The 57,671-nt window shown below is 58.1% G+C and carries 45 protein-coding genes and 6 pseudogenes (2 of these 51 only partly in view); 13 read left to right on the forward strand and 38 right to left on the reverse strand.

The genetic code is table 11. The features are described 5' to 3' along the window. The 3 genes from PCPL58_RS20375 to PCPL58_RS20385 all read right to left on the reverse strand — a co-directional run. Window positions 1-167, reverse strand: the 5' portion of a protein-coding gene (locus tag PCPL58_RS20375; RefSeq protein ID WP_003368505.1) for a DUF5629 family protein. The gene continues 118 nt to the left of window position 1, outside the view; only the first 167 of its 285 coding nucleotides appear in the window; the start codon lies at window positions 165-167; its stop codon lies beyond the left edge, outside the window. Between the two features lie 127 nt (window positions 168-294). Beyond that, complete coding sequence (gene araD1 / locus PCPL58_RS20380) at window positions 295-1,287, reverse strand: AraD1 family protein (protein ID WP_065350291.1); 993 nt, start codon at window positions 1,285-1,287, stop codon at window positions 295-297. 35 nt (window positions 1,288-1,322) lie between these two features. Then, the gene (locus PCPL58_RS20385) at window positions 1,323-2,636 is read right to left on the reverse strand and encodes an MFS transporter (RefSeq protein ID WP_003318619.1); all 1,314 of its coding nucleotides are present in this window, start codon (window positions 2,634-2,636) and stop codon (window positions 1,323-1,325) included. Window positions 2,637-2,850: 214 nt separating this feature from the next. Between PCPL58_RS20385 and PCPL58_RS20390 the strand changes: the two genes are divergently transcribed. After that, on the forward strand, window positions 2,851-4,593 hold the full coding sequence (locus PCPL58_RS20390; protein WP_004414119.1) for an IlvD/Edd family dehydratase: 1,743 nt from the start codon (window positions 2,851-2,853) through the stop codon (window positions 4,591-4,593). Window positions 4,594-4,687: 94 nt separating this feature from the next. Further along, window positions 4,688-5,401: a FadR/GntR family transcriptional regulator gene (locus PCPL58_RS20395; RefSeq protein WP_003368499.1), complete on the forward strand. Its 714-nt coding sequence runs from the start codon at window positions 4,688-4,690 to the stop codon at window positions 5,399-5,401. Between the two features lie 702 nt (window positions 5,402-6,103). Here PCPL58_RS20395 and PCPL58_RS20400 read toward each other — a convergent pair. The 17 genes and pseudogenes from PCPL58_RS20400 to PCPL58_RS20480 all read right to left on the reverse strand — a co-directional run bounded on the left by PCPL58_RS20400 (window position 6,104) and on the right by PCPL58_RS20480 (window position 24,929). Further along, window positions 6,104-8,495, reverse strand: a pseudogene (locus PCPL58_RS20400) (efflux RND transporter permease subunit). Between the two features lie 27 nt (window positions 8,496-8,522). Next, on the reverse strand, window positions 8,523-9,569 hold the full coding sequence (locus PCPL58_RS20405) for a YCF48-related protein (RefSeq protein WP_083188444.1): 1,047 nt from the start codon (window positions 9,567-9,569) through the stop codon (window positions 8,523-8,525). 233 nt (window positions 9,570-9,802) lie between these two features. Beyond that, window positions 9,803-11,158 (reverse strand): DUF1329 domain-containing protein, encoded by a 1,356-nt coding sequence (locus PCPL58_RS20410; RefSeq protein WP_004414139.1) that lies wholly within the window; start codon window positions 11,156-11,158, stop codon window positions 9,803-9,805. 519 nt (window positions 11,159-11,677) lie between these two features. Beyond that, complete coding sequence (locus PCPL58_RS20415) at window positions 11,678-12,835, reverse strand: glutathionylspermidine synthase family protein (RefSeq protein ID WP_065350293.1); 1,158 nt, start codon at window positions 12,833-12,835, stop codon at window positions 11,678-11,680. A gap of 11 nt (window positions 12,836-12,846) precedes the next feature. Then, a complete protein-coding gene (locus PCPL58_RS20420; RefSeq protein ID WP_065350294.1) occupies window positions 12,847-13,593 on the reverse strand; it encodes a DUF1190 domain-containing protein in 747 nt (248 codons plus the stop codon). Between the two features lie 27 nt (window positions 13,594-13,620). Continuing rightward, the gene (locus PCPL58_RS20425) at window positions 13,621-14,046 is read right to left on the reverse strand and encodes a DUF350 domain-containing protein (RefSeq protein WP_003368477.1); all 426 of its coding nucleotides are present in this window, start codon (window positions 14,044-14,046) and stop codon (window positions 13,621-13,623) included. A gap of 13 nt (window positions 14,047-14,059) precedes the next feature. Further along, a complete protein-coding gene (locus tag PCPL58_RS20430) occupies window positions 14,060-14,725 on the reverse strand; it encodes a DUF2491 family protein (protein WP_003368476.1) in 666 nt (221 codons plus the stop codon). An 84-nt stretch (window positions 14,726-14,809) separates the two neighbouring features. Beyond that, window positions 14,810-15,364 carry a rhomboid family intramembrane serine protease gene (locus tag PCPL58_RS20435; RefSeq protein WP_065350295.1) on the reverse strand — a complete coding sequence of 185 codons (555 nt, stop codon included), beginning with the start codon at window positions 15,362-15,364 and terminating at the stop codon, window positions 14,810-14,812. Between the two features lie 30 nt (window positions 15,365-15,394). After that, entirely contained in the window at window positions 15,395-16,102 is a 708-nt protein-coding gene (locus tag PCPL58_RS20440) for a PspA/IM30 family protein (RefSeq protein WP_065350296.1), read from the reverse strand. Between the two features lie 26 nt (window positions 16,103-16,128). Beyond that, window positions 16,129-16,782 (reverse strand): YjfI family protein, encoded by a 654-nt coding sequence (locus PCPL58_RS20445; RefSeq protein ID WP_065350297.1) that lies wholly within the window; start codon window positions 16,780-16,782, stop codon window positions 16,129-16,131. 394 nt (window positions 16,783-17,176) lie between these two features. Further along, on the reverse strand, window positions 17,177-19,858 hold the full coding sequence (gene pepN / locus PCPL58_RS20450; RefSeq protein ID WP_065350298.1) for an aminopeptidase N: 2,682 nt from the start codon (window positions 19,856-19,858) through the stop codon (window positions 17,177-17,179). Window positions 19,859-19,870: 12 nt separating this feature from the next. After that, on the reverse strand, window positions 19,871-20,704 hold the full coding sequence (locus tag PCPL58_RS20455; RefSeq protein ID WP_004414155.1) for a DUF2797 domain-containing protein: 834 nt from the start codon (window positions 20,702-20,704) through the stop codon (window positions 19,871-19,873). Next, window positions 20,701-20,961, reverse strand: a complete 261-nt coding sequence (locus tag PCPL58_RS20460) for a YeaC family protein (RefSeq protein WP_003368468.1) — start codon at window positions 20,959-20,961, stop codon at window positions 20,701-20,703. Before PCPL58_RS20460 ends, PCPL58_RS20455 begins: the two co-directional genes overlap by 4 nt. A gap of 28 nt (window positions 20,962-20,989) precedes the next feature. After that, window positions 20,990-21,862 carry a rhomboid family intramembrane serine protease gene (locus PCPL58_RS20465; protein WP_044308661.1) on the reverse strand — a complete coding sequence of 291 codons (873 nt, stop codon included), beginning with the start codon at window positions 21,860-21,862 and terminating at the stop codon, window positions 20,990-20,992. 2 nt (window positions 21,863-21,864) lie between these two features. After that, window positions 21,865-22,830 carry a metallophosphoesterase gene (locus PCPL58_RS20470; protein WP_065350299.1) on the reverse strand — a complete coding sequence of 322 codons (966 nt, stop codon included), beginning with the start codon at window positions 22,828-22,830 and terminating at the stop codon, window positions 21,865-21,867. Then, complete coding sequence (locus tag PCPL58_RS20475; RefSeq protein ID WP_003409651.1) at window positions 22,830-23,720, reverse strand: NAD(+) kinase; 891 nt, start codon at window positions 23,718-23,720, stop codon at window positions 22,830-22,832. The genes PCPL58_RS20470 and PCPL58_RS20475 overlap by 1 nt, the downstream gene beginning before the upstream one ends. A 141-nt stretch (window positions 23,721-23,861) precedes the next feature. Then, on the reverse strand, window positions 23,862-24,929 hold the full coding sequence (locus tag PCPL58_RS20480; protein WP_065350300.1) for a GGDEF domain-containing protein: 1,068 nt from the start codon (window positions 24,927-24,929) through the stop codon (window positions 23,862-23,864). A 371-nt stretch (window positions 24,930-25,300) separates the two neighbouring features. Between PCPL58_RS20480 and PCPL58_RS20485 the strand changes: the two genes are divergently transcribed. After that, window positions 25,301-26,245, forward strand: a complete 945-nt coding sequence (locus PCPL58_RS20485; RefSeq protein ID WP_058415958.1) for a DUF1853 family protein — start codon at window positions 25,301-25,303, stop codon at window positions 26,243-26,245. Window positions 26,246-26,406: 161 nt separating this feature from the next. On the opposite strand, the gene PCPL58_RS20490 is transcribed toward PCPL58_RS20485, so the two are convergent. The 5 genes from PCPL58_RS20490 to PCPL58_RS20510 all read right to left on the reverse strand — a co-directional run bounded on the left by PCPL58_RS20490 (window position 26,407) and on the right by PCPL58_RS20510 (window position 33,884). Continuing rightward, window positions 26,407-27,687: an arsenic transporter gene (locus tag PCPL58_RS20490; RefSeq protein WP_065350301.1), complete on the reverse strand. Its 1,281-nt coding sequence runs from the start codon at window positions 27,685-27,687 to the stop codon at window positions 26,407-26,409. Then, window positions 27,687-28,895: an MFS transporter gene (locus tag PCPL58_RS20495; RefSeq protein WP_065350302.1), complete on the reverse strand. Its 1,209-nt coding sequence runs from the start codon at window positions 28,893-28,895 to the stop codon at window positions 27,687-27,689. Before PCPL58_RS20495 ends, PCPL58_RS20490 begins: the two co-directional genes overlap by 1 nt. Window positions 28,896-29,329: 434 nt before the next feature. Next, a complete protein-coding gene (locus PCPL58_RS20500; RefSeq protein ID WP_003368450.1) occupies window positions 29,330-30,667 on the reverse strand; it encodes an MFS transporter in 1,338 nt (445 codons plus the stop codon). 148 nt (window positions 30,668-30,815) lie between these two features. Next, a complete protein-coding gene (locus PCPL58_RS20505) occupies window positions 30,816-31,760 on the reverse strand; it encodes a 1-aminocyclopropane-1-carboxylate deaminase/D-cysteine desulfhydrase (protein WP_065350303.1) in 945 nt (314 codons plus the stop codon). An 84-nt stretch (window positions 31,761-31,844) separates the two neighbouring features. Further along, window positions 31,845-33,884 carry an NADPH-dependent 2,4-dienoyl-CoA reductase gene (locus PCPL58_RS20510; RefSeq protein WP_065350304.1) on the reverse strand — a complete coding sequence of 680 codons (2,040 nt, stop codon included), beginning with the start codon at window positions 33,882-33,884 and terminating at the stop codon, window positions 31,845-31,847. A 207-nt stretch (window positions 33,885-34,091) separates the two neighbouring features. Here PCPL58_RS20510 and PCPL58_RS20515 point away from each other — a divergent pair, with 207 nt between their 5' ends. From PCPL58_RS20515 to ilvA, 3 genes are all read left to right on the forward strand, one after another. After that, the gene (locus PCPL58_RS20515; protein WP_065350305.1) at window positions 34,092-35,225 is read left to right on the forward strand and encodes a carbon-nitrogen hydrolase family protein; all 1,134 of its coding nucleotides are present in this window, start codon (window positions 34,092-34,094) and stop codon (window positions 35,223-35,225) included. 2 nt (window positions 35,226-35,227) lie between these two features. Next, window positions 35,228-36,268, forward strand: a complete 1,041-nt coding sequence (locus tag PCPL58_RS20520) for an AraC family transcriptional regulator (protein ID WP_065350306.1) — start codon at window positions 35,228-35,230, stop codon at window positions 36,266-36,268. A gap of 558 nt (window positions 36,269-36,826) precedes the next feature. After that, window positions 36,827-38,362 (forward strand): threonine ammonia-lyase, biosynthetic, encoded by a 1,536-nt coding sequence (gene ilvA, locus PCPL58_RS20525; protein ID WP_083188446.1) that lies wholly within the window; start codon window positions 36,827-36,829, stop codon window positions 38,360-38,362. A 127-nt stretch (window positions 38,363-38,489) separates the two neighbouring features. Here ilvA and PCPL58_RS20530 read toward each other — a convergent pair whose 3' ends face one another. From PCPL58_RS20530 to PCPL58_RS20540, 4 genes are all read right to left on the reverse strand, one after another. Then, a complete protein-coding gene (locus PCPL58_RS20530; protein WP_065350307.1) occupies window positions 38,490-39,314 on the reverse strand; it encodes a DUF2242 domain-containing protein in 825 nt (274 codons plus the stop codon). A gap of 509 nt (window positions 39,315-39,823) precedes the next feature. Next, window positions 39,824-40,108, reverse strand: coding sequence for an MFS transporter (locus tag PCPL58_RS29865; RefSeq protein WP_232002831.1), 285 nt, complete (start codon window positions 40,106-40,108; stop codon window positions 39,824-39,826). A 178-nt stretch (window positions 40,109-40,286) separates the two neighbouring features. Beyond that, window positions 40,287-41,225: a citrulline utilization hydrolase CtlX gene (gene ctlX / locus PCPL58_RS20535; protein ID WP_065350308.1), complete on the reverse strand. Its 939-nt coding sequence runs from the start codon at window positions 41,223-41,225 to the stop codon at window positions 40,287-40,289. A 34-nt stretch (window positions 41,226-41,259) separates the two neighbouring features. After that, window positions 41,260-42,312: an ornithine cyclodeaminase gene (locus tag PCPL58_RS20540; protein ID WP_065350309.1), complete on the reverse strand. Its 1,053-nt coding sequence runs from the start codon at window positions 42,310-42,312 to the stop codon at window positions 41,260-41,262. A 181-nt stretch (window positions 42,313-42,493) separates the two neighbouring features. On the opposite strand from PCPL58_RS20540, the gene PCPL58_RS20545 reads away from it, so the two are divergent. From PCPL58_RS20545 to PCPL58_RS20555, 3 genes are all read left to right on the forward strand, one after another. Then, window positions 42,494-42,916 carry an Lrp/AsnC family transcriptional regulator gene (locus PCPL58_RS20545; RefSeq protein WP_065350310.1) on the forward strand — a complete coding sequence of 141 codons (423 nt, stop codon included), beginning with the start codon at window positions 42,494-42,496 and terminating at the stop codon, window positions 42,914-42,916. Between the two features lie 366 nt (window positions 42,917-43,282). After that, a complete protein-coding gene (locus PCPL58_RS20550) occupies window positions 43,283-44,698 on the forward strand; it encodes an amino acid permease (RefSeq protein WP_065350311.1) in 1,416 nt (471 codons plus the stop codon). A gap of 10 nt (window positions 44,699-44,708) precedes the next feature. After that, entirely contained in the window at window positions 44,709-44,945 is a 237-nt protein-coding gene (locus tag PCPL58_RS20555) for a transcriptional regulator (protein WP_065351089.1), read from the forward strand. 239 nt (window positions 44,946-45,184) lie between these two features. Here the strand turns inward: PCPL58_RS20555 and istB are convergent, their stop codons facing one another. Together istB and istA are read right to left on the reverse strand one after the other, a co-directional pair. After that, complete coding sequence (gene istB, locus PCPL58_RS20560; protein WP_005741073.1) at window positions 45,185-45,994, reverse strand: IS21-like element ISPsy4 family helper ATPase IstB; 810 nt, start codon at window positions 45,992-45,994, stop codon at window positions 45,185-45,187. Then, the gene (gene istA, locus PCPL58_RS20565; protein ID WP_002551322.1) at window positions 45,991-47,013 is read right to left on the reverse strand and encodes an IS21-like element ISPsy4 family transposase; all 1,023 of its coding nucleotides are present in this window, start codon (window positions 47,011-47,013) and stop codon (window positions 45,991-45,993) included. Before istA ends, istB begins: the two co-directional genes overlap by 4 nt. A gap of 79 nt (window positions 47,014-47,092) precedes the next feature. Here istA and PCPL58_RS20575 point away from each other — a divergent pair. Continuing rightward, window positions 47,093-48,246 (forward strand): annotated as a pseudogene (locus PCPL58_RS20575) (IS3 family transposase). 161 nt (window positions 48,247-48,407) lie between these two features. Here the strand turns inward: PCPL58_RS20575 and PCPL58_RS29870 are convergent. From PCPL58_RS29870 to PCPL58_RS32150, 4 genes and pseudogenes are all read right to left on the reverse strand, one after another. Next, window positions 48,408-48,650 (reverse strand): annotated as a pseudogene (locus PCPL58_RS29870) (IS66 family transposase); the annotation flags it as partial. Between the two features lie 152 nt (window positions 48,651-48,802). Continuing rightward, the gene (gene tnpB / locus PCPL58_RS20585) at window positions 48,803-49,003 is read right to left on the reverse strand and encodes an IS66 family insertion sequence element accessory protein TnpB (protein ID WP_197676927.1); all 201 of its coding nucleotides are present in this window, start codon (window positions 49,001-49,003) and stop codon (window positions 48,803-48,805) included. A 1,601-nt stretch (window positions 49,004-50,604) separates the two neighbouring features. Beyond that, window positions 50,605-51,357 carry an outer membrane beta-barrel protein gene (locus tag PCPL58_RS20590; protein ID WP_065350313.1) on the reverse strand — a complete coding sequence of 251 codons (753 nt, stop codon included), beginning with the start codon at window positions 51,355-51,357 and terminating at the stop codon, window positions 50,605-50,607. Between the two features lie 438 nt (window positions 51,358-51,795). Further along, window positions 51,796-52,447, reverse strand: a pseudogene (locus PCPL58_RS32150) (IS5 family transposase); the annotation flags it as partial. Between the two features lie 565 nt (window positions 52,448-53,012). Between PCPL58_RS32150 and PCPL58_RS29875 the strand changes: the two are divergent. Beyond that, window positions 53,013-53,365 (forward strand): annotated as a pseudogene (locus PCPL58_RS29875) (SDR family oxidoreductase); the annotation flags it as partial. A gap of 129 nt (window positions 53,366-53,494) precedes the next feature. Here PCPL58_RS29875 and PCPL58_RS20595 read toward each other — a convergent pair. After that, entirely contained in the window at window positions 53,495-53,851 is a 357-nt protein-coding gene (locus tag PCPL58_RS20595; RefSeq protein ID WP_065350314.1) for a hypothetical protein, read from the reverse strand. 443 nt (window positions 53,852-54,294) lie between these two features. Between PCPL58_RS20595 and PCPL58_RS29880 the strand changes: the two are divergent. Beyond that, window positions 54,295-54,493, forward strand: a pseudogene (locus tag PCPL58_RS29880) (Y-family DNA polymerase); the annotation flags it as partial. Window positions 54,494-54,742: 249 nt separating this feature from the next. Here the strand turns inward: PCPL58_RS29880 and nac are convergent. Together nac and PCPL58_RS20610 are read right to left on the reverse strand one after the other, a co-directional pair. Beyond that, window positions 54,743-55,687 carry a nitrogen assimilation transcriptional regulator NAC gene (gene nac, locus PCPL58_RS20605; protein WP_065350316.1) on the reverse strand — a complete coding sequence of 315 codons (945 nt, stop codon included), beginning with the start codon at window positions 55,685-55,687 and terminating at the stop codon, window positions 54,743-54,745. A gap of 49 nt (window positions 55,688-55,736) precedes the next feature. Beyond that, a complete protein-coding gene (locus tag PCPL58_RS20610; RefSeq protein ID WP_065350317.1) occupies window positions 55,737-56,945 on the reverse strand; it encodes an aminotransferase class I/II-fold pyridoxal phosphate-dependent enzyme in 1,209 nt (402 codons plus the stop codon). A gap of 234 nt (window positions 56,946-57,179) precedes the next feature. On the opposite strand from PCPL58_RS20610, the gene PCPL58_RS20615 reads away from it, so the two are divergent. After that, window positions 57,180-57,671, forward strand: the 5' portion of a protein-coding gene (locus tag PCPL58_RS20615) for a LysR substrate-binding domain-containing protein (protein ID WP_065350318.1). It continues 558 nt past the right edge of the window; 492 of the gene's 1,050 nt are visible here — the first part of the coding sequence; its start codon is at window positions 57,180-57,182; its stop codon lies off the right edge, out of view.

Below are 57,671 nucleotides of genomic sequence, written 5' to 3' on the forward strand. Positions count from 1 at the left end.
GCATCGACTTGCGCCTTGGTGAAGCGCCATACCTTGCGCTCACGGCCGTCCATGCATTCGACGTTCAGTTCCTCGCCCAGAGAGAAGTCCCAGGCGTGCAGCCCGTCGATTTCCAGCATGGTGGTGGCTTCGAGTGCGGCGAGCAGTGTGGTGGGTGTGGTAGTCATGAAATTCATCCGGCCAGCAAAAGCGCGAATGATAGGGCAAAAGGCAGGCGTAGATACAGTCGGAGCGCAAGTAGAGCCGTACCAGCGCCGAGCGCTGGCACGGTGAGCAATCAAACAGGGACTGCGCTTACAGCTTGCCGATGCCGCCCGGCTGAAACACCGGCTCGCTCGGTGCCAAACCGTTGACCAGCGGCTTGCCGAACTCGGCCTGACTGATCTCGAAACGATCGCCCGGCTGGGTGCGCACGCCATCGGCAAACGACAGCGTCGCGGTGCCGAAGAAATGCACATGCACGTCACCGGGTCTGAGGAACTGTGCGTACTTGAAGTGATGGTATTCAAGGTTTTCCAGGCTGTGGCACATGTTCGCTTCGCCACTGAGGAACTCTTTTTCCCACAGCACCTTGCCGTCGCGCCAGACCCGGCTGGTGCCCGACAGGCTTTGCGGCAAGTCGCCCACGCGCAACTCCGGACCGAAAGAACAGGCGCGCAGTTTCGAATGCGCCAGATACAGGTAGTTGCGACGCTCCATGACGTGATCGGAGTATTCGTTACCGATGGCGAAGCCCAGGCGATAAGGCTTGCGGTCATGACCGATCACATACAGGCCGCTCAGCTCGGGCTCTTCCCCGCCATCTTCGGCAAAGGGCGGCAGCGAAAACGAATGTCCGGGGCGCACGACAATGCTGCCATCACCCTTGTAGAACCACTCTGGCTGAACACCGGCCTGCCCCGCTGCCGGCTTGCCGCCTTCGACGCCCCATTTAAAGATACGCATGGTGTCGGTCATCGAGGCTTCGTCGCCGGACTGCTGGTGCATCTTGTCGCGTGCCGACGCACTGCCCAGATGGGTCAGCCCGGTGCCGCTGACCAGCAGGTGCGCCGGATCAGGATGGTCGAGCGGCGGCAGGATCCGCAACTCCTCAAGCAACTGCGAATAGTCATGCGTCTCGCCAACGCCACGCTGCTCGACCTGATGCGCCAGAGCCGAACCCGCCTCGATTGCCGTCAGCGCCAGCTCGCGAACACTTTCGACACCTTGGACCTCACGCACCTGATCACCGTCGACCAGACCGACCCGGCGCTGACCGCCGCTCAATTCAAACTGTACTAACCGCATGAAATTCTCCTTCCAGATAATGGGCCGCTGAAAACCTATCTCGCCTTGGCACTCGCCGCGAAGTCGGACACTGGCAGCACATGCTTGCGCTCCAGCACGTGATAGACGATGCCGGTCAGCAGCAGCCCGAAGACCATGACACCCGACAGAAAATAGAGGCCCGATGCCAGGCTGCCGGTGATTTCCTTCAACGCACCGATCACGAACGGCCCGATGTAGCCGCCCAGGTTGCCGACCGAATTGATCAGCGCGATACCGGCTGCGGCACTGGCACCCGCGAAGAACCGCCCCGGCAAGGTCCAGAACACCGCCGTGCAGGAAAACAGCGCGAACGCCACGACGCACAATGCAGCCAGCTGCGCCACCGGCATGGTCAGCCAGGCGCTGCAGAACAGGCCGATGGCACCCAGCACATACAGCACGGCCAGATGCCCGTAACGGTCGTTGAGGCGGTCGGAACTGCGCGGCACGATCAGCAGGCCAATGATGCCGAAAATGTAAGGCACCGATGACACGAAGCCGGTGGTCAGGTCACTGCCACCGAACTGTTTGATCAGCGTCGGCAGCCACAGGCCCAGACCGTAGATGCTCAAGGTCACTGGCAGATAGAACAGCGCGAGAAGCAACACACGCTTGTCTTTCAAGGCGTGCAACGGATTGCCGTGGCGGGTCTGGCCGTATTCTTCCAAGTCCTTTTTCAGCTCACCGGTCAGCCAGTCCTTCTCGGCCTGGTCCATCCATTTGACCTGCTGCGGACCATCCGGCAACCAGCGCAGCACCGGCCAGGTCAGCAGAATCGCTGGCGTGCCGATGACGATGAACAGCCATTGCCAGCCATGCAGACCGAGTATGCCGTCCATGCCCAGCAAACCGCCGGAAACGGGCCCGGTGATCATCATGGCGATGGGTTGCGAGAGGATGAAAAGGCCAAGGATCTTGCCGCGATGGCGCACCGGAAACCACTGGGTGATGTAGTACAGCACACCGGGAAAGAAGCCCGCCTCGGCAGCGCCCAGCAGAAACCGCATGACGTAGAAGCTGTGCGGCCCCTGGACGAAGGCCATGCCGATGGTGATCGCGCCCCAGGTGATCATGATCCGCGCGAACCAGCGGCGTGCGCCGAAGCGCTCAAGCATCAGGTTGCTGGGGATCTCCAGCAGGAAGTAACCGATGAAGAACAGTCCGGCACCCAGCCCGTAGGCGGCGTCGCCGATACCGATGTCCGCGCCCATGTGCAGCTTGGCAAAGCCCACGGCAGAGCGGTCTACATAAGCGATCAGGTACAGCAGGATAAGGAAAGGAATCAGTTTGAACGTAATGCGGCGTATAAGCCGCAGTTCCTGGCTCATGTAGGCGGTCTCCCATTGTTTTTGTTATGGAACCTGCGGGGATCGCCTCTGTGCCTGGGGGCTGAATAACGCAGCACATGCGCCAGGATGATCCCTCGTCTACGACCGACTATATAGTAATACTATTTAAACTGACAACTCTTCCAATACGCGTTTTTTAGGCTTACCTTAGCCAGCAGTATCGCCATTAAGTCTTACAATAAGAGAGCCGATCATGTCTGACTCCGATAAAAAACCGACCCTCCGTTCTGCCCAGTGGTTTGGCACCGCCGACAAGAATGGCTTCATGTACCGCAGCTGGATGAAGAATCAGGGCATTGCCGACCACCAGTTCCAGGGCAAGCCGATCATCGGCATCTGCAATACCTGGTCGGAGTTGACCCCCTGCAACGCGCATTTCCGGCAGATCGCCGAGCATGTCAAACGTGGCGTGATCGAAGCAGGCGGCTGGCCGGTGGAGTTTCCGGTGTTTTCCAACGGCGAATCCAACCTGCGCCCTACCGCAATGTTCACCCGCAACCTGGCGAGCATGGACGTTGAGGAAGCGATTCGCGGCAACCCCATCGACGGGGTCGTGCTGTTGACCGGTTGTGACAAGACCACCCCTGCCCTGTTGATGGGTGCTGCCAGTTGTGACATCCCCGCCATCGTCGTGACCGGCGGACCGATGCTCAACGGCAAGCATGAAGGCAAGGACATCGGCGCCGGAACCATCGTCTGGCAGATGCACGAGTCCTACAAGGCCGGGACCATCAGCCTTGATGAATTCCTCTCCGCCGAAGCCGGCATGTCGCGCTCGGCCGGCACCTGCAACACGATGGGCACGGCGTCGACCATGGCCTGCATGGCCGAAGCGCTGGGCACTTCGCTGCCGCACAACGCGGCCATTCCGGCGGTGGATTCGCGGCGTTACGTGCTGGCGCACATGTCCGGCATGCGTGCCGTCGACATGGTCCGCGAAGACCTGCGCCTCTCGAAGATTCTCACCAAGGCTGCATTCGAAAACGCCATCCGGGTCAACGCGGCCATCGGTGGCTCGACCAACGCCGTCATCCACTTGAAAGCCATCGCCGGACGTATCGGCGTCGATCTGGACCTGGATGACTGGTCGCGCATGGGCCGTGGCATGCCGACGATTGTCGACCTGCAACCGTCGGGGCGCTTCCTGATGGAAGAGTTCTATTACGCTGGCGGCCTCCCCGCCGTATTGCGCCGCATGAACGAGGCCAAGCTGCTGCCCAACCCGGATGCCCTGACCGTCAATGGCAAGAGCATCGGCGAAAACACCTGCAACTCACCGATCTATGGTGAGGATCAGGTGATCCGCGCGCTGGATAACCCGATCCGCGCCGACGGCGGGATTTGCGTGCTGCGCGGTAACCTCGCACCACTGGGTGCCGTGCTCAAGCCCTCCGCCGCGACCCCGGCACTGATGCAGCACCGTGGCCGCGCAGTAGTGTTCGAGAATTTCGAGATGTACAAGTCACGGATCAACGACCCGGATCTGGACATTGATGCCAACTCGGTCATGGTGCTCAAGAACTGCGGCCCCAAAGGTTATCCGGGCATGGCCGAGGTCGGCAACATGGGCTTGCCAGCCAAGCTGCTGGCACAGGGCGTGACTGATATGGTGCGTATTTCCGATGCGCGCATGAGCGGCACGGCTTACGGCACAGTGGTTCTGCATGTGGCACCGGAAGCCGCAGCCGGCGGTCCGCTGGCGGTGGTCAAGGAAGGCGACTGGATCGAGCTGGACTGCGCTGGCGGACGTTTGCATCTGGACATCCCGGAAGCCGAACTGGCGGCGCGCCTCGCCGATTGGCAGGCACCGCAGCAGCTGTTGCTCGGTGGCTATCGTCAACTGTACGTAGACCGGGTGATGCAGGCAGACCAGGGCTGTGATTTCGACTTCCTGGTCGGTTGCAGGGGCGCCGAAGTCCCTCGTCACTCGCACTGAACGAAACGGCGGCCGCCTGACGCAGATGGCCGCCGTAATCGTTGCGCGATGGTATGATGCCCAGCAATCACCGCCAGGACCCCACTGCGTTCCCATGGATTATCGAAAGCCTTCCGACCGAAAAAGCATGCACGCGCGCATCGTCCAGGAACTGGGCATGCAAATAGTGTCCGGCCGTTTCAAGCCTGACGAAAAGCTGCCTGCCGAAGCGCTGCTCTGCGAAGAGTACGCCGTCAGCCGCCCGGTCCTGCGCGAAGCGACACGGGTTCTGGTGGCCAAGGGTCTGGTTTATTCGCGTCCGCGTGTCGGCACAGTGGTCAAGGCGCGCCGCGAATGGCATCTGCTGGACCCGGACGTGTTGCACTGGGTCATGCAAAGCTCGCCGCAGAATGATTTCTTCAACCTGCTGACCAGCGTACGCGCGGTCATCGAACCAGCGGTTGCCGCACTGGCCGCGCAGCATGCCACCGACGCAGAGATCGAGTCGATCCACGAAGCCTATCTGCGCATGGAAGCCGCACCGACGCCGGAAGACCTGCTGCAACCCGACCTCGACTTCCACAGCCGCATCGCCGACGCCACCCACAACGACCTGCTGGCACACCTGTGCAACATGCTGTCACTGGCGTTGCGCGAAGCACTCAAATACTCCAACAAACGCCCTAACCTGCACGAACTGGCCATGCCTCGTCACAAGGCAATCCTCACCGCCATCCAGAACCGCGACGCGCTGGGCGCACGCCACGCTTCGCTGGTGCAACTGGACGATGCGCGCAATGCGCTGAGTGTGGTACTCGGGGGCGGTTGATCGACAGGTTCGACTGAATCGATAACTTCCTGCGCCTGTATGTTCGCCGTGTTTATTAGAGACGCAAGTCATCTTGAGGCGTAACTCATCGTTCCAACGCTCCGCGTGGGAATGACGTTCTGGACGCTCTGCGTCCTGTCCCAAGTAAGCGGCGCGGCGCAAATTTGTGACGCAGAGCGTCACGAACTGCATACCAACGCGGAGCATTGGCACGATAGTCATCTTGAGGCGTAACTCATCGTTCCAACGCTCCGCGTGGGAATGCCGGTCTGGACGCTCTGCGTCCTGTCCCAAGTAAGCGGTGCGGCGCAAATTTGTGACGCGGAGCGTCACGAACTGCATGCCAACGCGGAGCATTGGCACGATAGTCATCTTGAGGCGTAACTCATCGTTCCAACGCTCCGCGTGGGAATACCGTTCTGGACGCTCTGCGTCCTGTCCCAAGTAAGCGGCGCGGCGCAAATTTGTGACGCGGAGCGTCACGAACTGCATGCCAACGCGGAGCATTGGCACGATAGTCATCTTGAGGCGTAACTCATCGTTCCAACGCTCCGCGTGGGAATGCCGGTCTGGACGCTCTGCGTCCTGTCCCAAGTAAGCGGCGCGGCGCAAATTTGTGACGCAGAGCGTCACGGACTATGTGCCAACGCTCCGCATTGGCACGAGGGTGAATAGGACATCGAGTTACAGGCCGCCACAGCCTCAATGCGAAAACAACGAATTCCCCACCTTCCCCGCCATCTTCTCCGGCTTGATTAGAAACCGTGCCAGCGCGGGCAGCAGCCACAGTGCGCCGAACATGTTCCACAGCAGCATGAAGGTCAGCATCAGGCCCATGTCGGCCTGAAACTTGATTGCCGAGAAGATCCAGGTGCACACGCCAATGGCCAGGCACAGACCAGTAAACAGCACGGCCTTGCCGGTGGACTTAAGGGTTTCGTAATAGGCTTGCTGCAGCGGCAGACCGGCGCGCAGGAAGCTTTCCAGACGGCTGTAGATGTAGATGCCGTAATCGACGCCGATGCCCACGCCCAGCGCCACCACCGGCAAGGTCGCGACCTTGACGCCGATACCCATGAAGGCCATCAGGGCGTTGCCCAGTACCGAGGTCAGCACCAGTGGCAGGACGATGCACAGCGTGGCGGCCCATGAGCGGAAGGTGATCATGCACATCGCTGCCACGCAGAGGTAGACCAGAATCAAAATGGTCAGCTCGGATTTTTTGATCACCTCGTTGGTCGCGGCCTCGATACCAGCGTTGCCGGCGGCCAGCAGGAACTGCAGGTCCGGCGTGTCGTTCTGCCTGGCGAAGTCCTGCACTGCATGCACCGCCCGGTCGAGGGTTTCGGCCTTATGGTCGTTGAGGAACACCAGCAGGGGCGCCAGCGAACAGGTGTTGTTGTACAGGCCGTCGGCGCGGGCAATGGAGTTGTTCAGCACATCCTTGTTACGCGACAGGCTCTCCCATTTCAGGTTGCCCTCGTTCATGCCCTTGATCATCTGTCTCGACACCGTCACCAGCGAAATGGCCGACTGCACGCCCTGGGTGTTTTCCATCCTTCCAGGCCAGTTCGTTGATCGCTGACATGGTTGGATAGGCCGAGCAACCTTCTGGTGGCGTCTTGACCATCACCACCAGCACGTCCGAACTGGTGGAGTAATGACTGATAATGAACGCGTTGTCCTTGTTGTAGCGTGAATCAGGACGCAGCTCCGGCGCGCCCTGGTCCAGGTCGCCGATCTTCAGGTTCTGGCTGTACCAGAGCCCGCCACCGAAGGCGAGCAGCGCCAGCACAATTGAGACCGGCGCAACCTTTGAGCTGGCAAAGTTGGACAGCAAGCGCCAGAACGGATGCTCGGACACCGCATCCTGCTTGCTGCGATTGATCGCCCGCTTGCTGATGCCCACGTAGGAAATCGCCACCGGCAGCAGGATCAGGTTGGTGAACACGATCACTGCCACACCAATGGAAGCGCCGATGGCCAGCTCGCGAATCACCCCGATGTCGATAATCAGCAGCGTGATAAAGCCGACCGCATCGGCCAGAATCGCGATCATGCCCGGCAGAAACAGCTGACGAAACGTCCGCCTTGCAGCGGTCAGGGCGTTGTCGGCCTCGCTGGATTGCAGGGCGATACCGTTGATTTTCTGCACGCCGTGAGAGATGCCGATAGCAAAAATCAGAAACGGCACCAGCATCGAGTACGGGTCAATACCGAACCCCACGACGTGCATCAGCCCAAGTTGCCAGATCACCGCAATCAAGGTGGTGATCAGCACGGCGATGGTGCTGCGAAGACAGCGGGTGAACCAGATCAACAGCACCAGCGTGATCAGAAAGGCGATGCCAAAGAACATTACCACCATGAACAGGCCGTCAATGAGGTCGCCGACTTTCTTGGCGAAGCCGACGATGTGAATCCTTATGTTCGGGTTTTGCGCCTGATACTTGTCGCGGATCTTCTCTTCAAGCTGGTGCGAGAACTGCTGATAGTCCAGCGCCAGCAACTTGCCCTGGTCTGCCGGATCCGGGTAGGACTCCTGCAACGGCACATCAATGATGCTGGATTTGAAATCGTTGGCCACCAACCGCCCGACCTGTCCGGACTTGAGTATGTTGTTGCGCAACAGATCCAGACTCTCATCCGAACCGTTGTAACTCTGCGGAATCACTTCGCCTCCGGCAAAGCCCTCCTCCGTCACTTCGGTCCAGCGTACGCTCGGGCTCCACAGCGATTTCAGGCCAGAACGGTCAACGCCAGGAATGTAGAACACCTCGTCGCTGATCTGACGCAGCGTCTCCATGTACGGTTTGGAAAAGATGTCACCCTCCTTGGCCTCTACCGAGATACGAACGGTGTTACCCAGATTCGCCAGATCGTTGCGGTGTTCCATCATGTTCTGGATGAACGGATGGGACAGCGGAATCATCTTCTCGAAACTGGTGGAAGGCCGCACCTGCGTGGCCTGCCAGAACAGAAAGAGGCCGGCCAGCAGGCAGAGGATGATGACTGCCGGGCGATGGTTGAAAATCAGGCGTTCGAGGAAGGTTGCCTTTTCATCCGGATCTTGCGCGTGCTGGTGCGTGTTCATGCCTGAATATCCCCGCCCTGAAAGGTCTTATTGTTGGGTGGTATCGGCGCCCGTCGGCGAGGTGAGGCGAACGCCGCCCTGCCCGACCAAAATCAGATTGCCTTGAGAATTGCCAGTGACCCCGGCCAGCGAGATGCGATCAGGTCGATTGAAGACCGCGAATGTTTCACCGTCGTCGGTGCTGCGCATGACACTGCCGCCATTGCCGACCAGCACCAGCGAGCCATCGGCCAGCAGCGTGGCACTTGCCAGCCCGAACTCGATCGGCCCGCGCGCACCCTTCAGTTCGACGGGCTGCCAGCTGTCACCAAAATCGCTGGAGCGAAACAGATTGCCGCGCAGACCATAGGCCAGCAGCGTGGACGGCTGAGCCGTGCCGATCACACCGAATAACGAGCCTTGATACGGGCCGTCGATTTTCTCCCAGGTCTGCCCCTCGTCGCGGGAGCGAAACATGCTGCCCGCTTCGCCGACGATGAACAGGCCGGCGTCCTTGACCTGAGTGATGCCGTTCAAGTGGTACTGGTCTTCGTTGTCCAGCCGGTCGCTGACATCTTCCCAGTGCTGCCCGCCATCGGCCGTGCTCAGCAGCAGGCCGTAGGCACCGATGGCCAAACCGTTGTCGAGATCCTTGAACCAGACATCCAGCAGCGGAGCCTCGCGCTTCAAGTCCTCGAACTGCTTGCTCCAGCTCTTGCCGCCATCGCTGCTGGCCAGTACCTGCGCGTCGTGACCGACCGCCCAACCGTGCTGTTCATCCACAAAAAACACGGCCGTCAACAACTGCCGGGTAGGCACGCGGGCCTGACTCCAGGTCTTGCCCTGATCATCGGAAAGCAGAATATGCCCATGGTCACCCACCACGACCAGCCGCGCACCCGCATGGGCAACGTCCAGCAACAACGTGCGAGAGGCTTTGGCCGACTCGATGGCATAAACAGGAGCGTCTGCAGCAACGGCAGTGGATACCGGCTCGGACCCGGCCGTGGCTGGCAGCGCAAACAGGGATGACGCAACGACAGCCAGGGACATGCCCGCGCATAACCGGGTGCGACGATGGAAAGACTCACGCATGGACTTTTCCGCTCTTATTATTATCAGGTGGCTGTTATCGGGTGCGGGTGCCGGACAACTCGTATCGATGTCGACGCCCGCAGCGCTATGGCGTTACCTGTCTGGAAGCTCAGCCATCCTAGGCAGCTTTGCAAATGCCTGACAATCGACATGTCGTTATCTTTTGTTAAGCGCGCTGAATGTGATTGATGGATCATCACGACGGTTGATCGCGCAGACTGCCCAGACGCAGGTCAGCGAATGCTCCTGCGCCGCAAGGCCGCTGGTTTGAAGGCGTTCACGCTGGGTACCGGCTGAGAGAAGTCACTGGTGCCAGGCTCTTGATTGTCGAGGTTCTGTACGTGATAACGCCGGGCCTGCAGGTCATGGAAGACGTCCAGAGCAGACCAGGTCGTCGGCAGTTCGTAATAGTTTTTCAGGTACGCCATGGAAACGCGCCACAACTGCCCCCGGGCATCGTACTGATCGACGACTGCGGCCTGCCAACTGTCCTCGTCCAGGTACAGCGTGCGTCTTGAATAGACATGCCGCGCGGTCGGTTTGAGCGTGCCCTCCACCACCCATACACGATGTAGTTCATGGCGCGTATAGGCGGGATTGAGATGCCCCACCTGCAGTAACTGTCGATAGGTAATATCAGGGCTGGAAATGCGGTAGTTGTTGTAGGGAATATAAATCTCGCGTTTGCCCAGTAACCTCCAGTCGTAACGATCCGGCGAGCCATTGAACATGTCCGTGTCGTCAGCCGTGCGCAAGCCTTCAGAGGCCGGGATCGGCATGTCGTAAGCCAGACTCGGCGCGCGGCGCACCCGACGTTGCCGCGCACTGTAGGTCCACGCCTGCCGCGGCTCCTGAATCTGGTCCAGTGTTTCATGGACCAGCACGGCAGAACCGGCCATGCGCGTCGGGCACTGGGTAAACGACAGGTAATAAAACAGCACGTTATCCAGACTGGCAAAGCTGCCCGCAGGATCATAGAAGCGAAACAGCACTTCCTGACGCGACGTGTTCAGCTTGAAACTGCCGTCGCGCTGTATCGCAACTTCCGAAGTACGTCGCACCGCATAGTGGCCGCGATACCGAGCAATGTGGTTCCACACGGCCTGAATGCCCTTTTCCGGAAGCGGAAATGGAATGCCGCCGTAGGCATCGACAAAACCATTGCCACCGCCGATCAATCGGGCTTTCTGCGCATTGCGGCGGGTGTTGTCGTACACCCATTGCGGCGCCGATCCGGAACGTCGCGTGGGGTATACCGGCATCCGGTAGCTGTCGGGGTAGGTTTCGAACATCGCCACCTGCCCAGGCGTCAGGCGCGTGCGATAGTGCTGCATATTGGCGTGAGTGATGGTGAACAGGGGCTTGTCAGCGGTATACGGGTCGACATGCCGAGTGCCCGAGCCCTTGTATCCGGGCGGGGGCCGGGTGATTCCGCCCGTCCAGGGCGGAATGGTCCCCGTGGCATTACCTGCCATCTCGCCTCCCAGCGGGGTCAAACGACTCCCGAGCAACGTGGTATCGACTGCCTGGCAGGTGTTGATCGCGAACAGCAGCGTCAGCGCGCCGCCCAGCAGTTGTTTCATGAGCATGTGGGCTCTCCTTGCATGGCCACATCGGGACGCATGTATGGCGTCCTGGCCTGTAATAGTTCTGCTATAAACAGCGTTTTGTCGGGGCGACACCGGTTATTGACGCGCGGCCAATAAACAGTTGTGTGACAGGCAGACCGAGTGACCCACGTATTCTTCCCGCGAACAGTTTGTCTATCGGGTATACGTCCGTAGGAAACTTCACAAAATAAAAAAGAATGAACAACACGCTGTTAAACATTCATGAAGCAGGCCCCCGGAATGGCCCACAGTAATGCAACGTGAATGCCAACAGGCAATAAAGAACAGATCACAACTTATATAAGGTACAGATCTGAAACGTCGTGCTCTCGCGTTATGAGCAGAATTAAAAACAACGACACCGCCTGTTTGATTGTCAGACAGCGCACTAACAAGGCCGCTCGTTATGGCGGCTTATTGGCAGGTATATGAACGTGTGGTAACAAAAAGAGTGTTACGTGCTTCAAGCCAGTAACACCGGGTGACGACAGGCAGCGCTCAGTCGATAACCACGTGTGGCAGGAAGCGGCTGGTGTCCTTGGTGATCAGGCTGTCGTCTTCACGAATACCGATCCCTGACGCAAGATCGCCGATGACCCAGGAGCCGATCAGCGTGTAGCTGTCGCCAAATCGCGGAAGCGGCGAGTACGCCTGCAGAATGTAGGGCGCATCGGTATAAGGCCCATCGACCGAGATGACCTGATCGCCGGGCGTACGCATTTCAATGTTGGCGCCCTCACGGGAAAAGTAGGGTTTGCGCACCCAGCCTTTGGGGACCGCTTTGCTCGGCTCGTGGTCGACATGCGCAGGCAGCAGGTTCGGATGACCTTCGTTGAACTGCCACAACAACGGCAAAATCCCCTTGTTGCTGAGAATCGCCTTCCACGCGGGTTCGACAAACTGAGTGCCGCTGGCTGACACGTGCTGGCCGAATTCCTCGTGAAAGATATGCTCCCACGCGTGCAGTTTGAACAAGCGCTCGATCCAGCGCCCGTCCAGGTCGACAAAACGCCCATCAGCGCCGAGCCCGATGTCTTCGATATCGATATGCCTCGCATCGATGCCGACGTGTGCTGCCATACGCCGCAGGAAATCGGTAGTGCCCCGGTCTTCGATGGAACCGGACATCGCCGAAAAGTAGAACGGACTCGTGCCGGAAAACTCGGCAAAGGCCCGAACCAGATCCTCAGCAATCGAGTTGAACTGGGTGGCATGCGCAGGCAACACGCCGCGCGCCATCTGCTCTTCCAGCCAGAGCAGTTGCACCGCCCCGGCTTCCATCAGACTGGTCGGCGTATCGGCATTGATTTCGTACATCTTTGCCGGGCCCGTACCGTCGTAGGCAAAATCGAAGCGCCCGTACAGATGCGGGTGTCCCTCCTTCCACGAGGTCTGGATCAGGTCGAAGAACGCTTCCGGAATCGCCAGTTGATGGAGCAGCGCTTCGCTGTCCACCACGCGCGCCACGGCGTCCATGCACAGCTGGTGAAGTTCCTGGGTGGGCGCTTCAAGATCGCGGGTAATCTGCTGTTCGCTGAACAGGTAATACCCGCGCTCGTCCCAGTAACGCTCGCCGTCGATAGTGTGAAAGTTGAAGCCTTCACGTTCGGCGGTCGTGCGCCAGTCCGGACGTTCCTCGATGCTGATCTTTTTCATGCCGCGAACCGTCAGCCTCCGAAACTGCTGCTGCCACTGCTGCTCTTGCCGCCCCAGCCACTGCGTGCCGAAGCCTGGCTGCCGAAGCCGCCGCGCGAGATGGTCGATGACACCGAAGACGAGCCGGACCCAGAGCTGCCCAGATTGCGCCCCAGGGTGCTCCTGCCGTAGCTGCGATCCGGGCTGGATTGCGCCTGGGTGGAACGGCCGAAGGTCTTGCCGCGATCGATCTGACTGGGCAGCGACGAGCTGTAATAACCGCCTCGATCATCGCGCGTCTGGTAGATGGGCTGCGAGTAATAGCGGTTATTGCCGAAGCCGTTGCTGAGCAGATTGCCGATCAGCAGCCCGGCCATCAGCCCGGTGGTGCCACTCATGCCTGCCGGAGCAGACTGGTTGACTTCCTGATTGGCACGGTCGAGTGCCTCTTTCGGCACTTGCCCGGAAAAGCCCAGTTCGAAGCCGCCGAGCTTGGGCATGTACTTGCCGTCAGAGGTGACCTGGCAATAATCCGGTACGAAGTCCGCGTCGCAGGACGCCTTGTCCTCATAGGTCGGCGCAATGCGGCGATGATCGGACAGCGCCTGCATGTAGGCATCCGAACAGATATTCACCGGCACCTTGGCATCGACGCATTCCTGCACCGAACTGAAGTTGGCCTTGGCGTTGACGGTGTCCTTTTTCTCGGACGGGCCACACCCGGCAAGGGCCAGGGGCAGTGCACCGGCGAGTACCAATTTTACTGAACTACGTCTCATCGTGAGTCTCCTTGTTCAAGGCTGCCGTCAGACCGACGGGGTCATGCAGGCGGCATTGAGAAGACCGACGCTGATCGCGACGCTGGCCGAATAGATGGCTGCTGCCATTTCGCCCTTGGCGATGCGTGTCGACAGGCCCTTGAGCACCAGACTGGTAACGCCGAACGCCAGCAACTGCACAATGGCGGCAATCACCACCCAGACGATCACGTCCAGAATGCTGATGCTGTAGCTGATGATGTTACTGGCCGGCAGCGCGAAACCGATCAGCGAACCACCCAACGCCAGCGCGGCGGCACTGTTGTTCTCGCGAATCAGCGCAAACTCCTTGTGTGGGGTGATCCGGCTGTAGATGAACTGGAACAGCGCGAACAGGATGACCGCCACCAGAATGTACAGGACGAAGCCAAACACGGCCGTGGCATTGAGCGACATACGCAGCGCGTCGATCATGAGGATTTCCTTGTCAAAGAACGTTGATATCAGTGGATTGCAGCGTTATGCCGACCGCCGTGGTGAGCGTGATGCTGCCCTCCTCGTCTTCCTCTACGGAAAACAGCAGAAATTCACGGCGGTTGATCAGTCCCGTTTCGCGGGCGTACAGCATGCTCAGGTGCTTGACACGATAAGTCGCGTCGGGACTGACAATGTCTTCATCGAGCGGCGTCAGCTCGGTCTGGCCAGGGGAAGTCCCCCATTGCCGCTCGAAGACCTCGCCATCGTGCTCGTAGGTCGGCAGGCCGATCTTCGATGATGGCCCGGTCAGGCGCAGCAATTCATCCTTGCTGGTGATCGGCTCGGCGCTGTAGTAGCCGAACAGGATGATGTCCTGCACGTCCTCCGGATTGGGGCCGTCGCTGACCACTTGCAGAAAATAGTCCTCGTTATCGAGGTAAAAACGATGCAGTGCCATGGACTGGCCGAGATCGATATGCCCTACGGACCAGACCTTTTCATCGCCCGGGACGACCACTTCCGAGTGACCGTCGAGCAACAGCTTCAGTGAACTGTCCAGGCACAGCATGCGTCCGGACGCCAGCCCCAGCGGACTGACCGTGCTGACCGGTTGTACGCCGTCCCGGCCTGATGCCTTGGGGGCTTCCAGGCCCATGGCCCGTTTGAACCAACTCATAATCCATTTCCTTGCAGTGACGGGTGACGATATATAACGCTCTTCAAGCGCAACAGGCGCACTGCCGCCGCGCATTAGACTGGCTCACTTCTGCGCCAGCAATGCCCTGGAATGCATCAGCCAGGCCACACAAACGCCCGCAACTGCACCGGCGATATGTGATTCGAACGACACGCCGGCCACCGGAACGAAGCCGAATACCAACCCGCTGTAAGCGGCCAGCACCAGCAGCGCGATCAGTACGCTGGCGATACTGCGCTGATACCACGCACGCGCCAGCAGATAAGCCCACAAACCAAAAATCAGACCGCTTGCGCCGACATGGATATTGCTGCGACCGAAGCTCCAGACCAGCAGCCCGCCCAGCAGGCAGATCAGCCCGGCGACCCATGCATAACGCCTGACACCCTCGGTCGCCACCAGCCAGCTCAGCACAATGAACGGCAACAGATTGCTGAGCAAGTGCTGAATCGACCCGTGCAGAAAGGGCGCAAACACAATGCCGCGCAACCCGATGAGGCTGCGCGGCATGATACCGAAATGGACCAGACTGTTGTCGGTGACCGAGCTGATTGCCTGTACCGCAATCAACACGGCCGAGAGGACGAGGATGACCTTGAGTCGTCGGGAAAACGCCATGCACTACCCTCGTCCACCTTGTTGCAGCGCTTACTGAGCCGGCGTGTGACTTTTGGCTTTCAGGCGCGCCAGTACATCCTGCGCACCGCCGCTTTTGGCGCCGATCCCGGCATCCTGCAGACGACGTTCCAGATCGCTGCCGCTGGACTGGCTGGCCAGTTCTTCAGCCGCTTCGAGCTTGGCATCCTGTTCGTCCTGACGCTGCTTGAGACGTGCCAGCGAACCCACTGCGGTTTCCACGGCGCCGCTGGCACCGCCGGTTGCGGTGGCCGTTGCAACGCGAGCCTTTTGCACGGTTTCACGGGCCTTGGCCATCTCGACCTGCTGCTTGAGGCTCTTGATTCGCGACTCGGCCTTGATCACCTGATCCTGCAGCAGGTTGACCTGCTTGCTGAACTGATCGGCCAGCGCCTGCTCCTGATCACGCAGGGCTTCGATTTCGGCAATCTTGTTTGCACATTCGACAGCCAGCGCTTCTTCACCCTTATCGAGGGCCTGCAGGGCGCGACCTTCCCAGTTGGCGATGCTGGTGGCGTGTTCTTCAAGACGCTGCGCCGAGAGTTTGTGCTTGGCCTTGATGGTGATCAGCCCGTCGCGGGCCTTGACCAGCGCGTTCTCGGCGTCACGGATTTCCTGGTCCAGAATGCGGATGGCATTGGCGTCGGCAATCGACTCGCCCACTTCGGAAGCGCCGCCACGGACAGCGGTCACCAGTTTTTTCCAGATACTTGTAGTCATGAATGTTCTCCGCCTGACAGCGCTGTTCAGTAGATGAAATGATCTTCAAAAGCATCGGCCGCACGGATCACGTTGTCCGCGAGTGTGAGGATTTCCTGCACGATTACAGTGAGCGAAGAGGCCGCGCTCAGTGCGCCGAACAGGCAGTAGACTTCCTGACCGCCGCCCAGCTTTTCGATGCCGACCGACGACAGCGGAAACAGGTCGCGGCTGCGCAGGACAACGTCGTTGAACGCTTGCACGTTCTTGATCTTGTTCACTTCGATCAAGGTCGCATCGGCGAGAATCTGCTCGCCTTCCACGGCGATGTAGATCGGCAGGTCGCCGTAGTCGGCCATGGTCAGCCTGATTCCCGAGGCATCGCCCTCGGTCACATCGAGCTCGATCTTGCCGTTCGTCACCAGTTCCAGTTCGCTGAGTGCCTTCTGCAGAGAGCTGATGGTCCAGTGGGTATTCTCGGTCATGAAGTCCTCCAGTTTTATTCTGTCGCCCAGAAAGGGCTGTCTTAAAGCTTTTTCGATCCCCCGCAAGGCATCGACATTTTCCGGCCGGATCCAGAATTCGCGCTTCACCAGCCCCGCCTCCTTGAGCCGCAGGCGCATTTCACGCATGTAATCGGTGGAGCTCTTGGACACCTTGGCCGGGACCGTTGCGTTATCGCCCTGGGATTTACGAGGCATTGGCGCTTCCCCTTGCTGCTGGCCGTGAATCAGGTAAGCAACGTATCAGATGTTTCTGAAGATAGATACGCATCACATGTGAGATTTTCAGGAGTCCATTCTTATCGTCGTTACACTACACGAGATGAATTCTGAAAACCGGATGGCTGAAACCCTGGTAACTGGATAAACGCCAGTCTCTGCAGGAGCGGGCTTGCTCGCGAAGGTGCCGGTACAATCCACGGAAAGAGACGTTGCAACCATCGCCTTCGCGAGCAAGCTCGCTCCCACGAGATGAGCGCATTGCGATGAGCGCTTTGAGCATTAGCATACAAATCAAAAAAGGCGCTGTCCGCATCAGCAGACAGCGCCTTTATCACCCACGCAGTTCAGGCAATAGGCACAGTACAAACCCTTATTCAGCCAGGCTTTTGCTCACCACTTCATACACGTCCGCCGACAGTTTGCCGGAGGCGAGGATGCGCTCCAGCTCGGCCTTCATCAGCGCCTGACGGGCGCTGTCGTATTTGCGCCAGCGGGTCAGTGGTGCCAATTGACGAGAAGCGATCTGCGGGTTCAGCGCGTTCAGTTCGATCACCAGGTCCGCCAGGAAGCGGTAGCCGGAGCCATCAGCCGCGTGGAAGTTGACCAGGTTCTGCCCGGCGAAGGCACCGATCAGGGCACGCACCTTGTTCGGGTTCTTGATGCTGAAGGCCGGGTGTTTCATCAATTCCTGCACACGCTGCAGGCCGCCTGGCAGCGTGCTCGCCGCCTGGACGCTGAACCACTGATCCATGACCAGAGCATTGCTCTTGAAGTTCTCGGCAAACACGGCGAGCGCCTTGTCGCGCTCGGCAGTGAACGGTGAATTGACCAGCACGGCCAGCGCAGTCAGGCGCTCGGTCATGTTGTCGCTGGTATCGAACTGATCAATGGTGGCTGCCAGCACCTCCGGCTTGCCGCTGAGCATCAGGTACGACAGCGCGATGTTCTGCAGGGCACGACGGGCGAAGTGAGCGGCTTCGGCCACATAAGGCGTGACCTTCGACACTTCACGGTTGGCCTGATAGCGCGCCAGCAGCCCATCGAACAGCCCCTCTGCCAGTTGCTGACGGGCAAACTCGCGAGCAGCGTGAATGGCATCAACGTCGGCCACTTCACTGATTTCGGTCAGATAAGCTTCGCCCGGCAACGAGAGCATTTCCGCGACCATCGCCTGATCCAGGTCATCATCCGCCAGCACGGTACCCAGTGCAGTGATCAGACGCTGATCCATGACCAGTTTTTGGCCTTGCTGATGCTGGCCGATCAGTTCCTGCAATACCTGAACCGACAACTGCTGACCGGCATCCCAGCGATTGAAACCATCGCTGTCGTGCTGCATCAGGAACATCAGTTGGTCGCGGTCATACGGGAAGCTCAGCTTGACCGGCGCTGAGAAGCCGCGCAGCAGCGAAGGCAGCGGCTTTTCCGCGACATCGACGAAGGTGAAGGTCTGCTCGGCTTCAGTAACCGACAACACTCGTGAGGTGCCGGTCGCCGCCGTTTCGTTCGCCAGACGCAGGGCAATATCGCCACCCTTGCTGTCCAGCAGCCCCAGTTCAACCGGGATCACGAAAGGTTGCTTCTGATCGCCAGGCTGGCCTGGTGTGGTCGGGCAACTCTGGCGGAAGGTCAGGCTGTAGGTTTTGGCCGCAGCATCGTACGACTCGCTGACCGCCAGACGCGGCGTGCCCGCCTGGCTGTACCAGCGCTTGAACTGGGTCAGGTCGACGCCATTGGCGTCTTCCATGGCCTTGATGAAGTCGTCGCAGGTCACGGCCTGGCCATCGTGGCGTTCGAAATACAGATCGCTGCCCTTGCGGAAGCCTTCAGCACCCAGCAGGGTGTGAAGCATGCCGACCACTTCCGAACCCTTCTCGTACACGGTCAGGGTGTAGAAGTTGGAGATTTCGATGAAGCTGTCCGGACGCACGGCGTGCGCCATCGGGCCTGCGTCCTCGGCGAACTGGTGGGTACGCAGGTAGGCAACGTCCTGGATACGCTTGACCGTGGCCGAGTTCATGTCGGCCGAGAAACCGGCGTCGCGGTACACCGTAAAGCCTTCCTTGAGCGACAGCTGGAACCAGTCACGGCAGGTCACGCGATTGCCCGACCAGTTGTGGAAGTATTCGTGGGCGACGATCGCTTCGACACGCTGGTGTGCGGCATCGGTCGCCGTCTCGGCACGCGCCAGCACGGCACTGGAGTTGAAGATGTTGAGGCCCTTGTTCTCCATCGCGCCCATGTTGAAGTCGTTGACCGCGACAATCATGAAGATGTCCAGATCGTACTCGCGACCGTAGGTCTCTTCGTCCCAACGCATGGACTTCTTCAGGCTAGTCATGGCGTGCTGGCACTTGTCGATATTTTCCGGCTCGACGTAGATACGCAGGGTCACATTCCGCTCATTCATGGTGGTGAACGTGTCTTCGATACACCACAGATCACCGGCCACCAGCGCGAACAGGTAGGCCGGTTTCATGAACGGGTCTTCCCAGGTCGCCCAGTGCCGACCACCCTCTTCTTCGCCGCTGGCCACCGGGTTGCCGTTGGACAGCAGGATCGGGAAGCCCTGCTTGTCGGCGCTGACGGTGGTGGTGAACTTGCTCATCACGTCAGGACGGTCGAGGTAATAGGTGATCTTGCGGAAGCCTTCGGCCTCGCACTGGGTGCAGAACATGCCGCTGGACTTGTACAGCCCTTCCAGCGCGGTGTTGGATTCCGGATGGATGCGCACGGTGCTGTCGACCGTAAAGCTTTCAGCCTGTGGGTGCAGGGTCAGGTGGTCGTCGGTCAGCTGATAATCCGCAGCGCTCAGCTCGACATCGCTCAGCTCGACATCGCTCAGTTTGACCGAGACCAGTTCCAGATGCTGACCATCCAGCACCAGCGGTGGCAGGCCTGCGCCACGCTCGGGGTTGCGGCGCATAACCAGTTGCGCGTGAACCAGCGAGTGGTCGTCGAACAGTTCGAAGGTCAGGTTCGTCTCATCGATGAGGTACTCGGGAGCCTGGTAATCCTTCAGGTAGATCATTTTCGGTTGTTCGGTGCGCATGCTGGAATCCTTCTACTGATGCACGGCCAGCTGATAGGCCGTGTACTTGCGAATATTGATCACGCCGGTGTCGAAAATCAGGTATTGGCCCTTGATCCCCAGCAGCGTGCCTTCGGCAATCGGGTTCTTGTCCAGATTGAAGCTGACAATCTTGGTCGGATACGCCTCGACCGGGTAACGAAACTCGACAGGCTCGGCGTCATGTAGCAATTGGATGGCCTGCAGCCCGAATCGTTCTTGCAATCCCAGCAGCCCTGCGCCGCAACTGTCGAACAGCTCCTGGCGAATGGCCTTGAGATCGACGGGTTGAGCGTCACCCTTGAGCAAGGCACGCCAGTTGGTACGATCGGCCACCTGGCTGCGCAGCAGGTCTTCGACGAAGCCGGACTGTTGGCGGGTTGCTACGCGCAGGATCGGCAGAGCCTGGCTTGCACCCTGGTCCAGCCAGCGGGTCGGCAACTGCGTTGAGCGGGTAATACCAACCTTCACGCCTGACGAATTGGCCAGGTAAACGATGTGATCGGTCATGCAGAACTGCTCGCCCCACGCCGGATCACGGCAGGTGCCCTGGTCGTGATGGCATTTTTCCGGGCTCATGATGCACAGGTCGCACTGCGCCAGCTTGAGCATGCACGGGTAGCAGTAACCCTGGCTGTAGCTGGACTTGGTCTTGCGCCCGCAATGACTGCAATGAATGGCGCCGAGAAACTCCAGACGCAGCGTCTTGCCGATCAGCGGGTTGACTGCTATCTCGGTGTCGCCCAGGCGAAAAGCGTATTGCACACACGACGTGTCATCCTGACGCGCCGACATTTTGTTGACTGCTCCGCGACCAATTTCGATCAATGAATAGCATCCGATTTGAACAGGATATTGGGCACCGGGGCCGATTTCGAGGCGCATTCCTGCGGCCCCATGTAGCCCGTGCGCTGGTCTTCCGGCAGGTTCTGCGCTTCCCAGGCGATCAGCGCCTGCAGGGACAGTTCACGCTGCTCTTGAGTGAGCTTGCGACCGTCGGACCATTTGCCGATTTCCACAGCCAGTTTCAGGCTCTCGTAGATATCCGGGGTGATGTTTTCGATCATTTCTATAAAAGACGACATGGCGCACTCCAGAAAATAGCGGGTAATTCTAGGCCTTGCGGCGTGCAATCGCACCACCCAGCAGCCCGGTGACACAACCGATGATCAGCCCGCCGACATGCGCACCGTTGGCGATCTCGCCGAAGCCGAGCATGCTCACCAGCCCAGACAGGCACAGCGCCAGCCAGACCAGCATCATGATCAACACCCCGCGCGGCAGGCGATAGACCGGGTTGGGCGCCAGCATCTGGAAAATCCAGCAATGCCCGAGCAGGCCATACAGCACGCCGGACAGTCCGCCAAACAGGCTTGGGCCGCTGAACAGGTACTGCACGTAATTTGAGACCGACGAGAACAGCAAGGTCAGCAACAGCAACGACAGGCTGCCCTGACGAATTTCAATCCGCCGCCCCAGCTCCCAGAACCACATGCCGTTCATGGCCAGGTGCAGGATGCCGAAGTGGATCAGCATGGGCGAAATGATGCGCCACCACTGCCCGGACGCGAGGCTTTCGGACAATGGCAGAAACGTTGCGTACTCGCCATTGATGCGGAAATCCTGAAAGGTCAGCCAGCGGACGGCCTCAAGGTTATCGCCTAGCAGCGTCAAGCCGGCCACCAGCAAGGTGACCAGCAACACCAGGGCCGTCACCGGACTGCTGCGTAACTGCTCGATCAGGCCGGGCGGCTTGTAGGTGGAGTTCACGGTGTCTTGCGCCAGTTGAACGTGCTCGTCGCCTTCGGGGAAGCGCGTGTACAACTCGCGCACTTCTTCGACCAGTCGCGGCGCGTCCGGCACCCACAGGACTTGCTCGCCAGCCTCTTCACTGACTCGGTGAGGAATCTGCAAGCGCAGCAACAACCTGATAAAACCGCTCAGGTCGGTGCTCAGCGGCAAGCGCAGGACAGCTACAGGACTCATTCTCAAACCTCGGGACGCTGCACATCTACCCAGACGAATTTGTCCGGATCGATTTGTGTTTCCTGGTCCAGCCGATAGGCGACCAGTTTGCCGTAGAGCACGGCGCTGTAATCCAGACAGGCCAGGTTAGGCCGGATGGGCGCAGGGATGCCGCTGCGCCAGTAATGACCGACAAACAGCAGCGGCTCATTGATGCCATACCGCAGCAACGCGTTTTTTTCCGATGTGGACAGCGGCGTCTTGGCAACCCCTTCGGGCAAGGCGTCCGGCTGAAAGACCACGTCGCCATAGGTTTGCGGATCATCCTCCCAGAATTTGGTGCGGAAGAATTCGCGGGTCAGTCCATCACCGCCAGTCAGGGTCAGGCCATGCGGCAGACGCATGTCGGTGCCACGCAGCAGACGGTTGAAGACATTACTGGCGAAGCTGCCGGGTATTGCCGATGCCTGGACGAAATGCTTGTCGATACACCCCGTACCATGCAGGCCACGCAGCGGATCGATCAGGGTCGCATCCCAGCAGGCATGCACGACCCTGAAGCGACCGGCATCGAGGTACAGCGGTAACTCGTAGAACCAATTGACGAACTCGCTCCACTCATCCGGATACTGCTCGAACTGCGCCAGGGTCTCGCCGATCAGCCGCGCATGACGCGGGGTGTGCTCGCGCACGAACTGGTGACCGCTTTCGGACAGGGCCGGCGTCACCCAGCCCAGCGCGTTGAACTCGTGGTTGCCCATGATGCACAACGCCTGACCGGCCTGAACCATGTCGCGAACAATGTGCAGCGATTCGCGAATGCGCGGGCCGCGGTCGATGATGTCGCCGAGGAAGATGACGATGCGCTCGGGATGGCGCCAAACGCCAGCCTGCAGACGGTAACCGAGAAGCTCTAGCAAGTGCTCAAGGGTATTGGCACACCCGTGCACGTCACCGATCAGATCATAGCCACGCGCCGGATCGAGCATTAATCGCCCCCGCCGCCGAGCTTGCTGCCCCAGCCGAGCTTGGTGCGGCAGACCTCGTAATAATTGTGATCCAACGGATGGATCAGACGCAGTTTCTGCGGTTTCTTGCTGACCGTAATGGTGTCACCCGGTGCACAGGTGAAGTGATTCTGACCGTCGCACGACACTTGCGGGTAAATGGTCATGTCCTTGGACACCACGATTTTCAGCTCGCTGTTGCCGTCGACCACGATGGGCCGCCCGGACAGGGTATGCGGGTACATCGGCACGATGACGATGGCGTCGAGCTTGGGGTGCATGATCGGCCCGCCCGCAGACAGCGCGTAGGCCGTCGATCCGGTCGGCGTGGCGACGATCAGGCCGTCGGCCTTCTGACTGCACACGAACTGACCGTCGATGTAGATCTCGAATTCGATCATGCGCGTGGACTTGCCAGGGTGCAGCACCACGTCGTTGAGCGCATCGCCCTGACCGATGGCCTCGCCGTGGCGACGCACTTCGGCCTGGAGCAGAAAGCGGTTTTCAACCAGGTAATGCCCGTCGAGCACTTCGGCACATTTGACCTCCAGCTCGTCGGGACGGATGTCGGTCAGAAAGCCCAGGCTGCCACGGTTGATGCCCAGCACCGGAACGTTATGCCGAGCCAGCGCCCGCGCTGCGCCCAGCAGGCTGCCGTCGCCGCCGACCACAATGACCATGTCGCAGACCTCGCCGAGCATCTTGCGCGATGAGGTCTGCAGGCCATGACCGGGCAGGACCTCGGCGATTGTCTCTTCGAGAATGACGTGCAGGTGGCGGTCCAGCAGGAATCTCTTGAGTCGGCGAACGGTCTCGAGCACCTGAACACTGCCCAGGCGACCGATGATGCCGATATTGCGAAATTGCTCCATGAGGCTCCTGCTGCGGGTTCGATACGACTTTAAAAACGTGATTATGGGCGAAAGGGCCTGACAGCAGCAAACCGGGGTTTAAAAAGGGTTTCGCGGACCTTGCAACAGGGTATGGGCAGCACGCTAAAATCCGATGCCTGCCTACCGTGTCAGAGCGCGGGTTTTATCGCATTCCACACTGACGCCGCCCGCTCGATGGCCGCCTATCTGCGCACCTCGCCAGAATGCCCGGTCCTTGCCGCCCCGCTTGGCCTGATACAAATTGATGTCGGCAGTCTTGAGCACTTCCGAGCTGTCCACTGCCGCTGGGATGTCGGCCAGCCCGGCACTGCAGGTCAGCGGGCTGACAGCGAGTGATTTTCTGATGCAGTCCAGCAGGTTCAGCACATATTCCCGAGCTTCATCTTCACTGCACATTGGCAGGATCACGCCGAACTCCTCTCCGCCCATGCGTCCGAAGGCGAGACTGCCCACAGTCTTTTGCAGGCAGCCAGCCATCACGCGAAGTGCCTGATCACCGGCGTCGTGGCCAAATTGATCATTGATGGTTTTGAAGTCATCAATATCGAGCATCAGAAAATAACCCGCGGAGTTATTCAGCACATGTTTATCCAGTGCCTGCATCAGTGCCCGGCGATTCAATATGGCGGTCAGGTCATCGGTCAGCGACAGTTCGCGAAACTGATGTTCCAGACTCAATACCGTACGAAGTGTGCGCGTGTAAGTGTGATTCATCACACTGCCCAGACTGACCGACGTGATAAAGAACAGTGTCATGAACAGAGTCGCGACACTGTCCGTGTCCAATCCTTGAGCGGGAGAGAGAATACACCAGGCGAGTACCGCGACCAGAAGATAATCCCGTGTATACACCACTAACAATGTCGAACACAGGATAATCATCACGGCGACCGAGAGTGACCAGTTGATGTCCATCCCGGTGCGCAAATGGCCCGCCCTTGAAAAGCACAGTGCCACAATGATCACGAATGTCATGCTCATACATCGCCAGACTCTGAAGTCGACCGCGCGGTATTGCAAGGCGCACGCCCCCAGCAGGCCAAGGGTCAGCAGCATTTCCGGCAGACCGAATTGCAGATACGGCGTGACCGACAGAACAACCAGCCAACAAACGATGGCAATACATTGCACACGGGCAATGGCGGGTGAGAGCAGTTGTTTTATCCGGGCCTGCATATCACCGTTCATAGAAAACTCCAGGCATCCGATTTGCCGAGTCGAATATCCGCCGCATGAAGACTGCCTATATTAGGCAGCCCACGAGTCGACCGACTGATTGAATGACGTTCACCACCAGGTGACCACAATTGAGACAGACCGGCCAATGAACATCATTGAGCAGTGCCTGAATTGTTTGACGCAAACAATATACTGGATATGAATGACAGTTTGCACAAAGAGAAGGCCACTGATAGTTTTCGATAACCTTTCTTTATTCGATGATCATCCTGTCGCACGTCGTACGTCATGTGTTGTCTGCGAAGCAAAAAATACCCGTGCGCACCGGCCGCTTGCCGAACACGCTGTCTGTCGGCGGCGACTCACGCTATTCTCGGCGCATGACTCTATTCCCCGGCCTGATCGATCTCCCCCGCCGATTGCGGCATTCCGAAGTGCGCGACCTTGCCTGGGTGATCCTCGCCCCGCCCATGCTTGAAACCGCACCCTGGCCGCAACGCCATCCACTGGCGGGCAGCGACTGGGTGAAAGCCCCACAGCAGCTGGCGGATTTTCTCTGGCAACTGGACCACGACAGCCGTCCGCTGGAAGACTGGCTGGCGCAAGCCAGCACACGAAGACTGGGCCGCTATTACGAACGGCTCTGGCAATTCGCCGTGCAGCATGCACCGGGGGTGGAAATAATCGCCGCCAACCTGCCCATCAGGCTTGGCAATCAGACGCTGGGCGAGTTAGACATGCTGTTGCGGGATGGTGAAGGCGTGCACCACGTCGAACTGGCGATCAAGCTCTACCTCGGGCCGCAGGACGGCGATGGCCGCGATCCGGCGCACTGGCTGGGGCCTGGCTGTCAGGACCGGCTGGACCGCAAGCTGACCCATCTGAGCCAGCATCAGTTGCCAATGTCCGCACGTCCGGAAAGCCGGGCGACGCTGGCAGCGCTGGGGGTCGAAGCGTTCAATGCACGGTTGTGGCTGGGCGGCTACCTATTGTACCCGTGGCCAGGCTCATGCCAATCCCCTGCCGGCATTCACCCGCAGCACCTCAAGGGTCGCTGGCTGCACCAGCGTGACTGGCAGTCGTTCCTGGCGCAAAGCCAGCCGGGGCGCTGGCAGCCCTTGCCGCGCCATGCCTGGCTGGCGCCGGCACTCTACAACCAGGCGTGGAGCGATCAGCAGTTGCACGACTGGCTGAGTGAGCTCGACCCGCTGGCCCCGGCGCAGCTATTGGTGCGCCTCAGGGAGAATGCCGAGGGCAATTGGGAGGAAGCCGAGCGGCTGTTTCTGGTGTCGGACCTGTGGCCGAATCTGGCCCAGGTTGTGTAAAAACGTCACGAGCGAAGGCAAGACAAGGCAAAAACAGGCGAAAACGGCCGGGGTCGCGACCGACTCTAGGTGTTCTAAATGAGCATTTTTCGCCTTTTTTTAACGCAGTAGTGCCAAGCGCAGTAGTTTTTACACAGCCTGGGCCGACACCCGTCATCCGCTCAACCCAACCGCAATGCCAGCGCAGCCAGTGTGACCAGCAGCACAGGCACGGTCAGCACGATGCCGACCTTGAAGTAATAGCCCCAGCTGATAGTGATGCCCTTGCGCTCCAGGACATGTAGCCAGAGCAGCGTGGCCAGGCTGCCGATAGGAGTGATTTTCGGGCCGAGGTCGCTGCCGATCACGTTGGCGTAGATCATCGCTTCCTGGATGGCGCCGCTGGCATGACTTGCGTCGATGGACAACAGCCCGATGAGTACCGTGGGCATGTTGTTCATGATCGAAGACAGGAACGCGGTCATCACACCGGTGCCCATCGCCGCGCCCCAGATGCCATAGCCCGCTAACCAGTCCAGCAGATTGGCCAGGTAATCGGTCAGCCCGGCGTTACGCAGGCCATAGACCACCAGGTACATACCCAGCGAAAAGACCACGATGTGCCACGGTGCTTCTTTCATCACCTTGCGCGTCTTGATCGTATGCCCTTTGGCGGCGATGCCCAGCAGCAAAACTGCGCACACTGACGAGATCGCACTGATCGGGATGCCCAGCGGCTCAAGGGCGAAACAGCCCACCAGCAGAATCAGCAACACCGCCCAACCGGCCAGAAACGTAGCGCGGTCGTGGATAGCCGTTTCCGGCTTGTCCAGATGCTCGGGCTCGAACTCGGCGGGAATGTCCCGACGGAAGTACCACATCAGCACGGCCAGGGTGGCGGCGACACTGGCCAGATTCACCGGCACCATGACGGCTGCGTAACGGTTGAAACCGATCTTGAAGTAATCCGCCGACACAATGTTCACCAGGTTCGAGACCACCAGCGGCAGGCTGGCCGTATCGGCGATGAAACCGGCCGCCATGACGAACGCCAGCGTCGAGGCAGGCGAAAAGCGCAACGCCAGCATCATGGCAATGACGATCGGGGTGAGGATCAGCACGGCACCATCGTTGGCGAACAAAGCCGACACCAGCGCGCCGAACAGCACGAACAAGGCAAACAGACGGCGTCCGTTGCCCTTGCCCCAGCGCGCCACATGCAGCGCTGCCCAGGCAAAGAAACCAGCTTCATCGAGCAGCAGCGTGATGATGATCAGCGAAATGAACGTCGCCGTGGCATTCCAGATGATGCCCCACACCACAGCGATGTCACTGAAATGCACGACGCCTGTCAGCAACGCCAGGATTGCCCCCAGTACGGCACTCCAGCCTACGCCCAGGCCCTTGGGTTGCCAGATGACCAGCGTGATGGTGAACAGGAAAATCAGCGTTGCTATCAGCATTATTTGGTCCGAGGCAGAAGAATCGCGAGGATGCCGAGCAGCGGCAGGTAGGAGCACAGCGTGTAGACGAAAAGGATGCCGTGGCTGTCGGCCAGATAGCCAAGCAAGGCAGCGCCGATGCCGCCGAAGCCGAACATCAGGCCGAAGAACAGCCCGGCAATCATGCCCACGTTGCCAGGCACCAGCTCCTGGGCGTAGACCACGATGGCGGAAAACGCCGAGGCCAGTACAAAGCCAATGATCACACTGAGTACGCTGGTCCAGAACAGATCGGCGTAGGGCAGCGCCAGGGTGAACGGCGCAGCGCCAAGAATCGAGAACCAGATCACCGCCTTGCGGCCAATGCGGTCACCGATCGGCCCACCGAAAAAGGTCCCTGCCGCCACGGCGCCCAGAAACAGGAACAGGTGCAACTGCGAGCTGGCGACCGACAGGTCAAATTTCTCGATCAGGTAGAAGGTGAAATAGCTGGTCAGGCTGGTCATGTAGAAGAACTTGGAAAACACCAGAAACGCCAGCACTGCCAAGGAGGCAATCACACGCTTTCTGGACAGACCATGAGTCGCGGCCTGACCGGCCTTGAGCTTGAACAGATTGAGGTGCGCGCGATACCAGCGGCTGATTGCGTACAGCAGCCCCAGCGAGAACAACTCAAACAGCCCGATCCAGGCGACATTGCCCTGGCCGAACGGGATGATGATCGCCGCGGCCAACAATGGTCCGAACGCCGTGCCCGTGTTGCCACCGACCTGAAAGGTCGATTGCGCGAGCCCGTAGCGACCACCGGAGGCCAGTCGCGCGATACGCGAGGCTTCCGGGTGGAACGTCGAAGAGCCGATGCCGATCAATGCAGCGGCCAGCAGGATCAAGGGGAAGCTGCCGACCACCGACATCATCACGATGCCGATCAGCGTGCAGATCGATCCGACGGGCAGTACCAGCGGGTTGGGATGGCGGTCAGTGTAATAACCGACCCAGGGCTGCAGCAGCGAGGCGGTGATCTGAAAGGTCAGGGTAATCAGGCCGATCTGGGTGAAGCTCAGGTCGTAGCTGGCCTTGAGCATGGGGTAGATCGACGGAAGGATGGCTTGAATCAGGTCATTGACCAGGTGCGCGAGGGCGACGGCACCGATGATGCGCATCACCAGCGGGCTGGCTTGGGAGGTGGTCGAGGCCTTCGCCGTCGCGGGCGGAGCACTGGTCGCCATGGTATTTATCCGTAAAAGGGTTCGCGGGTCGCCCGGTACGGATGATTACAAGATGTGTCACGCGTATCGGGGCGCGCCAATGTGCCATTTTTCGGGGCGACTGTGCCACGTTTTGTTGCGTTTTCGCTGACGGAAATACCTTTCGTGACGCTCCGCGTCACACAGCGGCTCTGTGACATCAGGCGGATTGAAGTTCGACTCGGATTCTCGTTCCCACGCTCCGCGTGGTAATGCAGTTCGTGACGCTCTGCGTCACACGGCGGTTCTGTGATATCAGGAGGATTGGTGCTTGGCTCAGGTCACCTTTGCGCCCTTACGGCGCCTTACTTTGAGGGACCAAAGCAAGCAAAGTCCCAGCTCCGTTTCCGGCCCGACTTCGCTGTTGAAAAGCGCTTGCGGCAGAGGCTGCGGGTTTTAACGCACCACTCCCGCACTCAGGCAATTGACCCCACCACCGGCTCCTCACCTGCAACAGGTACATCATGCAGCGAGATTTTCGAGGTTTCCGGCAGGGCCATGCCGCCGGCCATTGCCAGCGCTGCAACTACGATGAGGTAGAACGCGGGCGACAGGTTGCTGCCGGTCATGCTGATCAGCCAGGTGGCCATCAGCGGCGCGGTGCCGCCGAACAGGGTGTAGGCCATGTTGTAGGTGATCGCCGAGGCGGTGTAGCGGGTACGGGTGGGAAAGGTTTCCGACAGCAGTGCGGCCGTTACCACGCCGCACAGCACTGCGCCCACGGCGAGCAGCATGACGCCGATGATCGAGGCGATGAACGAGCCGGAGCTGGCCATCAGGAATGATGGAAACACCACGATCATCAACAGAATGCAGGCCGTTGCCATCGTGACCCGGCGCCCTACCCGATCCGAATAGGCACCGGCCAGTGGGCAAAGGGCGGCGGCAAAGGCCAGAGCGATCAACGAGACCAGCAGCGCCGTTGCCCTGCTCAACCCACCGGCCACTTGCAGGTAGGTCGCGAAATAGGTGGTAAACATGTAGAACGACAACGCCGTCAACGACACGAATGCGCCCAGACAGCACATCGCCGCCGCGTGATGGCGCAAGGTGTCCTTGAGTGGCGAATGGGCAACGGCGTGTTCTTGAGCGACCGCCTGAAACGCCGGGGTTTCATCGAGCTTCCAGCGCAGGTACAGCCCGACCAGCCCCAGCGGTGCAGCAATCAGAAACGGCAGACGCCAGCCCCAGTTCCCCATCGTCTCGGTCGACAAAAATGACTCCAGCGCGTAGGCCACCACTGCCGCAGCAGCGAATGCGGAGAACGTCGAGACCGGAACGAAACTGCCGTACCAGGCACGTTGCGTGCGGGGGGCGTGCTCCATGAGGTAAGCACAGGCGCCGGCATACTCCCCGCCGGCCGAAAAACCCTGCGCGCAGCGAATGATGGTCAGCAGCACCGGCGCCATCACACCGATCGCAGCATAGGTCGGTAACAGGCCGATCAGTGTGGTAGCACCGGCCATCAGCAGGATGGTCATCGCCAGGGTTTTCTTGCGCCCGATCCGGTCACCCAGCATGCCGAAGAAAATCCCGCCCAGCGGTCGGAAGGCGAAGGCCACGGCGAACACGGCAAAGGTTTTCAGCAACGCCGCACTGCTGTCGCCGCTGGGGAAGAACTGCAGCGCGATCGTCGTTGCCAGAAAGCCATACACAGCAAAATCGAACCACTCGACAAAGTTGCCGATGGCCGCAGCGACGATGACTTTTTTTAGCGTGGCAGGATCGACTTGCTCTACGGTAGGAGTTGTCATGACTGGCCTCGACGTCTTGATCTGGAATGGATCGATTATCGAGACAGCGACCCGGATGCCCCTCTCCAGAAGTGTCATCCACGTAGTCAGGGCCGACGTCTCGCCATCGAACTGCGCAGAATTCGTGCCAAAGGCTCTGCCACGTGGTTTACAGGCCCATCGCGCGCCGCCCCTGAAGGCCACCGGTGTGGACGAAGACCAAGCGGGTGCCGGACGCGAAACGACCGGCCAGCACCTCATCATGCAGGGCCAGCAATGCCTTGCCGGTGTACAGTGGTTCCAGGAGTATGCCGCTCTGAGCCTCGCTGGCGGCAATGAAATCGAGCAGCGCCGCGTCGGTTCTGGCAAAACCGCCGCGGCTGGCATCAAGCAGAACACAGTTGGGAGGCAGGCACGTACTGGCGTCGGCCTGCGCACCAGCCGCCTCACTCAGCATCGCGATAATGTTTTGCGCGACCCCGTGATCCTCGGGCACAGCCATCGCCCCATACACCGGACGAACGCCCGCCTCTGCCAACAGCAAGCCGGCCAGCGTGGTACCGGTGCCTGCCGCCAGCCACCATCCGTGGTAATCGCCCCAACCCAGATGCCCGAGTTGCTCTTCGACCATTGCCCGCAATCGACCGCAACCCAGAGCACCAGCAAGCCCGCCACCGCCTTCGGCAATCGGATAAAGACCGGGATAGCGGGACTGCCAGGTCGACCAGAAGCCAGCAGCATGCCGCTCACGATAGCCGGCGTAACCCAGCCAGTGCAGTTGCATACCGAAAGCCTGCAGATCGAGCACCGTCGGCGTCTGCTGGGCATGACCACGTAGCAGGCCGACCGTCGGGAAACCGAAGCGCTTGCCTGCAGCGGCCAGGGCATGCAGATGATTGGAGTGCGCTCCGCCGAGGCTGATCAGTCCCTCGGCACCCGAGTCCACAGCCAGGCTCAGGTGCTCGCTGAGCTTGAACCACTTGTTGCCGCTGATCAGCGCATCGATAAGGTCCAGGCGCAGAATCGCAACCTCGACCCCGGCGTCTTGCAGCCAGGGCAGGTTCAAGCGTTCCAAGGGGGCAGTGGGTTGCCAGCCGAGGGCGTCAAGCATCATGCGCCGCAGTCTACAGACAAGCCGTTTCAGGGTCTTCGTCGATCAGCAGGCTGCGGCGCGAAGCCCTGAATCAGGCATTGTCTGTCACAGGGTGGCGGCCAGACGTGAGCCCTGGTCGATGGCCCGTTTGGCGTCCAGCTCTGCGGCAACGTCCGCGCCGCCAATCAGGTGCACGCTTTGCCCGCCGTCGAGCAGTTCGTCATACAGTTCACGCAACGGGTCCTGCCCGGCACAGATCACCACGTTATCCACCGCCAGCAGCTTTTCCTCGCCGTCTTCGCCAATGCGAATATGCAGCCCTGCATCGTCGATTTTCAGGTACTGCACGGCATTGAGCATCTGCACCTGTTTGTTCTTGAGCCCCGTGCGGTGAATCCAGCCGGTGGTCTTGCCCAGGCCGTCGCCGACCTTGGAACTCTTGCGCTGCAAGAGAAACACCTGACGTGCCGGCGCGTGGACTTCGGGCTTGACTCCGGCGACACCGCCGCGGGCCTGCAAGGTCGTGTCGATGCCCCACTCTTTCCAGAAAGCCTCGCGATCCAGACTGGTGGCCACGCCCTGATGCACGAGAAATTCCGACACATCGAAACCGATGCCACCCGCACCTATCACTGCCACGCGGCGCCCGACCGGCTTGCGCTGCAATATGACGTCCAGATAGCTCAACACCATGGGGTTATCGATACCGGGGATGGCCGGTGTGCGCGGCGCGATGCCGGTCGCCAGAATCACCTCGTCAAAACCTGCGCCCAGCAAGTCTGCGGCCTTTACCCGATTGCCGAGGCGCAACTGAACACCCGTCTCCTGCACTTTGTTGCGGAAGTAACGCAGGGTTTCGGCGAATTCCTCCTTGCCCGGCACGCGCTTGGCGATATTGAACTGGCCGCCGATTTCGCTGGCCGAATCGAACAGCGTCACCTCATGCCCGCGCTGTGCGGCAACCGTTGCGGCGGCCAGACCGGCAGGCCCGGCGCCCACTACGGCAATTTTCCTGACCTGCAGGGTGGGCAGGTAATTGAGCTCGGTCTCGTGGCAGGCACGCGGATTGACCAGACAGCTGGTCAGCTTGCCGCCGAAGGTGTGGTCGAGGCACGCCTGATTGCAGCCGATGCAGGTGTTGATGCGTTCGGCATGGCCCGCAGCGGCCTTGTTGACGAACTCGGGATCGGCCAGAAACGGACGAGCCATCGAGACCATGTCCGCATCACCTTCGCTGAGAATGCGCTCGGCAACTTCCGGGGTATTGATCCGGTTGGTGGTAATCAGCGGGATGTTCACCGAGCCTCGCAGCTTGGCAGTGACCTTGCTGAACGCGGCGCGCGGCACCTTGGTGGCGATGGTCGGAATGCGCGCTTCATGCCAGCCGATACCGGTGTTGATCAGGGTCGCTCCGGCCTGCTCGACCGCTTTGGCCAGCTCGACGATTTCTTCCCAGCTGCTGCCGCCTTCCACAAGATCGAGCATCGACAGGCGAAAGATGATGATGAAGTGTGCCCCGACCGCCTCACGTACGCGCCTGACAATCTCGACCGCCAGACGCATACGGTTTTCATAACTACCGCCCCAACGGTCGGTGCGGTGATTGGTATGCGCGGCCAGGAACTGATTGATGAAGTAGCCTTCCGAACCCATGATTTCGACACCGTCATAACCGGCACTGCGCGCCAGCGTCGAACAGGTCACGAAATCGTCGATCTGCTTTTCGATGCCCTCTTCGTCCAGCTCTCGCGGCGTGAACGGGTTGATCGGCGCCTGAATGGCGCTCGGCGCGACCTGCTTGCGGCTGTAGGCGTAACGACCGGCATGGAGAATCTGCAGGCAGATCTTGCCGCCAGCCTCGTGCACCGCACGCGTCACGATGCGATGGTGCTCCGCTTCTTCAGCGTTGGTTAGCTTCGCCGCGCCGTCATAGACACCACCCTCTTCATTGGGCGCAATGCCACCGGTGACCATCAGCCCGACCCCGCCGCGGGCACGCTCGGCAAAGTAGGTCGCCATGCGCTCGAAGCCGCCCGGCCGCTCTTCAAGACCGGTGTGCATCGAGCCCATCAGGGTGCGGTTGCGCAAGGTCGTGAAGCCCAGATCCAGGGGGGCCAGCAGGTGCGGATAATGAGCAGCAGTCATGGCGAAGCTCCATCGAGTCAATCACGGAATAGCAAGGACCTCTGCGGGTCCTCTGGTTCATGGGCAACAGTAAAGACGCATCCCGCCACACACTCAATGACCGAAAGTGACAAGTTATTGATCCAAACGCGCAGTGGCACTTGGCAAGCGCCCGACGCCGCCCTACCCTAGTCGACAATTTCCCGATGGCCGTCATTCGATCTTTTTATGCGCAAATTCTTCGCCATCTGCCTGGTTCTGCTGAGTATTGCCAGCCTTGTCAGCTACGCAATCTGGACCGGACAACGCCCGGCGGGTCACTACCTGTCCGATCTGCGCATTCGTCTGGCCATCAATGAAGGCCAGCCCGGAGAACGCGGCAATCTGCTGGGGATCGAGCCCGAGCTGTTTCCGACTGATTACCAGAACATTGAGCGACTGCACCGCAAGCTCGCCGCTTATCTGCAACAGGCCCGTGAAAATGGCCTGATCAACCCACGAACGGTGGTGGTACTGCCGGAACATATCGGCACCTGGCTGTTCGCCAGTGGCGAGAAGGATCAGCTCTATCAAGCTGCCACGCTGGATGAAGCCATGGACTGGCTGTCGTGGAGCAATCCGCTGCAATTCATCAAAGCGATGCTGGGGGCCGAAGGCCGGGACCGTCTGGATGACGCCCACCTGCGGATCAAGGCCCGATCGATGGCGCGGGACTATCAGACACTGTTTGGCGGGCTGGCCAGAGAGTTCGGCGTCACACTGGTGGCCGGTTCAATTGTGCTGCCCGATCCCAGTGTTGAAGGTGGTCAGCTGAAAGTCGGCAGCGGCGCCCTGTATAACAGCAGCCTGACATTTGGCAGCGATGGCCTGCCGCTCGGTCAGCCGCAGCGTCAGTTGTACGCCGAGCGCTATCAGAGGCGTTATGTGCACACGGCAAGCGACGCACCGTTGTATGTGGTCGACACCCCGGCCGGGCGTCTGGGGGTGCTGATCGGTAGCGACAGCTGGTACCCGGAGAATTACGCGCGCCTGAACCAGAGCGGTGCACAACTGATTGCGGTGCCGGCCTTTGTGATCGGCAAGGCCGCCTGGTCCCAACCGTGGCGCAAGCCTCGGCACTCAGACATCGACGTGCCGAACGAAACGCCTAGTGAGGGCGACGCCTGGCATCACCTGACATTGACCGGCCGTGCTCCGCAAAGCACTTCGCAGGCCGGGATCAGTGTATTCATGCGCGGACAGTTCTGGAATCAGGGCGTGGCCGGGCAAAGTTTTGCCAGCCACGCAGGGCAAACGATCGCCGAGCCGCAGCAGGAAAATGCTGCCACTGGCGGCGCGCGCCTGATCAACCTCTGGCTTTGACGATGCCGACCCTGACGCTGCGCCTCGGTGATCTGTCGGTGGGTTTCATCCAGAGCCTGACTGATGCGGTCAACAGTTTCGACAGGAACCCTGACGCGCTGCTGGAGCAGTACGGTCTTGACCCGATTCGCCTGAGCCAGGCGCGAGCGCGGCTATCGATCCCGCGCTACATGCGCCTGGGGCATGCCGCCATCCAACTGACCGGCCAGCCCGGGCTGGGGTTGCGCATGGGCCAGCTCAGTCGTTTTGCGCAGGCAGGTCTGGCCGGTATCACTGCGGCCCAGGCACCCAACGTGCGCGAGGCGGCGCGCACACTGATTCGCTTTGAGCCCTTGTACGGTTCCAATTATCGCGGCCAGTCGAGTTTCCACGAGGATGCCGGCGGCGCCTGGATGCGCTTCTATTCGATCAGCCCCTATAACGCTTACAACAGGTTTGTGGTGGACTCGATTCTAGGTGGCTGGCTGGCTCAGCTTTCGACGCTGGCAGGTACAGAACTGCGCGCACAACGCATCGAGATCGAATTCGAAGCGCCTGACTATGCCGCGCAGTACGCCGCTTTGAGTGATAACCCGATGGTGTTTGGCGCGGCGACCAATCAACTGCGCCTGGATCAGACCAGCCTGGCATTACGCAACCCGGACCATTGCCCAAGTACCTGGCGGCACCTGTTGCAGCTGTGCGAAAGCGAACTGGAACAACTGACCCGCACCCGCAGCCTGCGTGAACGCATCATTCAATTGCTGGGGCCGCTATTGAACGGCGGAAGTGAACCGGATCTGGAGGAAGTGGCGGCAAGGCTCAAACTGCCCACCTGGACGCTGCGCCGCAAGCTGACCGAGGAAGGTACATGCTTTCGCGCAGTGCTCAATGACACGCGGCGCGATCTGGCGATGACTTATATTCGCGACACTGAACTGGCGTTCGGGGAGATCGCCTACCTGCTGGGATTCGCTTCTGCCGAAGCCTTTCAACGCGCCTTCAAACGCTGGAACGGGCAGACTCCGGGAGAGTTCCGCCGCAGCCAGCGTCAAAGCGCATGAAGCCGTTCACAGTTCGGTAGCGTCGTCGGCAGGCTCTACCGGGTCCAGTTCCGATGCACGGTGTTCAAGTAGTTCTTCCTGGTATTCGTCCATTTCTTCGCCCTCTTGGCTGAGTGAGTGGGGGTGATAATCAAAGCTGAAATAACTGACCGCAAGATCAACATTAAAGTGCCAATGTGAAATAAAAATGTTGATTCCTGTCAAACAGACGAAAAAGACCGCGGCCGATTCAGCACTCCCCTCAACTCTCTAGCGGACGGGCGCTATTGACTTGCATGCCAGTGTCGACCTAACCTCCTGCTCATGAACCTCATCAAGCACAACCTCGGCCAGATTATTATTACCGTCATTCCAGTCATGGCGGGTTAGCCGACGTTTGCAAAAAACCCGCCCTGGAGGCGGGTTTCTTCTGTCTCCCGGGCAACAATTGCCGAATCAGGAGTCAGACATGATCGCCATCCCTCGCTCTATTGCCATTCTCGCCACTCTGGACCTGATTATCGATCTGCCGCGCGCGTTCGCCGAGTATCCAGGCACCACGTATGAAGAGGCGATGCGATGAGCCAGGGCCCGCACGATCTGCTCAACTATTACGCGCGCAAAATCCTCACCTCCCGCGTCTACGACGTTGCCATCGAAACGCCGCTGCAAGGCGCTCGCCAGCTGTCCGAACGGCTGGGCAATCAGGTGCTGCTCAAGCGCGAAGACCTGCAGCCGGTGTTCTCGTTCAAGATTCGCGGCGCGTACAACAAGCTCGCGCAATTGCCCGCAGAGCAGACTGCACGGGGCGTGGTGACGGCATCGGCGGGCAATCATGCCCAGGGCCTGGCGCTGGCGGCACGCGAGTTGGGGATCAAGGCGACCATCGTCATGCCGCGCACCACGCCGGAGATCAAGGTCGAAGGTGTGCGCTCGCGGGGTGCCACCGTGGTGCTGCACGGCGATTCCTTCCCGGAAGCGCTGGCCTACTCGCTGAAGCTGGTCGACGAGCAGGGCTTCGTCTACATCCATCCGTATGACGACCCCGACACCATCGCCGGGCAAGGCACTGTAGCGATGGAGATTCTTCGTCAGCAACCGGGCCAGCTGGATGCGATCTTTGTTCCGGTCGGGGGCGGCGGTCTGATTGCCGGTATCGCGGCGTATGTGAAATACCTGCGCCCGGAGATCAGGGTGATCGGCGTCGAGCCGGACGACTCCAACTGCCTGCAAGCGGCGATGGCCGCCGGGGAGCGCGTGGTGCTGAGCCAGGTCGGGCTGTTTGCCGATGGCGTGGCGGTCGCGCAGATCGGCCACCACACCTTCGAAGTGTGCCGCCATTATGTCGATGAAGTGATCACCGTCAGCACCGACGAGATCTGCGCGGCGATCAAGGACATCTACGACGACACCCGTTCGATCACCGAGCCCTCCGGCGCGCTGGGCGTGGCCGGGATCAAGAAATATGTCGAGCAGCGCGGCGTCAGCGGGCAGACGCTGGTGGCGATTGATTCAGGGGCCAACGTCAACTTCGACCGCTTGCGTCACGTGGCCGAGCGCGCCGAACTGGGCGAAGGCCGCGAGGCGATCATTGCGGTGACCATCCCCGAACAACCGGGCAGCTTCAAGGCGTTCTGCGAGGCCATCGGCAAACGGCAGATCACCGAATTCAACTACCGCTATCACACCGATCGCGAGGCGCACATCTTCGTCGGCGTGCAGACCCATCCCGAGAACGACCCACGCAGCGCCCTGATCGTCAGCCTGACCGGCCAGGGCTTCCCGGTGCTGGACCTGACCGACAACGAACTGGCCAAACTGCATATTCGCCACATGGTTGGCGGGCATGCCGAGCGGGTCAATGATGAAGTGGTGCTGCGCTTCGAGTTCCCGGAGCGACCGGGCGCGCTGTTCAACTTCCTCAACCGTCTGGGCGGCCGCTGGACCATCTCCATGTTCCACTACCGCAACCACGGCGCTGCTGACGGCCGGGTGGTTGCCGGGCTGGTGGTGCCGGAGGAAGAGCGGCATCTGGTGGGTGCTGCGCTGGATGAGATTGGTTACCCGTATTGGGACGAGAGCGAGAACCCGGCGTACAGGCTGTTTCTGGGCTAAGGCCGGGATATCTCGCGTTCCTAACGCTCCGCGTCACAAGAGGACGCAGAGCGTCCAGACCGGCATACCCACGCGGAGCATGGGCACGATGGGGGTCTGACTGACGACAATCGTTCCGCACAACACCTTACTGCGCCGGGGCGGGCTCGACTGGCGTGGGGGCGGTGCTTTCTGCAGATTCTGCGGCCGGTGTTTCGACCGTTTCAGCCTTGAATGAAGCAGGTTCGGACGGCGCAGGCACTGGTTCGCTTGCAGCAGGCGTAACCGGTTCGGCAGCAGGCTCGGCCTTCGGCGCGTTTTCTGACGACGCAGGCGCCAGCTTCGCAGGCTCGGCAGCCTTGGCGGGAGCCGCCGGGGCTGCGGGAGCCGTGTCAGGCACACCGAGGTCGGCCTTGGGCTTCTCGACAATATGCGCAGCCTTTTTCACTTCAGGCGGCAGGAAGTTTTCCACCAGACCGAAAAAGCGCTCGTAGAACTTTGCCGACGAGACGGTCTCACTGGCGACCTTGACCATCGAGTCGTCAGTCGAGCCTATCGGCATCGACACAGAACCCAGCACGCCGACACCGAGGCTGGCCGAGTTGTTGGTCTTCTTCAACGCGTAGCGGTCTTGCAGGGCGTTGGCGAACATGGTGGAACTGCCATCCTTCGCATCGGCGGCGCACACCAGATTGAAGCTGATTTCGATATGCGTATCGCCGGTCTGCTGGAAGCTCTTGCGGCCGGCAATCATCTTCGGGTCGCTGCTGGTGATGATATAGCCCTGACTCAGCAAGGCACGCCGCCCCGCCTCGCAGTAAGCCATGTCGGTCGCAGGGTAGCTTCGGGAGAAGGTCCCGGCGTCGTCGAAGTGTTCATGGTCATACACCGCCTGCTTGGGCGATGAACAGCCGGCTGCAATCAACACGGCAGAAATCCAGAGGGCGGTACGAACGTTCAGTAGCTTAAACATCGAAAATCCTGAGGAAGGAAAAGACTGCCAGCAAGACTGCGAACTGGGAAATGGCGGTAAGTCTGCAACAAGGCCGACGCTGGATCAACGTACAGTTCAAAAGGATTTGGATACAAACCGCTCAGGCGCACGAAGCCAGGCCCTCAGACACACAAAATGCAGACAACAAAAAAGCGACCCTAGGGCCGCTTTCTTGTTTGCTTCAAGGAGTTCAAGGGCCTTGAAGCGGTGTATGGCGCAGCGGACGGGACCATAACTCATCCTCTAACAGTTTGAAAAATCGGTGATTTAAAAAATAAACCTATCGCTGGTGGACTGAATTATGTACTCATCACTCAGCGCTGTAAATGACGCCATCTGAACACATTTTGAACAAGCCCTTCTAGCCAGGTGACGCATGTGAAGGAGCACTGGTCTAAAGGGAAAGGGAAAGGGAATGGGGATGGTCTGAACAGTCCCGCGGCATTGGGAAAGCCTTAAACCATTCTCCCTTCGCCGTCCGGATTGGCTTATTCAATAAATCGATTACGACCGGCCAATACCGCAAAGACAATCTGCAGGCACGCCGCAGATAACAGCAACCACAGCGATACCTGCCACGAGCCGAAAACACCATGCATCCAACCGGCCAGATACGGCCCCGCCGATCCTAAGCCATAGCCTACACATTGGGCCATGACCGACACCGAGCTCGCCTGGTGGTGATCACGAACCCGTAGACCCAATAATGTCAGGCACGTGACCATCGACATCCCTGCCCCCATCCCGGCGAACAATAACCAGATCAAAGCCAAGGCAGGGGCCACTTCGGCATCTGCCGCAGTATTACTCCAACGTCGCTAGCTCATGTCCGTTGGCTCACTTCCTTACCGGTGATGAGATCGGCATCAACGCGGTCAACACGCTTCAGGGCTTCGAGTTCTAACGCGGTGACGAAAAAAGCCCCCACCTCAAAGAGGGATTTTCACTGGACTACTTGCGAGGAGAGAGGTGAATCCCAGCGATCATGCATCGCACCGAGCCACCAGCCATCTCGATAGTCGGCACATCCAAAGGCACCAACCTGGCCGAGCGTTCAATCCGCTGTTTCTGCTCATGCGTCAGGCTGTTGAACGCCCGGTGAGAGAGGGCCAAGATCCGCCCATCACGCCCCGACAATTCAATGGCATTGCCGGCAAACTCGCCGATCTGCTGGTTGGTTAGATCGATGACATATCGGCCCGACTCCATCAGTCGCATACGCACTTCCTCTGCACGGGCCTTGTTCGTGAAGGTGCCAAAACCAACAAGTGCGAACTCGGTGGCCACGCACATCAGGACGTTGGTGTGATAGATCGGTGTGCCCTTCTCGTCCGCCGTATCGAACACCATCGGCTCGAAATTAAAGTGCGTGCTAAATCGCTCTAAAGCAATTGGATCTGCTCGGTTAGAACGGGCGGTGTAGGCCACGCGAGACATGTGGTCGAACACCATTGCGCCTGTGCCTTCCAGGAAGAGCTCGTCTTGCTCTAGGCCAGAGTAGTCAATTACGTCTTGAACTCGGTATTCTTGCTTGAGCATTTCAATCACGTCGCCACGGCGCTCACGCCGACGGTTGGGCGAGTACATCGAATAGATCGCGACATGGCCGCCCGGATGTGTCGAGAACCAGTTGTTCGGGAAGACCGAATCAGGAGTGTCGTTCTCGCCGAAGTCGTCGAAAAGATGAACACGAACGCCTTCAGCCTCCAAACGCCCTGCCGCCTCGGTAACCTCATATCGAGCAACTACTGAGATGGTATGCGCTGCAATGTCAGGGCTTGAGATTTGGAACGAGTTATCCGCAGCAGTTTCTGGATTTGGTGTGAAGGCGTGAGGCCTGACCATAACCACTGCTGCTGGAGCTTGAATCGAACGCGTAGGAAATGCCATTCAGAAATACCGATATTGGAGGCTGATCTTAGAGTCATGCAACGCGTCGAATGCGTTTTTTGGCAGAGCGGCCACGCGTGTGGCTGAACAGATCTTTCGGGTCAGCCTCTACCCAAGGAACCAGCTCGATCTTGGTACCAGCACCACGTTTCTGTGCCTGCTCGAGGACGTAACGAAGTACCGAGTAATCCTCCAAGGCGAAACCGACCGAGTCGAAGACGGTTACTTGGTCATTGCTCTGACGGCCTTCCTGCTCGCCGGTCAGGACACGCCACAGATCCACAACAGGAGAGTCGGCTTCAAGCTGCTGGATGTCACCTTCGATGCGGGTTTGCGGCTCGTACTCCACGAACACCCGAGACATACGCAGCACATCAGCATGCAGTTCAGTCTTCCCAGGGCAATCGCCGCCAACGGCGTTCAGGTGCATACCTGGCTCCAGCATTTCCGGAGTGATGATGGTGGCGTAAGCCTTATCTGCAGTAACGGTGGTCACGACATCGGCACCACGAACTGCCTCTGCGATGCCATGCGCGCGGGTGATCTTCAGGTCGGTGTATTCCTGCAAGTTTCTGATGAGCTTGGCAGTAGCCAGTGGGTCGACGTCATAGGCCAAGATCTCCTGAATGCCTAGGTGCTTGTGGAATGCGAGAGCCTGGAATTCACTTTGCGCACCATTGCCGATGAGAGCCATCTTCCGCGAGTTCGGACGGGCCAAGGCCTTGGCAGCCATCAGCGAGGTGGCGGCAGTTCGAAGTGCAGTTGCGATAGTCAGCTCGGACAGCAGCACCGGGTAACCTGTCTGGACATCGGCCAGTACCCCAAAAGCCATGACTGTGTGGAGATCTTTGAATGTATTCGAGGGGTGGCCATTCACATACTTGAATGCATACTGGTTGGTATCAGCGACTGGCATCAACTCGATAACCCCGACCTCAGAGTGGTTAGCTACCCGGGCTGACTTGTCAAACTCTGGCCAGCGCTTGAAGTCATCACGAATGACTTCAGAGAGTTCGCCTAAGAAATCAACTACTCCGATATCGTTAACCAGATCGGACATGGTGGGAACATCGATGAAATGCGTCATTAATCTGCACCTTATATGTGCGCTCGCCACGAAACCATGCATGGCGAATGCTAATTATGGATTTTTCTGACTCAGGAATTCTGATGAAATAATGGTGCAAATTGAAGCGTACAGGTTGCCAGATTTCTCAGGTTTCTAGACAATCTGCCCAACCTAGCTAGCAATATGGATGGTTTAGAATATGGACGACACTGATCGGGAGCTGATCGCGCTCCTAAGGCATAACTCTCGTACCCCTGTGATGACGTTAGCCAAAAAGTTGAAGGTGGCTCGCGCTACTGTTCAGAACCGGCTCGCAAAGCTCGAAGAGCAAGGCATCATCATGGGTTATACGATTCGGCTTCAGTCAGATGCAGTGGAGCGGGGAGTGAGAGCAATCACGAGCATCAGCATCAGCGGGCACCATGCTGCCGAGGTAAAGCACTCGCTGCGTGGGCATCCAAACGTGGTCGCCATCCATACCACGAACGGTCGGTGGGATCTTATGGCGGAGCTTCGGGCAGATACTCTCGAAGCGTTCGATAAGGCGCTGAACACGATTCGCTCCATTCAACATATCGAAAACAATGAAACCAGCATCCTGCTGTCGACCTTCAAGATGTGAGTGGGCCGTGCCCATTTGCACCAAGCTTGTGCGGATGAGCATATTGCTCCAGTTTTTAGACAATTTGCTCATTTCATCACAACTGGCTAGCAGTTTGTAGCGTTCCGATTGGCAACTATGACTGGCAGAATGGCCACTCAACCTTGTTTAGGGAAGGCTTGGAGGGAGCAAGCAAGAAGCTTGCGGTACTTTTTATGAACTAAAAACACTTGGTGAGTAAGCTTCACTAGAGCTCGCCTTTATTACCTTGAGGTTGCTATTACCGCGCTTTGGTGAGTGAACTATTAGTCAAGCGCCGCACTAAATCTCACCTTCAATTTGAAAGCGATTGGCGGTTTTTAGCAAAAAAATAATAAGAGGTCACATATGCATCAAACGTGCAATTCGCAAGAAGCGGACACAGGTGACGGTCGAGAGCTGAAGCGACGTCTTCAGAATAGACATATCCAACTAATCGCTATTAGCGGCGCAATCGGTACAGGCCTATTCATGGGCTCAGGAAAGATGATTGCCCTTTCCGGTTCTTCAATCCTTCTTGTCTACGCCATTATAGGTTTTTTCGTTTTTTGTATTATGCGAGCAATGGGCGAAATGCTCCTTGCCAACCTCGAGATGGGCTCATTTGCAGAGCTCGTCCACCATCATTTAGGCCCGCGAGCAGGATTTATCCTAGCCTGGTCGTACTGGCTGAGCTGGGTGGTTGTAGCAGTGGGCGATGTCGTGGTGGTCGCAGGTTTCCTGCAATACTGGTTCCCCAACCTTCCCACGTGGATACCGGCCTTCGGAACGATGTTCCTTCTCGTAGCCCTGAATATGCTGGCTGTGAAAGCTTTCGGTGAGGTTGAGTTCTGGTTCGGCCTCATCAAGATTATTGCCATCGTGGCCCTGGTGCTCACCGGCCTCTATATGGTCGCAACGTCTTACACCTCACCCGATGGTATCACCGCATCGTTCAGCCACTTGGTGGAGCCGGGTGTAATGATGCCGCATGGCGTGCTGGGCTTTCTGGCTGGTTTTCAGATCGCCATTTTTTCGTTCGTCGGAACGGAGCTCATCGGCACCGCAGCGGCAGAGGCTCACAATCCCGAGAAGACGCTGCCCAAGGCGATCAATACTATCCCGCTGCGTATCATTCTGTTCTACGTTGCTGCACTCGCCTGCATTATCAGCGTCATCTCATGGTCGCATGTGCCTGCAAACCGTAGTCCATTTGTTGAGCTTTTCCTATCGGGCGGCCTTCCCGCTGCGGCAGGGATGATCAACTTCGTTGTGATGACATCCGCCGCCTCCTCCGCCAATAGCGGCGTGTACTCTGGCTCACGAATGCTGTACGGCCTGTCTCACAACAAACAAGCACAACTAGCTTTCGGTCGCTTGTCAGGCTCCGGCACTCCAAGCCGCGCCTTGATGTTCTCCGGTCTGTGCATGACCATCGCCCTGACCCTGTTGTTTGTCATTCCAGATGTGATGGGTGTGTTCACCTTGGTCTCGACTATCTCAGCGGTCATGGTGGTTGTGACGTGGTCGTTGATCCTGCTCTCGTACCTGGCGTATCGACGTACAAGTCCACAAGCTCACCAGCGCTCAGCCTTCAAGCTCCCTGGCGGCAGGTTCACAGCTGTGCTCTCGCTGATCTTCCTCATGTTCGTGCTGTGCTTGCTGGCACTGGAAGCAGATACTCGGACAGCGCTGTACATGATGCCGCTCTGGTACATCGGTCTGTTGCTAGCCTATCAACGAAAGGTTAAAGCAACAGCCCCTGTAGCAATGACTGCTTCGTGAGGTGGCGCTCGTGAGCTCGACCACAACAGGCATCAAACTCGATGCCCTGACCAAGGCGCGCATCAAGGAGGCTGCGGTGCTTCTGGATCGCACCCCTCACTGGTTCATGAAAAAGGCAGTGATGTACTGGTTGAAGAAAGTCGAGGCAGGTGCTGAAGTTGCTGAAATGCTGTGCGAGACCAGCCTAGAAGATGATGATCGGCTCAACAGCGTGTTGGGCCGAAAGCGACTGTTGAATGCCGAGTAGCGAAACAGAGCGACAACAGCCAAACACTGCAGTCGTTTCGGCCGAACTGCCTCAACACGCCCGCCCCCTTCTCAGACGAGCGATGCCTCAGCGAGGCAGTGCTGGAAGCTTTCCAGAAACTGAATCGCCCCAGGTTTCGTAGACACCTCCATGCCTTAAACTGAGGCTAATCAGGAGGTGCCATGAGCAACTGTCAACGCCAACTAAAAAGTGACCCCCTTCCGTGCTAAATCGCCAACTTAGTTTTGACCCCCCTCGGGTTCATATTTTCGAGCCGGTTCGGCCCGAGAAGATTTGGTTCCTGCTTTGCGCTTGTCCTTGAGTCGATAGCTTTCACCTGTCATCTGCACGATATGGGCATGATGTAACAGCCTGTCCAGCATGGCCGCTGTCAGTGTTTGATCATCCGCAAAGGTTCCGGCCCACTGGGTAAACGGCAAGTTACTCGTGAGGATCAGGCTGCCTTGCTCGTAGCGCTTGGCGACAACATTGAAGAACAGGTTGGCTTCATCACGACCAAACGGCAGGTAGCCGATTTCATCGATGACCAACAACCCAGGGGCCATCACCACACGACTGAAGTATTCCTTGAGCCGTTCCTGGCGGTGCGCAGCGGTCAGTTGCAGCATCAAGTCAGCCGCCGTGACGAAGCGGGTTTTGATACCGGCCATCACTGCCCGGTAGGCCAGGGCGATAGCCAGGTGGCTCTTGCCTACACCACTAGGCCCCAGGAACACGATGTTCTCGGCACGTCCAACAAAACTCAGTGCTGCCAGCTCCTGGAGCTGTGCCCGGGGGACGCCGGTGGCAAACGCGAAGTCGTATTGCTCCAGCGTTTTCACAGCGGGCAGCGCGGCAGTTTTCAGCAGGGCCTGTCGAGAGCGTTCACTTCGGGCATCGGTCTCGGCAGCCAGCAGCTTTTCGAGGAAGTCGGCAAAGCTGTCTTCGCCGCTTGCTGCTTGTTGGGCCAGGTGCGGCCAGTCCACCCCGACGCGCTCAAGCTTTAGCCCCTTGCATAGTTCTGTCAGGCGAGCATGTTGAAGGTTCATGCTCTCACCTCCAGCAGTTGCTCATAAACCGACAGCGGATGCTGCAAGCTCTCGTACGGCAGGACCCGTCCCAGGCGTAGGCCTTGGGCGGGTTGTGGGCGCAGGCTCTGTGTTGGCAGTGGTAATAGTACCTGCTGCTCTTGGGCCAGACGTACCGCCGGTTGAACACCCGTCGTGCCGTGAATCCGCTGATGAGCGACTTCGTCGAGCCATTGGCCGATATGTGCGTTGGCCGTCACCACATCCAGCGTCAGACCCGCACTCTTGAGCGTAGCGGCCAACGGGGTAATGAAACTGCCCTTCAGATACCCGTTGAAGCGCTCAACCTTGCCCTTGGTCTGGGCACGGTAAGGGCGGCAGACCTTGGGAATAAAACCAAACTCATCGGCCAGCGCAGCCAATCGGGGATGCCAACGGTGCTGGCCCTCCCCAAAAGCATCTCGCTCGGTGATGATGGTTCCGGCGTTATCAAACAATGCCTGCTCGGGCACGCCGCCAAAGTAAGCGAACGCCTCCCGAAGCCCTGTCAGCCAGGCTTCGCTGTCCTCTCGCTCGGAGAAACGGACAAAGCTTGCTCGACTAAAACCAAGTGTCGCCACGAACGCCTTAAGCGGCTGACGGCCTCGTCGAATGGTGGTGAAGTCCACCTGTATCTGCTTGCCGGGCAGTGTCTCGAAACGTACCACCGGCTCTTCTGCCTTACGTTTGAAGGGGCGAATATAAGCCTTCAGACGACTGACGCCGCCGCTGTACCCCAATGCCGTGATCTCACGCAGCAGGACGGTCGCCGGAATCCAGTGTGGGCGCGCCGCCTCAATACGCTCGTGCAGGTAGTCCTTGAAGGGGTCGATTTTGCACGGACGTGCGGGTCTCACCTTGTCACTGGGTAGCGACCGGGCCTTTCGCAGGTACTTGCGCACGGTGTTACGCGAAATACCCAGCTCACGGGCGATGAATTTGATGCCATGGCCCTGACGGGCCAACACTTTAATTTCCACAGACTGCTCCTGGGTCAACATATTGGCAGCTCAAAGCCGCCAGTTTTACCCAGGGGGGTCAATTCTAGGTTGGCGTTAGGGGGTCATTTTTACAGTGGCGGTGACAAGCAACCCACGTTATCCCGAAGAATTCAAAATCCAAGCGGTCAATCAAGTGACCGAAAAGAAGCTGCCTGTCGCTGATGTGGCGGCGCGTCTTGGCGTGTCGACGCATAGCCTCTATGCCTGGATAAAGCGCTACAGCAAACCTCAAGCAGAACGGCAGCAAGACGACGATCAGCACGCTGAACTGCGTCGTCTGCGAGCCGAACTCAAGCGGGTCACTGAAGAGCGAGACATCTTAAAAAAGGCCGCCGCGTACTTTGCCAAGGAGTGCGGCTGAAGTACGCCTTTATCAAGCAGCGCGCGGGCGACTATTCCATTCGACGGCTTTGCCTGACGCTAGAAGTCCATCCTAGTGGTTATTACACTTGGTTGTCTGAGCCGCAATCTGCACGCGCTAAAGACGACCAGCGATTGCTGGGTTTGATCAAGCACTCGTGGCTGGAGAGCGGCGGAGTTTATGGCTATCGCGAAATCCATGACGACCTGCGCGAGGTCGGTGAGGATTGTGGTCGGCATCGTGTAGCGAGGTTGATGCGTCTTGAAGGTCTGCGCGCTTAGACAGGGTATCGACGTCGCCCTGGAAAGTACGGCGGTAAGCCAGCGGTCGCCTCACCCAATTTGCTGAAGCGCCAGTTCGATGTCGTGGAACCCAACAAGTTTTGGGTCACCGACATCACCTATATTCGTACCTATGAAGGCTGGCTGTATTTGGCGGTGGTGTTGGATCTGTTTTCTCGTCAGGTCGTTGGCTGGTCAATGAAGTCGCAGATGACCAGTGATTTGGCCATTGATGCGTTATTGATCGCGGTTTGGAGGCGAAAACCGAAACAAGAGGTGATGGTTCACTCCGACCAGGGCAGCCAGTACAGCAGCTCTGATTGGCGCAGTTTTTTGAAGGCAAACAATTTGGTTGCCAGCATGAGCCGCCGAGGCAATTGTCATGACAACGCCGTGGCCGAGAGCTTTTTCCAGCTTCTGAAACGGGAACGGATCAAGCGGAAAATCTACACCTCGCGATAAGATGCTCGCAGTGATGTGTTTGATTACATCGAAATGTTCTACAACGCAAAACGCCGCCATGGTTTCAACAATCAGCTGTCACCGGTAGAGTTTGAAAAACGTTACGCAATGAGCTTGCAAGGTGTCTAGAAAATCCGGGGCGATTCAGCAAGCGTCATGGAGGAGTGCTCACTGCAATAGGCAGCCGGTGGCAAAGATTCCCGATGAAGCCGCATAGATCCAGTGCCGTGATCCGGAATTCGTGTCGTACCTGCGACATGTGTCCCGAGTGCCGGGCTAAAAATCGGGTGCCGCAAAGAGGCCTTTTTCACAACGGTTCCATCTGCGTCCCCGAACGCAGGCATCGGTTCGCTTTCAGGTTTATTGAACAGGGCCAGTTGCGGCGTATTAGGTTCTACCGTCTGCTCGGATTTACGGCCGAAAATACTGTCACGCAACAGCTTGATCTGTTCTTTGAGATCAACAATGTGAGTGGCGCAAGCGTGTTTAACTTCCTGCTCCCGTGCGCGCGCTTCATAGCTCTCAAGCAACATCTATTTGAGACGTACGGGGTCGTCGGGGAGGGTTTCGGGCACTGGTCGCATGCCGTGGATTATACCCGTCAGGCCACAAACCTTGGAGTCAAAACCTTGTGCGGGCGGTTTCTCCAGACATCAAATCCATCAAGCAACCAATTCAATTCAATTCAATTCAATTCCTGGACGGTCAGCACGATGACTTTGTCGACCTCATCCGGTGAGGTTTTGAAGCGCTCGAACTCGAGGCGCTTGAGCCAAAGACAAAAGCCGTTGCGCTCCCAATAAAGGATTTTCACTCGATTGCGGGGACGATTCAGAAAAACAAAAAGGAAGGGGTCGAACACGGCCACCTTGATATCCAACCCCACCAGCGCCCCCGGTGGATTTTCGAAAATCCACAGGCTTGGGATAGAGGTATACCTTTTCGACTTTGGCGTTGGGTCGGATCATGGTGCTGGCTCCTGAAAGAATCGGTAGCACAGCATCAGGTGTTAACCAAAGGTCTTGAAGGTGTAGATGATGGATCACTTACGGTAATCAAGGCACCGAAGTCGAAATGACGAATACGTTGCCTGGCTGCTTGCCTGATCAATAAATGATCAGACTCAACTAGCCCAGTACACCCGCGGCAAGGCAAGGACAACTACGTCGTTATCCACAGAATTATCCACGGATTTTGTGGGTAAGTGACACTCCTTAAGCCGACCATCGCACCAAGCAATTCATCGGCGCTACTCTATAAAAAACGCAGACTACATAACTTCATGATATATACATTATTTATAACGATCAAATAACGCATTTCAAAAATTATTAAACATAAGAATCGAAATGAAAATCAATCATGTGTTCTACTCGTTCTGTCAATGATAAGAAAATATTGACGCCATAAAATATTATTGATATCACAATGGTAGCAAAGAGATGTTCGAGTCCATCCTATGCCTGTCACAAGTCGATTTTTATTTCCGCGCACCGCATTCAGTGCTAGGTTCATCTCCAGTAACAAGCAGTAGACGAACCCATAAAACTGAAATTTCTAGCCGGGCCTTTCTCCTCAAGGCCAGGGTTGGCCGCAGTCGGTCTGAATACAGCGCTGATTTGCAGTGTGGCACTTTATCGCAACCCGTCTAAGATTTTCTTCTCTTGATTGTGCATCGATATATTAATCTCGGCCATGCGCTGATTACTTCTTTATCGCTACAATACGCTTGCAAAGCCTCCACTCAAATATGCTACAGACCTATCGCTTATATTTGGGCTCGTTTGGGCTGTTGAAATTGGGTTGGGCACGGCGGCATGTGTCATTAGCGGCGATTCTGTATTATAGAGGTTAGCGTGCACTTCAACCGTCAGTATGAACGGTGCAATTATCAGTGACCAGTTCAGAACAATGGGCCCAATCAAGTCTGCGTCGTAGCTAAGGTTGCCAGACGCGCGTTGAGCCGTTGAAGACGCGACCATTCCTATGGCAGAAGTCGTTCGATTTCGCTCATCCGCTGCATCGTCAGCCGAGTCAACATAAACTTAATAACGTAAACGCATTTTGCTACTCGGCCGGGAATTCACCGATGCGGTTACCGATTGGACGCACCCTGACCATGACACTCGATGACCTAGATCGCAGCACTGATTGGTGGCATCGGTATTAGTTGTTCCGTGATTGAGGCTCGATGGGACTGCGAAAAGCTAGATATGCTTTCTGCCCGTCATTCGATAAGTCGAAAAAACCTTTTGTCGGTTTGATTGGTTACCACAAAGCATACTGATGTTAGGGCTATGGCGATCGATTAGGTCCAGGAGCATAAGCAGCAGTAGCTTATAGCTTTACCCTGCAATTGATGTTAATTGATATTTAAGATAACCAAATAATTTTTAGATTTTATGAAAAAGCAATTGAATGCGCCCCGACACAAACATATGTTGGTTCATATTTCCTATCTAGGGCGCCTGTGCAACGGTTTTTTTATTAGAATGATAATCCGGCTTTGAAGCCAGCTTCGCCACGTTTCAGTTTTACATCATCAGCGAGCGGCGAATCACTATCCGGTTTATACTCGGTGTAAGTAGCATACCCACCTACATAAAACGGCAGCTGCCCATGTTGGTTTAGCAACATCCCTACTTCGAGGTATGGGCTTGTGCGGTCTTTTAAATCGAAGCTATCACTAGTTGCTCCGGAAACTTTTACATGAGCATCAGCGTTAATTGTACGACGCGCTCCCAGTTCGGCCCTGAAAGTGGAATCCGAGAATTTATGATTATAGCCTAGACCAGCCTTCGCAAAAGGCGAACGTGTAGTAATCTTCAGGCCTAAATCATCAGCATCCGGCTCAAACCTATTCCAGTCATAGCCTCCGCCAACAATGAAGTCAACATAGTTGGTTGCATCGATTGAAGTTCGAAAACCTAAGTCTAAGTCTGCCTGACCATCTCGAACTTCATCATTTTTCTTTTCTCCATATTGCCCTTTCAACTCGAACTGATAGATAAACCCTGCTTCTCCGGTCAACTTATTGCCGAAATTGGCAAATACACCTCCCTTCCCAAACTCAGCTTTGTCATCACCGTCTAGACCTTTTCCTGTTAGTCGATACTGGGAATAACTGCCAGTAACGCCAGCTGTGAAAAGTGGGTCTGTAGTTGCGGCATGAGCACTGGCTGCAAGCAGCAAAAAAGACGGAACCGCAATAAAAGCCGTTTTCAGTTGCAAATTTTTCATGTTTTCCTCAAGATTTTTTTTGCATCGTACTTAGAATTCCTGACTTTTAAGTCAGGAGAATGCGCAAAGATAGTAGAACACATCCTCTAAATCTCGTCAAATTCCCGTTTTGTTGTGGGAAGGGCGACAAACGGCCAGCTTTCTTGGATTGCCGGTGAGTCAAAAAAATTGAAATATTTGAAAATTTGATGAAAATCACTTGACAAGCCTATGGCAGTCGATCTCTTTTTCTCATGCGTCCACTTTTTTTCACCGGACAGCTAGCGCAAATGCCTTGACGCTGACAATGGCGTAGCGACGTTGCGAAAACTTTCAGCTAGAAATGCTCCGATCCACCTGACGCGCATCAGCGGCAGGTCGAAAGCTCACTCGGCATACAGCGTTATTTATGCAGCGTGCATTAAGGGGATTTGCTCCTGGTTTTACGCCTTAAACGCGCTACTCGCCCAGACCTATGAGCAGTTTAGAGCCATCCACGGATTCGACAGGCCGAACAGCGTGGTCAACTGAGCTGTGTTTTTTATTGGCCCACGAAGCGCACTTTCACGTAGCCAAACTGACGCTTGATCACCCGAAACGGATTCTCGATCTTGGCCCGTGTCTGAGCTTTTTCGGTACTCGACCTTGTAATTGGCCTTGTAGAAAACGCAGTGTTTATTGAACCCGGAATAAGTGCTGCGCGGCGCCGCGATTTACCAGATGACCTCACGACTTTCATGCTTTTCACGCTTCTCAACACCGGTGTATCCAGCGTCTGCATGAACCGCGGTTTCTCCGCCTTACAACAGCTTGGCGACCTTCGTGACATCGGCCACATTGGCCGCAGCGCCATGAACATGGAGAACTAGACCCGACCCGCACCGGCACCGGCACCAATATGCGTCTTCATTCCTAATAAGTATTAGTCACCTCTCGTCGTCTGATGCACCTCGGGATCACGTTTTCCTTCTTCGTTCTGGGTCGAGTTGAGGGCCTGAATGATAGCGGAATCAGCGATCGTGGCCTTGCGCATGCACAGGCTTTTCCCTTGCAGATAACCGTTGATGACGGCGATACGGGTAAGGGCGAACCGCAATTTTTGTAGCACCTGCAGATCTGGCTGCGGCGTGCCCGGATACCGTCTATGTCAGGATCGACTATCGATGCAGCTGTTGCAATAGACCGGTTCAATGATGCTCATCTGGCTAGCACAATGCTTAATACATTTCGCTAAAGAAGTTTTCTCAGCGTGTTTGTTTGCATATGGGTGAATGATTCTGGAGCAATGAGACAGTAGCTGATAGTTCTAGCAGGCGGATTATCAGCGATACGGGAGAAGTTACAAGGAAGCTTTGGGCGGATGGTCGATGATTTTTAGGGTCACCAAATAAGATCCTACACAGCGCAAAATGCTGATGAACTGATGGGTGGTTGTCAGGCCAAGGAACGACCTGAAAAATATCCAAGCGTCGTCTTAAATTGGTTGACAGAATTCGTATGTGTATATTGGTATTACCGCAGAATTAAATCGGCCGGTGCCTGCTCCTAGGCTTTATTCAAGGTATTATTAATGTTTTCTAGTTTTTCAATATAGGCGATCAATATTGCCGGGGTGTATTCCGTTAGCAACCTTTCTTTCAAATCTTTCGTTTCTTCACCCATTGAGAAAAATCCCACAGGTAGTGAACGTATGCAGTCGGGCCATTTTTGGAGCCCGAGACAGAAGAGCTTACTCTGCTGCAAAAAGCGCCTTGGTCGGAATTACTCGTACTTGGGCGCTTGAGTTGGCGCCCATCGGTATCACGGTTAATGCGGTCGCTCCTGGCCCCATAGAAACCGAGCTTTTTAGAAAAACCAAGCCTGTTGGAAGTGAAGACGAGCGTAAAATACTTTCCACGATTCCAATGCAAAGGCTGGGGTCCCCATCCGAAGTTGCCTCCCTATTTCCCTCCTGCTTAGTGACGGAGCATCGTTCGTGACGGGCCAAGTGATCAGCGTCGATGGCGGAGGAAGTCTCGGTGGCAGATAGCGTTGAGATCCATATTCCTCAATACGGGCGTTGATGTATCTCTCAGAGTTTTCACAAATTCTGGACCCATAGGTGTCACCAATCAGAGCGGAGGCCGGGGCTCGCGTCGTATAGCCATCGCGTTACTGGCTACCACACCAAGATGGGAAATATATGGCGCCGCGTACTCACTACATAAGACTCCAATCCATTTTTCTCAGGATGGATTTTCAAGATCATTAGCTTACTGAAGGTGATGGTGAAAACCCCAGAACTATCAATTGAAAAAGCTTCTGCATCGTGATTTAGAAAGTCAAAAAGTAAAGGGCTTGTGGCAGCATCTTCACCATGCCCCCACTTGCATACCCTATTGATATCACAAGCGAATGGGCACTGAATGAACACGCTAGCCATATCGCCAAAAAGCAGGATCTGCGAACCGATCCCGACAGTTACACCTGTTAGCGCGGAAGGAATAATTTCGGCCAAATCTGAATCATTTATCATCGTGCCGTGCTCTTTTCATACAGGTGGTAGTTGAAGAATCATAGGCCTGAATCGGCTCTCATTTAGTATGCAGGTCATATATCCATTTGTTAGCGCGGCCACCAATGCTGACAGTCCGATTTTGGCGAAAGCGGCTTGGGTGAAGTCAGCTTTTGGCCGATTTCTGCCGGTCAAGGCTAACCAGTGTGCTGGTCAAGTCAATGCAAACGACCGGTCAAGTCCATGCACTTACAGATATGCGCAAGTGCTTAGACGTCAGCTGAAAAAAGGTCAAACGCGATGCAGCTAGCTAATAGAGGGTTGGATGAATGCAATGACATATGGGCACCCCCTAGATTGTTCGCGGGAAAATGGGAGGTGAAGTATGGACATCAGAGATCAGAGTCAACAGCAGACCATGACTGCTCTGTGGCTATGTCCATAGTTCACAATCTTTCCTTTACATCGATGAGTGTCTTGCGGACCTCACCGGGCAAATGGGCGACCTGACGGCTCTGGGCCGCACCATCCGCGAAAAGATGCTGCGCTGCACGGGCATTCCCGTCGGTGTCGGCATCGCCCATATCAAGACGTTGGCCAAACTGGCCAATCACACCACCAAGCGGCTGCAGGCGCATACGGGCGGCGTGGTCAACCTGTGCAACCCGTTCAAACGCAGGATCCGCTGCCGAGCAGCAGGCTCAGGCACAGGGTGCGACAGGAAATCGATGACGCCAGTCGGGGCCGATGGCGTGTCAGTGCGGACATGGATGCGCTCTCTTTTGGATTCATTTACCTGCAATGAAAGCCGAGCGCAAAAAAGGGGACAGGCGATAACAAAGAAATCGTACAGCCGTAGAAATGCAACTGCGGGCCTGACGATGGCCGCCACAGGCCCCGGCAACTGGACGACTAGGACGCCGCCAGGCCGATCGCCAAACCTGCGCCTTGTTGGTGCAAGTCCTCGGCGAAGTCCACCGTTAACTCCAGCAAAATGTCCTTTACCGTTGAAGCCGGTTCAGACAGCGGCTGGTAGGTCGACATGCACAACGACAGCGGAACGGTGGCGGCAGGATGGTCTAGCATGTACAGATGAGCGCCGCTGGCCAGGGCGATCACCCTCCCTGCGGACGCAGGCAGGATACAGGCGCCGAGACCTGCAGCAATGGCGCCCGCCAAGGGGATCGCCGACTCTATGGTGGCGACCGCCGGCACCACGATGCCCTGTTGGCTCAGGACCTCTTCGATGTGCTGACGCAGGTAGCTGTCTGGGTGCGGCAGGATCAGGTCCAGCGGCGCCAGCGCCTCCAATGGCAGCACACCGCTGCCCAGATCCAGGCAGCTGGGCGCCACCAGACACAGCGGCTCATTGACCAACACCTGCACCGTCAGCCCCTGCGCTGCATGGGCGCCATACAGCACCGCCATGTCGATGGCGCCACTGAGCACCTGGGCATGCAGGTTGGCGCCCATGCTTTCGTTGAGGTACAGCAGGATACCGGGATGGAGCTCGCGCACATTTTTGAGCAAAGGCACCGCCAGCACCGATGCCGCCGTGCCCGGTACCAGCCCGACGCTGACCTTGCCACACAGCGCCTGGCTGGCGTTGCCAACATCCTGGCGGGCCTGCTCGAACTGGCGCAGGATGATTTGCGCATGCCGGTACAGCGCCTGACCGGCTTCGGTGGGGATCACCCCGCGCTGCGTGCGGATCAACAGCTTCTGGCGAAACTCTGCCTCCAGCGTGATCAACTGCTGGCTCAGCGCCGGCTGGGCGATGTGCAGGGTCTCGGCGGCCTGGGTCAGGCTGCCGATATCGACGATGCTGACGAAGTACTTCAAACGGCGCAGGTTCACGACGGGCCTCACGCACTCACGGGGACGGAGCAGCGATACTACACCTCGCTCAGCGCAAGTCGCCAAGCGCCGTGGCGATTTTTGCGCAGCCCTCACGCAGCAACTCCATGCTGGTGGCGGTGGTCATCCGAAAATACCCTGGGCAACCAAAGCCCGCGCCGGGCGCCAAGGCCACACCGACACGCTCCAGCACATGGAGGGTCAGGTCGCTGTCGGTAGCCTGCACTTTCCCCTGCGCGGTGATCTTGCCCAGCGCGCCCTGACAATTCACGAACAGATAGAACGCGCCGCCCGGCGCCCGGCAATGCAAGCCGGGGATGGCGTTGATCCAGCCAAGTGCGGCGTCGCGGCGTTGCTGGTAGATGGCCGCGCGCTGCAGCACGCCCTGCTGATCCCCTTCAAGGGCGGCCAGCGCGGCGGCCTGGCTGATGGAGCAGACGCCGCTGGTGGATTGCGACTGCAGGGTGTCCATGGCGGCGATGATATCCGCAGGCCCAGCCGCGTAGCCGATGCGCCAGCCGGTCATGGCGTAGCTCTTGGACACGCCGTTGACCACCAGTGCGCGCGGTGCCAAAGCCGGCGCCAGCGCGACGATGTGCGGGTTGTCAGCACCGTCGAAACGAATGTGCTCGTAGATGTCGTCGGTGAGCAGCATCACCTGTGGATGGTCGGCCAGCACCTGAGCGATACAGCGCAACTCGGTGGCATCATAGGTAGCGCCGGTGGGGTTGCTCGGCGAATTGAGGATCAGCCAGCGCGTGCGAGGGGTAATAGCCTCCGCCAGCGCCTGGGGCGTAATCTTGAAGCCGCTGGCTTCATCGGTGGCAATAATCACCGGGATGCCCTCGCAGGCCAGCACCATGTCCGGATAGGACACCCAGTATGGCGCGGGGATCAACACCTCATCACCCGGCTCCAGGGTCACCGCCAGCGCGTTGAACAGCGCGTGCTTGGCACCGCAGGTGACGACGATCTGTGTCGCCGGGATGCTCAACGCGTTTTCCCGCAACAGCTTGGCCGAACTTGCCCGGCGCAGAGCCATGGTGCCGGCGGTCGGGGTATAGCGGGTTTCACCACGCGCGATTGCCGCCACCGCCGCTTCGCCGATGTGCGCAGGCGTGGGGAAATCCGGCTCGCCGACCACAAAGCTGATGATCTGCCGGCCCTCGGCGCGCAACGTGGTGATCAAGTCGGCTGCGGCGCTGTTCGGCGAAGTCTTGATGCGTTGGATGTGGCTGGCGATACGGGACGTCGACATGCATGGATCCTCTACGTGAGCGTGCCACTACCATAGGCAGCGCCGCGGCGCCTGACCAAGACGCCTTTGCTCTGAGGGGGCAAAAACCTCTTATAGCCCGACGGCCGCAACTGGCGTGGGCCTTGCATCTGCAACTGCATCTCCCGCCGGGGCAGTCATCCGCTATGCTGCTGACGCTAAGCTCGCAGGACCCGATGGCCTGCAAAGCCCCTCTTCTAAAAAGAGAGCAGCACCATGACCATCAACTATCGCGTCATGAAAAGCTTCGTTGCCGCCGTCGAAGCCAAGAGCCTATCGGCCGCCGCAGCACGCTTGCACATGGCTCAGCCGGCCCTGAGTCAGCACATCGCCCAGCTCGAAGAACACTTCGCGCTACGCTTGTTGATCCGCAGCAACCTTGGAGTATCGCCGACCACGGCGGGCCTCGCACTGTACGATCACGCCCAGCGCGCACTGCATCAACTGGAGGTCACCGAGCGTGAAGTTCGCCGTGCCGGGGATTGCCTGCAGGGCAGCGTAGCGCTTGGGCTGGCCACTTACAGTAGCCTGTCGTTGCTGACCACGCCGTTGCTGATGACCCTGCGTAAACAGCACCCAGGCATTAACCTGTACCTGAACGATAATTTCGGCCTGACCTTCAGCAGCCTGGTGAAAAACGGCCGCCTCGGTCTGGCAATTATCTACGGTGAAGGCGCGATGAAAGGCGTGACGCTCAAGCCGCTGTTG

Source organism: Pseudomonas cerasi, assembly GCF_900074915.1.
Taxonomy (GTDB): domain Bacteria; phylum Pseudomonadota; class Gammaproteobacteria; order Pseudomonadales; family Pseudomonadaceae; genus Aquipseudomonas; species Aquipseudomonas cerasi.

Excerpts from the sequence above, each read along its gene's own strand:
- PCPL58_RS20550 (WP_065350311.1), top strand. The coding sequence starts at position 43,283 with ATGCATCAAACGTGCAATTCGCAAGAAGCGGACACAGGTGACGGTCGA.
- PCPL58_RS20510 (WP_065350304.1), bottom strand. The coding sequence starts at position 33,884 with ATGACTGCTGCTCATTATCCGCACCTGCTGGCCCCCCTGGATCTGGGC.
- PCPL58_RS20430 (WP_003368476.1), bottom strand. The coding sequence starts at position 14,725 with ATGAGTTGGTTCAAACGGGCCATGGGCCTGGAAGCCCCCAAGGCATCA.
- istA (WP_002551322.1), bottom strand. The coding sequence starts at position 47,013 with ATGTTGACCCAGGAGCAGTCTGTGGAAATTAAAGTGTTGGCCCGTCAG.
- araD1 (WP_065350291.1), bottom strand. The coding sequence starts at position 1,287 with ATGCGGTTAGTACAGTTTGAATTGAGCGGCGGTCAGCGCCGGGTCGGT.
- PCPL58_RS20590 (WP_065350313.1), bottom strand. The coding sequence starts at position 51,357 with ATGAAAAATTTGCAACTGAAAACGGCTTTTATTGCGGTTCCGTCTTTT.
- PCPL58_RS20405 (WP_083188444.1), bottom strand. The coding sequence starts at position 9,569 with ATGCGTGAGTCTTTCCATCGTCGCACCCGGTTATGCGCGGGCATGTCC.
- PCPL58_RS20515 (WP_065350305.1), top strand. The coding sequence starts at position 34,092 with ATGCGCAAATTCTTCGCCATCTGCCTGGTTCTGCTGAGTATTGCCAGC.
- ctlX (WP_065350308.1), bottom strand. The coding sequence starts at position 41,225 with ATGGCATTTCCTACGCGTTCGATTCAAGCTCCAGCAGCAGTGGTTATG.
- PCPL58_RS20410 (WP_004414139.1), bottom strand. The coding sequence starts at position 11,158 with ATGCTCATGAAACAACTGCTGGGCGGCGCGCTGACGCTGCTGTTCGCG.
- PCPL58_RS20385 (WP_003318619.1), bottom strand. The coding sequence starts at position 2,636 with ATGAGCCAGGAACTGCGGCTTATACGCCGCATTACGTTCAAACTGATT.
- PCPL58_RS20505 (WP_065350303.1), bottom strand. The coding sequence starts at position 31,760 with ATGATGCTTGACGCCCTCGGCTGGCAACCCACTGCCCCCTTGGAACGC.
- PCPL58_RS20495 (WP_065350302.1), bottom strand. The coding sequence starts at position 28,895 with ATGGCGACCAGTGCTCCGCCCGCGACGGCGAAGGCCTCGACCACCTCC.
- PCPL58_RS20415 (WP_065350293.1), bottom strand. The coding sequence starts at position 12,835 with ATGAAAAAGATCAGCATCGAGGAACGTCCGGACTGGCGCACGACCGCC.
- PCPL58_RS20475 (WP_003409651.1), bottom strand. The coding sequence starts at position 23,720 with ATGGAGCAATTTCGCAATATCGGCATCATCGGTCGCCTGGGCAGTGTT.
- ilvA (WP_083188446.1), top strand. The coding sequence starts at position 36,827 with ATGAGCCAGGGCCCGCACGATCTGCTCAACTATTACGCGCGCAAAATC.
- PCPL58_RS20500 (WP_003368450.1), bottom strand. The coding sequence starts at position 30,667 with ATGACAACTCCTACCGTAGAGCAAGTCGATCCTGCCACGCTAAAAAAA.
- PCPL58_RS20470 (WP_065350299.1), bottom strand. The coding sequence starts at position 22,830 with ATGCTCGATCCGGCGCGTGGCTATGATCTGATCGGTGACGTGCACGGG.
- PCPL58_RS20465 (WP_044308661.1), bottom strand. The coding sequence starts at position 21,862 with ATGAGTCCTGTAGCTGTCCTGCGCTTGCCGCTGAGCACCGACCTGAGC.
- PCPL58_RS20545 (WP_065350310.1), top strand. The coding sequence starts at position 42,494 with ATGGACGACACTGATCGGGAGCTGATCGCGCTCCTAAGGCATAACTCT.
- PCPL58_RS20460 (WP_003368468.1), bottom strand. The coding sequence starts at position 20,961 with ATGTCGTCTTTTATAGAAATGATCGAAAACATCACCCCGGATATCTAC.
- PCPL58_RS20520 (WP_065350306.1), top strand. The coding sequence starts at position 35,228 with ATGCCGACCCTGACGCTGCGCCTCGGTGATCTGTCGGTGGGTTTCATC.
- PCPL58_RS20610 (WP_065350317.1), bottom strand. The coding sequence starts at position 56,945 with ATGTCGACGTCCCGTATCGCCAGCCACATCCAACGCATCAAGACTTCG.
- PCPL58_RS20435 (WP_065350295.1), bottom strand. The coding sequence starts at position 15,364 with ATGGCGTTTTCCCGACGACTCAAGGTCATCCTCGTCCTCTCGGCCGTG.
- PCPL58_RS20440 (WP_065350296.1), bottom strand. The coding sequence starts at position 16,102 with ATGACTACAAGTATCTGGAAAAAACTGGTGACCGCTGTCCGTGGCGGC.
- PCPL58_RS20420 (WP_065350294.1), bottom strand. The coding sequence starts at position 13,593 with ATGAGACGTAGTTCAGTAAAATTGGTACTCGCCGGTGCACTGCCCCTG.
- PCPL58_RS20490 (WP_065350301.1), bottom strand. The coding sequence starts at position 27,687 with ATGCTGATAGCAACGCTGATTTTCCTGTTCACCATCACGCTGGTCATC.
- PCPL58_RS20595 (WP_065350314.1), bottom strand. The coding sequence starts at position 53,851 with ATGATAAATGATTCAGATTTGGCCGAAATTATTCCTTCCGCGCTAACA.
- PCPL58_RS20540 (WP_065350309.1), bottom strand. The coding sequence starts at position 42,312 with ATGACGCATTTCATCGATGTTCCCACCATGTCCGATCTGGTTAACGAT.
- pepN (WP_065350298.1), bottom strand. The coding sequence starts at position 19,858 with ATGCGCACCGAACAACCGAAAATGATCTACCTGAAGGATTACCAGGCT.
- PCPL58_RS20395 (WP_003368499.1), top strand. The coding sequence starts at position 4,688 with ATGGATTATCGAAAGCCTTCCGACCGAAAAAGCATGCACGCGCGCATC.
- PCPL58_RS20425 (WP_003368477.1), bottom strand. The coding sequence starts at position 14,046 with ATGATCGACGCGCTGCGTATGTCGCTCAATGCCACGGCCGTGTTTGGC.
- PCPL58_RS20485 (WP_058415958.1), top strand. The coding sequence starts at position 25,301 with ATGACTCTATTCCCCGGCCTGATCGATCTCCCCCGCCGATTGCGGCAT.
- PCPL58_RS20390 (WP_004414119.1), top strand. The coding sequence starts at position 2,851 with ATGTCTGACTCCGATAAAAAACCGACCCTCCGTTCTGCCCAGTGGTTT.
- PCPL58_RS20445 (WP_065350297.1), bottom strand. The coding sequence starts at position 16,782 with ATGCCTCGTAAATCCCAGGGCGATAACGCAACGGTCCCGGCCAAGGTG.
- PCPL58_RS20530 (WP_065350307.1), bottom strand. The coding sequence starts at position 39,314 with ATGTTTAAGCTACTGAACGTTCGTACCGCCCTCTGGATTTCTGCCGTG.
- PCPL58_RS20480 (WP_065350300.1), bottom strand. The coding sequence starts at position 24,929 with ATGAACGGTGATATGCAGGCCCGGATAAAACAACTGCTCTCACCCGCC.
- istB (WP_005741073.1), bottom strand. The coding sequence starts at position 45,994 with ATGAACCTTCAACATGCTCGCCTGACAGAACTATGCAAGGGGCTAAAG.